This window comes from Cupriavidus pauculus, assembly GCF_008801835.1.
Classification (GTDB): Bacteria; Pseudomonadota; Gammaproteobacteria; order Burkholderiales; family Burkholderiaceae; genus Cupriavidus; species Cupriavidus pauculus.
Genome location: NZ_VZOW01000010.1, coordinates 1 through 55,651, shown reverse-complemented (window position 1 = coordinate 55,651; position 55,651 = coordinate 1). Strand labels below are relative to the sequence as shown.

Below are 55,651 nucleotides of genomic sequence, written 5' to 3'. Positions count from 1 at the left end.
CGCGAGCGCGAACTGCCGGCCGATCTGTTCCGCAGCGAGCGTTTGCTGCAGGGCTGAACGACTGGGCTTCTGGCTCATCTGCATCGAAGGCGACGGAACCGTCGCCTTTTTTATTGCGCGTGATTGAGCGTCATTGCGCGCCCGGCATCGCGCGAGGTTTGCGCACCCACCACCAGACGCGCATCGCCAGCAGCACAAAGACTACTGCGGCGTAGATCGATACTTCGCCGAAATCATTCTTGCCGGCCTTGTGCCACCAGTAATGCAGGATGGCGAGAACCGCGATGCCATACACGGCGCGATGCAACGCCTGCCAGCGGCGGCCGCCCATCCATCGCACCGCTGCATTGAAGGACGTGGCGGCCAGAGGGACCATCAGCACGAACGCCGCAAACCCCACGGTGATAAACGGACGCTTCCCGATGTCCTTGATCATGTAGGCGACATCGAAACCCCGATCCACCGCCAGCCACAGCATGAAATGCTGAACGGCGTAAAAGAACGTGAACAACCCCAGCATGCGGCGCAGACGCAGCAACCAGTGCCACCCGGTCAACTTGCGCAACGGGGTGATGGCGAGCGTCACGCACAGCATGACGAGCGTCCATGTGCCCGTGGAGCGCGTCACGAATTCGAGCGGATTGGCACCAAACTGCGACGTGGCGCCGAGGTAGAGCAAGCGCAGAAATGGCAGCAGCGCCAGCAGCCAGACCAGCACCTTCACGGCGCGCACGCGCGCCGGCGACAGCGTCATGCCGCTGGGGCCGCGTGCGGCGGATCGCGGTGTGCGGGCGCGCGCGGCGGAAGCCAGATCCGGTTCCGCCATCAGAAATTCTTCTTCAGGTCCATGCCCTGATAAAGCGATGCCACCTGCGCGCCGTAGCCGTTGAACGGTAGCGTCTTGCGCTTTGGTGCAAACAATGCGGAGAAGCCACCGCCGCCCTTGTCCTCGCCGATGCGGCGCTCGGTGGCCTGGCTCCATCGCGGGTGGTCGACGTCCGGATTCACATTGGAATAGAAGCCGTATTCGTTGGGCGCGGCGATATTCCAGCTCGTGGGCGGCTGCTTGTCGACGAAACGAATTTTCACGATCGACTTCGCACTCTTGAATCCATACTTCCACGGCACCACGATGCGTACCGGTGCGCCGTTCTGGTTCGGCAGCACCTCGCCGTACAGACCGAACGTCAGCAGCGCCAACGGATGCATCGCCTCGTCGAGACGCAAACCCTCGCTGTACGGCCACTGCAATACGCCGCTGCTGATGCCCGGCATCTGCTTCTTGTCTGCCAGCGTGATGAACTGCACGTACTTGGCTCCCGGTTGCGGCTCGACGCGCTTGATCAACTCGGCCAATGGAAACCCGGTCCACGGAATCACCATCGACCATCCCTCCACACAGCGCATCCGATAAACCCGTTCCTCCATGGGCGCGAGCTTCATCAGCTCGTCGATATCGTAGACCTTGGGATGTTTGACCAGCCCTTCCACCGCCACTTGCCACGGACGCGTCTGCAGCGTGCCGGCATTCTGCGCGGGGTCCGACTTGTCCGTGCCGAACTCATAAAAGTTGTTGTACGTAGTGACGTCCTGATACGGCGTGCGCTTCTCCGTCACCACGTAGGCATTGTTCGCCGCGGCAGCCAGCTTTGGCAACTTCCCCGACGCGCCTTGTGCGTGCGCAGGCGTGGCGAACCACGGCGCCACCGCGCCGGCGGCAGCGGTTCCTGCCAGCGCCATCCAGCGGCGGCGCGACAGATAAACCGCGTGGGACGTGACTTCCGATGCGGCGATGTCATCACCGCGCAGCCATTTGGGCGAAGGTATCAGCATGGTCTGGAATATTGAGAATTCATGTCGCATTGGACATCAAAAACGCGGTCGGCGTACGCGACACCTGCGCGACAGCTAGCTTCGCTGCGATTGCTGGTAGACGGTCTGCGCCAGCGCCAGCAATCTGTCGCGTTCGAGTGGCCCCGCCAGCGCGAAGCCAAGATCCCGATCCACCCAGTAGAACGCCATGGCAGCGCGCCCGGCCGGCTGTCGCGCCACGCTTGGCGGCATCCGCTCAAGCCGGAATGCCGTGTCCGGCGTGCCCTGAGCCATGCGCGTCAGTTGCAGCGAAAGCCGCGTGCCGTCATCGCTTTCGTACATCAGGATCGCCATCGGGCCGCCCTCCGACGCGCCCAGGCGTCCGCCGATCAGCCGGAAACCTTGCGCGCCAAGATCCGGCACCGGCAGCCTCGCGCCGAGCCGCTTCGACAGCCATGCGATCAGATGTGCCTCGTCGCTGGCCGGCACTTCGACGGCATGGCGGACCTCCGGGGCGAAAACGACATGACTGGCCAGTGCCTCGCGCGCAAAGCGCTCCATCGGTAGTGTGGCGACGGTCGTGGACCCGAGCCGATCGTGCGCGTACCAGCCGCCTGCGCCGCCGACGAACAGCGTTGACAGGCTGGCAGCGAGCGCCAGCGACCAGCTCGGTCGCAGTCTGGGGGCAGCGGGGCCGTCGTGGAGCTGGCGCGGAAGCGCGGCCAGCGGCACCGCTTCGTTAAGGACGCCGTCGAGTCCGGCGTGCAACGCCGCCGCCTGCCGGCGCCAGGCTTCGATCCTTTGCGCCGCTTCGGGATCCGCCGCGAGGAAAGCCTCGACCTGCGCCCGGCGCGGGCCCTGCAGGTAGCCATCCGCATAGGCATGGAGGTCGGCTTCGCTCACCGGAATTTGAGGGGCACTCATCATTTCACCCGCTGCAGCGTGGTTGGCGGTGCAGCGTCCGTCTTGCCGCCATCGAGCAGGCGGCGCATGTGTTCGCGCGCACGGGCCAGTCGTGACATCACGGTGCCAATCGGCACTTCCAGCACCTGCGCGGCTTCGGCGTACGAAAACTGTTCCAGGCTGACCAGCAGCAGCACCGCGCGCTGCGCCTCGGGCAACCGCGCCAGGGCGTCGAGCAGATCGCGCCGAAGGCCGGGATCGGCACCCGGCGCGGCCACATCGGGCAACGTATCGGTAGTGGTGACGAGATCAGCCCGACGCAGGGTGTTCAGGCGCAGCCGGTGCATCAGCGTCAGCAGCCACGGTAACAAACCGTCCGCGCCGTCCCCCCAGAATGCGCCGGGGCGCAGGCGAAAGCGCCAGCGATAACGCAGGGCACGCTCGAGCGTGTCCTGCACCAGATCGTCGGCCAGCGTAGTGTCGCCGGTCAGCCCGCGCGCGTGGCGCCGCAGACGAGGCGCCAGCAGCACCAGTTGGCGTTCGAAGGCTTCCATGCGGCAGCGCGGGCTATGTCGTCAGCAGGCCATCAGGGCTTGGCGACGTGCCAGACATTGTTGACGTTGTCGCCGGTGCGATCGCCGGGCTTGGCATCCTTCGCGAATCGATACAGCGGCATGCCGTTGTAGGCGTATTGCCGAGTGCCGTCGTCGCGCGTGATGACGGAGTACTTGCCCGACGCCGTCTTGCCCGGCTCGGCCAACAGCGGCGGCCAGTTGGTGGCGCACATGCCGTTGCAAACGCTCTTGCCGCCATTGGCGGGGTCGCGATCGAAGGTGTACAGCGTCAGGCCTTGCGGGTCGGTCAGCACGCCGCCTGTGACTTTCACGGTCGGCGGCATATCGCCGCCGCCCATGCCCATCCCCATGCCGGAACAGCCGGCCAGCAGGACGGTGGCGGCGCCAAGCGCCAAGGCCATCGGACGAAACGCGGTTACAGCGCTGTGACGGGTAGCCATCTTTTGGTCTCCTTCTCCTGAGGCGATGCCGACAGCCGGCACCGTTGTCCTTCAGTAAACACCGTATGCGACGCATTTATTCCGCGACGACTAAAAAAAGTGGCGACCTGTAGCGGCAGGCGTACTTTTGAGCACTTATGGCGGTGCATCGGAATCCGGCCGACAGGGGCTGGTCTGCGCAATCGTCCATGCGGGCAATAAAAAATGCCTGCCACATCGGCAGGCATTTTTGGTTGGCGGGGGCGAGCGCTTAAAGTTCGCCGTAGCTGTGCAGCCCGGATAGGAACATGTTGACGCCCAGGAACGCGAAGGTGGTGACCAACAGGCCGACGAGCGCCCACCACGCCGCAACCGTACCGCGAAGTCCCTTCATCAGGCGCATGTGAAGCCACGCCGCATAGTTGAGCCACACGATCAGCGCCCAGGTCTCCTTGGGATCCCAGCTCCAGTAACCACCCCAGGCTTCCGCGGCCCACAGCGCGCCGAGAATCGTGGCGATCGTGAAGAAGGCGAAACCTACGGCGATCGCCTTGTACATCACATCGTCGAGCAGTTCGAGCGACGGCAGGCGTTCGGCGAGGATGCCGCGCTGTTTGAGCAGGTACGCAACCGAAACCATCGCCGCCAGCGCAAAAGTGCCATAACCGATGAAGTTGGCCGGTACGTGGATTTTCATCCACCAGCTTTGCAGTGCCGGCACCAGCGGCTGGATTTCCTGCGCATTGCGCGTGACGGTGTACCACAGAAGGAATCCCACGGCCGCCGACACCACCAGCATCACAAACGGCCCCATGGCGCGCGTGGCGTAGCGGCGCTCGTAATAGAGATAGAACAGCGACGTGATCAGCGTGAAGAGGACGAAAACTTCGTACAGATTCGAGATTGGAATGTGACCGATATCCGCGCCGATCAGGTACGACTCGTACCAGCGCACCATCAACCCGGTGAAACCGAGCACCACCGCAGCCCAGCAAAGCTTGCTGCCGATGCTGGAGCCCGTGTCCGACTTCGAGGCAAATCCCACCCAATAGAACAACGTGGAGAGGAATACCAGCGCACTCATCCAGAGAATCGCCGACTGGCTGGACAGGAAATACTTGAGAAAGAACGCCTGGTCGGCCCGCGCCAGACTGCCCTGATACAGCTGGATCGCGAACAGCGACAGGAACGCGATTCCCACCATCAGCGGCCGCACCGGCTTCCAGTGCCAGCCCAGCAGCGCAAATGTCGGCACGGCGGCGATCAGCACGGCCTTGTCGTACACGTTCATCCAATGGCCGTAGCGCGCGAGCGCGAAGCCCGCGCCGACCACCAGCAACAGCGCGAAGCCCCAGTCCACCCAACTCAGGCGGCGCAGGAAGGAAGGCTCGAGGTACGCGGCATCCGAATACGCGAGATCGCCCGTCATGCCGTTAGGTGCGGTCGATTGCTGCGGCGTCAGGCCCGAAGAAGCTTGGTTTATGTTCGAGGACATGGCATTCCTGCTCAGTAGCGCGAAGCGCCCGTTTTATCTGCTTTATCTTTGCCGCCGGCCGGCCAAATATCGGCGAGCCAGTAGACCGTCGATTAGTACTACAGCGCAGGCCGGTTCTTATCACCCTGCCCTGATGCGCCCGATTCCGGCGGCTCATGCGCCATCGGCGTCCCGGGTGCCGCGGCGTGCACTATCGGCTGTGCACCGACCGCCCGCCCGATGTCGTCCCGCAAGGCCTCGAATTCCTGCTCGAAATCCATGGTGCGACGTTGCGTGGACATCGCCATGAGCAAATGGCTTCCGGCTGGTGAGCCATCGTCGTTCGTCCGGTTATCCCTGACCCAGATCCAGACCCGGCGTTCGCGGATGTAGAACATTGCGAACACACCAAGCACCAGCAGCAAACAGCCAAGATACACGATGTTCTTGCCAGGTGCGCGGGTCATCTGGAACACGCTCGCCTTGACCTCCTGGAAGTCGTCGAGCTGGAGAAACACGGGTGCGGCGTAGAAGAAACTGTCCGACAGCGCATTGATGGCCTGCTGCAAGAACACGCCGCTCCTGGCATCGTTTGCGATGGCCGGCAGCTTGTCTTCCTCGCGCGCCAATTGCCACAGTTCCCACATCGACCCGTTCAGGATCTTCAACAGCACATCGGCCGCCTTCTGTTGCTCCGCCTGCGGCACCGATTTTTCGAGGAAGGCAGCAATCGCGGTAAAACCGCCCGGCGGCGCATCGGGCGACGACCGCGTGGCACCCGCAAACAGGTCCATTGCCCGGAGCGCGCTTTCGGCCAGTTGTTTGCGCAATGCTTCCTTGTCTGTGCCCGGCATGGAGATCTCGGCAAAACGTCGGGCAGCTTCGCCGCGCTTGGCCGGACTTTGCAGCGCCGCGCGCAAGCGCATCCAGTCGGCCACGCTGTGTTGGTCGTCGGCAGGAATGCGCAGATAACGGAACGGTTCGCTCGGCGACTCCCGCATGCCCGCCAGAAACACGGTCTGGCCATCGAGCTGCACGGGCAGCATGTAGTTGTTGAATTCGCGCGCCTGCCCGGTGCGGTCACGCAGCTTGTACTGGACCGACGGCCCAACGTTGCGCAGATTCTTGTCCTTGTCCAGATTCGCCGCCGAACCCAGATGCTGTTCGAGCGTGTTGAGCGATTTGCGCGCCACGCCGCGCGCATCGACCTTGCCGGAAGCGTCGGTCACCGTCTCGACATTGATCTGGCGAAAATCGCTGAACTCTACGGTCAGGCCATCGTTGTCGGCCGTTGTCCCGGTTCCGGCGAGTGGCGTGTTGCCACCCACGGTGCCGGCGATCGAAAACGTCTGGTGCGCACTGCCCGCCATCGGGTAACCGACAAACTTCAGGCGCGACCCACCGTCTTCGAAACTCGACTGATAGATGGCAATACCATCGACAATCAGCGGCTCATTGACCTTGATCGTCGCTTCCGTCTTCTTGCCGCTTGCACGATCCGTCACCACCACATCCGACGCAAACAGCTTTGGCATGCCCGTGGAGTAGTAGTCGACCGTGAACTTCTTGAGCATGATCGTGAACGGCAGATCCTGCACCAGCGCGCCGTCCGAGATATTGAGAATTGCCGTGGACACCGTGGCGCCTTCCGGCACGAAGGCGTTGCCGCGGAAGCCTGGGTTGCTGGGCGACAGACGGTGTTTCGCGGGTATCTCGCTGATGATGGCATTGCCGTCGATGGGCGACTTGCCGCCGAACCACATTTGCGCGCGAATCAGCATGTCACCGTCCAGCAGCCCGCCGATGCAGATCACGACAATCGCCGAGTGCGCGAGGATATAGCCGAGCTTGTTGGCCGCCCCAGCCTTTGCGGCAAGCAGCGTGGCGCCTTCGTGTTCCACCGGCTTGATGCGAAAGCCGCGATGCCGCAGTAACGCGGCCAGACGCGATACCGCATCGGCGCGACCGCGTGTCGTTTGGTATTCGCCGCGATGATGAAACGACCGCAGACTGCGCTCGCGCACATGGTCCTTCCACGACCGCATCTCCACGATCATCTTCGGTGCGTTGCGCGTAATGCACAGCGACGTGGAGACAACCAGAAACGCGAGAATCAGCAGAAACCACCACGAGCTGTAGACCTTCTGCAGCGACAGCGCGTGGAACAGATCCGCCCAGAACGGGCCGAACTGGTTGACGTAGTTCGGATACGGCTCGTTCTGCTTGAGTACTGTGCCGATGATGCTGGCGATGGCAATCACCGTCAGCAGCGTGATGGCGAACCGCATTGAGGACAGGAGTTCTACGAACTCGCGAAGCACGCGGTGATGAGTCCTCAGGTGCAATCCTGAAGTGGAAGGATTCGACATATGCGGGTAATGCCTGAATGCGGTTCGACGCCATTGGTGGCGCCAGTGTTGTATGCCGAGGTGACGCGTGATGCGGCGTCGAAAATAAAAAAGGGTGGACATGCTTTGGCAAGCAGGCCACCCTCTTCGATTGTCACGCGTACTGCCGGTTCACCCCTCTCGGGAAAACCAGGAAGTGCGCGCCAGATACGACTTAACGGACGCCGGCGACGTAATCCGCCACCGCCTTGATCTCGGCATCCGACATCCTGGCGGCGATCGTGCTCATGACCGAATTGTTCTTTCGGGTGCCCTGGCGGAACGCCACCAGTTGCGCTTCGGTGTACTCGGAATATTGGCCTCCGATACGCGGATACTGGGCAGGAATACCGGCGCCCGTGGGGCCATGGCAGCCGGCACAGGCCGGAACGCCCTTGGCGGCAATGCCTCCGCGATAGATCTTCTGGCCCTGCTCGATCGTATCCTTGTTCTTGGCCGTGGCAGGCTTGAGCTGCTGCTTGGCCAGGTAAGCGCCCACGTCCTTCATGTCCTGGTCGGACAGGGCGCCCGCGTACAGGGACATGATGGCGTTGTCACGCGACTTGGCTTTGAAGTCGACCAGCTGCTTGTGAACGTATTCGGCTTGCTGCCCTGCCAGCTTCGGATTGGCCGCCGCGCTGCTGTTGCCGGCAGTGCCATGGCAGGAGAAACATGCAGGAACATTGCGATCGGGTACGCCTTGCGTGTAAAGCGTTTCGCCTCGGGCGGGGTCTGCTTTCGCGGCGGCCTGCTCTGCGGCAGTTGCCAACCCAGTCATTGCACCGAGCGGAACAGCCAGCGCCATGACACCCAAAAGTTTCGCAATGCGGTTCATTCTTACACCTTGTCAGAATTGTTATGAACACCGTAATGCATGCCGGTCAGTGCTTGCGGCGGGGGGAAACGCCTTGCAATGGCAAGCCTGAGCGCGCGTATGCGCGACGCCGCGATTTGATCTGGGACATCATACTAATGACCCACGATCGATTTAAGACATCGCCGATGACATCCCGCAAGGATGCCACACGTCACCCGCTCAGGAGACCGTAAACCGGGTTATTGTACAATAAATCGCTTTCCGGATTGACTTAGGTCAGTCTCTGTGGCGGCGTCATCACTGGCGTCCTGCCAGCCTTGCGGTCCGCCCGCTACCACGCACCCTGCGCATGTCCCTTCTACATCAGGCCCGATTCTTCAATACCGTCAACCATCTGCGCGACCTGCCCGCCACGGCCGTGCCGGAGGTGGCGTTTGCCGGACGTTCCAATGCCGGCAAATCGACGGCCATCAACACACTGTGCAACCAGAAGCGACTGGCATTTTCTTCGCGTACGCCCGGCCGCACACAGCACATCAATTACTTCACCGTGGCGCCCGCCAAGGCGACTGATCCCCTCGGTTTTCTGGTGGATTTGCCGGGATATGGCTATGCCGAAGTTTCCGGCAGCGCGAAATTTCATTGGCAGGGCTTGTTGTCGGATTACGTTCAATCGCGTCAGCAGTTGAGCGGCCTGGTCCTGATGATGGATGCGCGCCGCCCGTTTACGGATCTCGATTGCCAGATGGTCGAGTGGTTTCTGCCCACGGGCAAGCCCATCCATGTCCTGCTCACCAAGGCCGACAAGCTGACCAACAGTGACAACGCCAACGCGTTACGCGAAACCAAGCAGATGCTGGCCGACTATGCGGCCCAGATGGACAATCCACCGCCGCTGACCGTGCAGCTTTTTTCGGCGCTGAAGCGGCGGGGCATCGAGGAAGCACAGCGTGTGGTGGCAGGCTGGTTGTCTTTGCCCGAGGCGTTGCCGCCGGAGCAGGCGCCCGGCGCCGAATCGCCGCAAAGCTGAAGGCCATGCGTTGTGCGCCGACCGGAAAGGCATAAAAAAAACCCCGTTGCAAGCAACGGGGACGAACTTTCCCACCGGTTCAGGGCGGGTACCCGCTCAGGGAGGAGTAGCGGGGGACACCGCGCTGCGCGAAGCAACACAGGGTGTCCGCGAGTATGATAGCGGGCACGCACAAAAGTTCTTTTTTCTTTCTGTGCATTCGATTGACCGGTCACCGGAACTGTTCGCGGTGACGCGTGCCACGCATTCCCCCCACGACTCAATCCTCCCCGAAAGCCATGTCCACGTTTCCCGAGTACCGTCCCCGCCGCATGCGTCGCGACGATTTCTCGCGTCGCATGATGCGCGAAAACCGTCTTTCGCCCGACAACCTGATCTATCCGGTGTTCATCCTGGAAGGTCAGAACCAGCGCGAAGCAGTGGCGTCGATGCCCGGCGTGGAACGCGTCTCCGTAGATCTTCTGATGCCAATTGCCGAGGATTGCGTGAAGCTCGGCATTCCGGTGATCGCGCTTTTTCCAGTCATAGATCCGTCGCTGAAAACGCTCGACGGTATTGAAGCGACTCGCGCCGAGGGACTGGTGCCGCGCGCCGTACGCGCGCTGAAGGATCGCTTCCCGGAACTCGGTGTGCTGACCGACGTGGCGCTCGATCCGTATACGAGCCATGGCCAGGACGGCGTGCTCGACGACAACGGCTACGTCATCAATGACATTACGGTCGACATCCTCGTCAAGCAGGCGCTGGTGCAGGCCGAGGCGGGCGTGGATATCGTAGCGCCGTCCGACATGATGGATGGCCGGATTTCCGCGGTGCGCGCGGCATTGGAGGACGCCGGTCACATTCACACGCGCATCATGGCGTATTCGGCCAAATATGCGTCGGCGTTCTACGGGCCATTCCGCGATGCAGTCGGTTCGGCAGCGAATCTGGGCAAGGGCAACAAGATGACCTACCAGATGGATCCAGCCAACAGTGACGAAGCGCTGCGCGAAGTCGCTCAGGACATCATGGAAGGCGCCGACATGGTGATGGTGAAGCCGGGCATGCCGTATCTGGACATCGTGCGCCGCGTGAAGGACGAGTTCCGTTTCCCGACTTATGTGTATCAAGTCAGCGGTGAGTACGCGATGCTCAAGGCTGCGGCGCAGAACGGTTGGCTTGATCACGACAAGGTAATGATGGAATCGCTGCTGGCATTCCGCCGTGCCGGCGCCGATGGCATCCTGACCTACTTTGCCCGCGATGCCGCGCGCCTGCTGAAGGCCTGAGCCGCGCTTCCTTCTCCACTTCGCCCGCATGCAACTACTCGGCTTTTCAGCCAGCCAGGTGCATCCGCTCACGACGCTGGACGCTGCGAGGGACTTTCTTTCAGGCAATGCGGCGGCCAGCTTCGTGTGGGCGGATTTTGCCACCGACGAAGTCACGCAAGCGCCCAGCGCCTGGCGGGACAGCCTTGCGGCGCTCACTGGCGCGCCCATTCTCGATCTCCATCTAGCAGACGCCACGAACGGCGCCCATCCGTCGTTCTTTGATACGACGAATGCGTACGACATGGTGATCTTTCGAAAGCTCACCTTCGAGACGAGTCGCCTGTTTGCCGAAGCAGAGGCCGAAGCGTCAAGCACTAATACAGGCACCAACGCAGACAGAGCGCCACCGCCGACCGGTGCTACCGGCCCTGCGCCGCCCGCTGCGGCAATGCCGGCAACGACCAAGGCATCGCGCAAGCATCCGCCCGGCTTTCTTCCCGCGCTCGCGCGCATCGACACGCAGCCGGTGACATTTTTCGTATTCGACAGTGTGCTGGTGACGGTGCGCCCGTCACCGTCGCGCACCATCGATCAGGTGCGGCAGCGTCTGCTCGATACCTGCGGTACACCGCGCTCGGCGGCGGCACGCACCAACGGCGGCACGGGGTTGCTGCACGGCGTGCGCCCGCCGACCCGGCCGGAGGACCTGATGCTGCGGCTGCTGAACGCGATGGTCGATCGGTATCTTGATCTGCGCGCACCGCTTACGCGTCAACTCGATCGATGGCAACGCGCGCTACTTAGTACCCGCCGCAGCTTTTCCAGCTGGGAAGGCTTGCTCGATGCACGAATCCAGTTGCGGCGACTCGAGCATTTAAGCGAAGAACAACGCGACGCCCTGCAGGAATTTCGCGACAGTCTTCTCGATAATCAGTACAGCGCCGGCACTGATACGACCCCCACCTCGGCAAGCCGCGACGAAGTCCTGCTGGTGCGCCTGACGGATCTGATGGAACACATCCTTCGCGTGCTTGCACACGCAAGGCGCCTGGAAGACTCGATCGAATCCGCCGTCCAGATCCATTTTTCGGCAGTTGCACATCGGACCAATCGAACGATGCGCGCCCTGACCATCATCACAGCGCTGTTCATGCCGTTGACCTTGATTACCGGGGTTTTCGGCATGAACTTCGCACGCATGCCCTGGCTTCAGGAGGCGAATGGATTCTGGTGGGCCATCGCGCTGATGGCGGCTGTCGTCGCTGCCACTGGCGGTATCTGGGCGCTTGCCCGATGGCTGGACCGCTAACCCTCGGCAGGCGCGGCTACGCTGGCCGACGGCTGCTTGTCAAACGCGCGATCGAGGCTGTCCGCAAATTTATTGGCTGACTGGAAGCCAATCACACGCACAGGGCGCTCTTTGCCATCCGCACCGAAGAAGATAATGCCGGGCGGGCCGAACAGACCGAAGCGCTTCAGCAGCGCCTTGTCATCGGCGTTGTTGGCGGTCACATCGGCCTGCAGCAGCACGACGTTCGACAATCGTGCGCGCACACTGGTGTTCGGAAACGTCAGGTTTTCCATTTCCTTGCAGCTGACACACCAGTCAGCATAGAAATCGAGCATTACCGGCCGCCCGGATGCCGCCGACTGCGCAACGCGCGCATCAAGTTCAGCCACGCTGCGAATGCGTTCGAAGCGAATGTTCTCTGGCCCGGACTGCCCCGGGGCCGCGCGCGATAAACCGCTCAAGTGCGACAGCGGCTGCAACGGATCCCGCCCCCCGGAGGCCAGGCCAATGATCTGTATGGCACCGGCAAGCGCCGCCAATAAGCCGATCGCCTTACCCACGCGCAGCAAGGCACGGGCGTCCGGGGCAAGGGAGTCGAATGCCCCGAGGTACACCGCTGCCACGACGAGCAGCGCCGCCCAGGCCAGCATCAAGGTCCACGCCGGTACGACGGGTGTCACCATCCAGATGGCCAAGCCGAGCAACAGAAAGCCGAAGAAGCGTTTGGTCGCATCCATCCACTTGCCCGCGCGGGGCAACAGATTTCCCGCGCCCACGCCCACCAGGATGAGCGGAACCCCCATACCCAGGGCCATGGCCAGCAACGCAGCGCCTCCGGTGAGCGCGTCGCCGGTCTGCGCGATGTAGGCAAGCGCGCCTGCAAGAGGCGCGGTCACGCAGGGCCCGACGATCAATGCGGAGATCGCGCCCATCGCAGCTGCGCCAATGATCTGGCCACCTTGCCTCCGGTTCGATGATTCCGTCATGCGCGCCTGCCAACGGTGCGGTAATTGCAGCTCGTACAGGCCGAACATCGAAAGAGACAGGGCAACCATCAGCGCCGCAAAAAGTCCCAGCGCCCAGGGCGTCTGCAATGTTGCAGCGAGACCTTCGCCAGCGAGCCCTGCCGCGACACCAACCGCCGTATACACCACCGCCATACCGAGGACGTATGCCAGGGACACGACGAAGGCGCGGCCGCGCGTCACATGCTCGCCGACGACGATCGACGAAAGAATCGGGACCATCGGCAAGACGCACGGCGTGAAAGTGAGCAAAAGCCCCAGGCCAAAAAAGAATGCGGCGATCAACGCAATATTCTGGCTCGCGAGCGCTCTGGCGATGCGGTCGTTCTCATCTGGCGTACTGCGCGTTGCAGCGACTGCGGGCGAAGTCGACGCCGGCAGATTCGATGCATCGACTTCGGGCTTCACCGGCGAGGCGCCCGCGGCAGCGCCGCGATTCGCGCCGAACAGGTTGCCGAGTACTGAGCCGCCGACCTTGTAGGTACTTTCCATCGGCGGATAGCACAGTCCCTTGTCGGCACAGCCCTGGGAAGTGACGGTCAGTGTCCAGCGCCCGTCAGCTGGCGCGTGTTCGATAGGCAGCTGTATCGTGACGGCGCCCCGATAAGTCTCCATGTCCTTGCCGAAGGTCTCGTCGAAATGGACTTTGCCTTGTGGCAGCGCCGGTTTGCCTAGGCGCACATCGGCAGGTTGCGCAGCAAAGGACAGACGTTCGCGATACAGGTAGTAGCCGTCGGCTACATCGAACCGGATTTCCAGCGTTTTCGCATCCAGTTGCCGGGCCGAAAAGCGGAATGCCTGCTCCGGCGGCAAAAAGTCATCTTCCGTGGCGGCATGGACGCCGGCGGCGAAGAAAACGCTCGCCAGCAACGTCAGCAAAAATGCGACGAAATGCCGCACGTAAGATCCGGCGTCACACCCCTGATTCGACCCGCTAGCGATGCTGTTACTCATCATTCCCATGAGGTAATCCGATACTTGTTCTTTGTTTCAGGGCTTTTTTGGCATCCCTGTCGCTTCCCGCCCCACCCAGGCCAGATAGGCCGGCAACCCGGCCGACAAAGGCCAAGCAACAACCTCGGGCACATCGTATGGGTGTTCTGCCTCGATCATGGCCTGCAGCGCAGCGTACTGGCGCTGTGTTGTCTTGATCAGGAGCGGCCATTCCTGCGTACTTTCCAACTGTCCTTGCCACCAGTACTCGGACTGGCATGGCGCAAGCCGGTTCACGCAGGCCGCCACGCGCGCCTGCAACACGGCACGGGCCACACGTTCGGCCGAAGCTTCGTCGGGCAGGTTGGTCATTGCCATCCATACCGATTCTGCCGCAGCAGCGTCTGATCCCGAATGAGCCGATTCTGAAATTGTCATGATTGTGCTTGGACAAAACAAAAGAGCCAGGCAATAGCCTGGCTCGATTGTAGTGCTGCATCCGGTTGCCCGTCAGTGGCGACGGGCTCGGCATGTCTTATTCCGCGGCTTCTTCGGCCGGGGCTTCGGTGATTTCCGGACGATCCACCAGCTCGACCAGCGCCATCGGCGCGTTGTCGCCCTGACGGAAACCGAACTTCAGGATACGCGTGTAGCCGCCCGGACGAGCGTTGTAACGCGGGCCCAGTTCCGTGAACAGCTTGGTGACCATATCGCGGTCGCGCAGACGTGCGAATGCCAGGCGGCGGTTGGCCACGGTGTCCTTCTTGGCCAGCGTGATCAGCGGCTCGACGACCTTGCGCAGTTCCTTGGCCTTCGGCAGCGTAGTCTTGATCAATTCGTGTTGGAACAGCGAATTGGACATGTTGCGCAGCATCGCGAGACGGTGCGACGAGGTGCGGTTCAGTTTCCGCAAACCATGACGGTGACGCATGATGATTCCTTTCTATTTCAGTGTTTGACCAGCTCTTCTATCGCCATCGAGCGCGGTGCGCCACCAATGGTGCGGGCCGGTAGTGCTTCGATGCTACGGGCAACATGCCCGCAGCGCTATGACACGCGGAGCGGCCTTGCGACCGCCCCGCATCGTCAATTACTTCTCCAGACCTGCCGGCGGCCAGTTCTCGAGCTTCATGCCGAGCGTCAGACCACGCGATGCCAGGACTTCCTTGATCTCGTTGAGCGACTTGCGACCCAGGTTCGGGGTCTTGAGCAGTTCGTTCTCGGTACGCTGGATCAGGTCGCCGATGTAATAGATGTTTTCGGCCTTCAGGCAGTTGGCCGAACGCACCGTCAGCTCGAGATCGTCCACCGGGCGCAGCAGGATCGGATCGATCTGCGGCGCGCGGCTCGAGGCGGCCTCCGCAGCCGATTCCGTGCCTTCCAGTGCTGCGAAGACCGACAGCTGGTCCACCAGGATGCGGGCCGACTGACGAATCGCTTCCTCCGGCGAAATAACGCCGTCGGTTTCGATGTTCATCACCAGCTTGTCCAGGTCGGTACGCTGTTCCACGCGCGCCGATTCCACCGCGTACGAAACGCGGCGTACGGGCGAGAAGGACGCGTCCAGAACGATGCGGCCGATGACCTTGCCTGCCTCGTCGCCGAACTTGCGCACGTTGCCCGGCACATAGCCGCGGCCTTGTTCGACCTTGATCTGCATGTCGAGCTTGCCACCGGCGGACAGGTGGGCAATCACATGACCGGGATTGATGATCTCGACATCGTGCGGCAGCTCGATATCGGCCGCCGTGACCACGCCTTCGCCATCCTTGCGCAGCGACACCGTGACTTCATCACGGTTATGCAGCTTGAACACCACACCCTTCAGATTCAGGAGCAGGTTGACCACGTCTTCTTGCACGCCGTCGATGGTGGAATACTCGTGGACCACCCCAGCGATCGTGACCTCAGTCGGGGCATAGCCGACCATCGACGAAAGCAGTACGCGACGCAGGGCGTTACCAAGCGTATGCCCGTAACCGCGCTCAAACGGCTCCATCACGACTTTGGCGTGGTGGTCGCCCAGCGGTTCTACGGCGATGATTTTTGGTTTGAGGAGTGCTGTTTGCATTAGGTTGTCCTTTTCAATACCCTCGGCTCGTTACACCGATAAGGCTGACGTTTGGAACCTGAGAAAACCCATCACAGGATGGGCAATAAGCCCGGCGCGCTACACGGCGCGCCGGGCTGAAAACGAAGCCTTGCGAGAAAGGCAAGCGCAGAACCGTACGAATGTCGATTCCGCGATTAGCGCGAATACAATTCGACGATCAGGCTTTCATTGATATCGCCAGCGATATCGGTACGATCCGGGGCTTGCTTGAACGTGCCCTCGAACTTCTTCGCATCGACATTCACCCAGGTCGGGAAGCCCGACTGCTCGGCCAGCGACAGCGCCTCGGCGATACGGACCTGCTTCTTCGACTGTTCGCGGATCGACACCACGTCGCCAGCCTTGATCTGGGCCGACGGCACGTTCAGCGCCTGGCCATTGACCAGGATTGCCTTGTGCGACACCAGCTGACGCGCTTCGGCGCGCGTCGAGCCAAAGCCCATGCGGTACACGACGTTGTCCAGGCGCGATTCCAGCAGCTGGAGCAGGTTTTCGCCAGTGTTGCCCTTGCGGCGATCGGCCTCGGCGAAATAGCGACGGAACTGACGTTCCAGCACGCCGTAGATGCGCTTGACCTTCTGCTTTTCGCGCAGCTGCGTGCCGTAGTCCGACGTACGGGCACCCGAGGTGCGGCCGTGCTGACCCGGCTTGCTGTCCAGCTTGCACTTGTCGGCCAGCGAACGGCGGGTGCTCTTCAGGAACAGGTCTGTGCCTTCACGACGGGAAAGTTTGGCCTTCGGGCCGGTATAACGTGCCACTTTATCTTCCTTTGATCGATCGCGACGCCATCAGGACGCGCCGCGAGTCCGTCATCGATTATGACGGACGGTGGGCTTATGGTTCTTCATCCGCGGCTGTTCAGCCTGCCGGAGGCAACGCAAAAGCATGACGATAACGCCCGCGCCAACACAACGAAGCGCAAGACGCGAACGCAAAACGAAAACCTGCCGCAATAAATTGCAGCAGGTGAACGCGCGATATTACCATAGTCCGAAGCCCTTGACGGAAAATCCGACCAAGGCTTCGTGAACCAAGCGCTTAGATACGACGGCGCTTCGGCGGACGGCAGCCGTTGTGCGGCACCGGCGTCACATCTTCGATCACGGCGATCTTGATGCCCAGCGCGTTCAGCGCACGGACAGCCGATTCGCGGCCCGGGCCCGGACCCTTGATGCGCACTTCCAGGTTTTTGATGCCCTGGTCTTGCGCAACGCGGCCAGCGTTTTCAGCTGCAACCTGAGCAGCAAACGGGGTCGACTTACGCGAGCCCTTGAAACCCTGACCACCGGCGGTTGCCCACGACAGGGCGTTGCCCTGACGATCGGTGATGGTGATGATGGTGTTGTTGAACGAAGCGTGGACGTGCGCGATGCCGTCGGCAACGTTCTTCTTGACCTTCTTACGCGCGCGCTGGGCGGCGTTATTCGGACCTTTTGCCATTCGTTTCTTCCTATGCCTTCGGCTTTACTTCTTCAGTGCCACGCCGGCCTTGCGCGGGCCCTTACGGGTACGGGCATTGGTGCGGGTACGCTGGCCGCGGAGCGGCAGACCCTTGCGGTGACGCATGCCACGATAGCAACCAAGGTCCATCAGACGCTTGATGTTCATCGTGGTTTCACGACGCAGGTCACCCTCGACCGTGACCTTGCCCACTTCGTCACGAAGCTTTTCCAGGTCGGCGTCGGTCAGATCCTTGACCTTCTTGTCAAACGGTACACCGGTAGCCTCGCAAATCTTGCGGGCGCGCGAGCGGCCGACACCGTAAATGGCCGTCAGGCCGATTTCGGTATGCTTGTGGTTCGGGATGTTAACCCCTGCGATACGTGCCATTCGTCAATCCTCTTTCCGATTAGCCTTGGCGTTGCTTGTGGCGGGGATCCGACGAGCAGATCACGCGCACGACACCGTTGCGCTTGATGATTTTGCAGTTGCGGCAAATGCGCTTAACAGAAGCCAGCACTTTCATGATTTTCCTCTTCCTTCAATTCCACTTCGCATCACTTCGTCCTAAAGACGATTCGTGCGCGTGACAGATCATATGGAGTCAGCTCAACCGTCACCTTGTCACCCGGAAGTATCCGGATGTAGTTCATTCGCATCTTGCCGGAGATGTGGCCTAGTACTACGTGACCGTTCTCCAGTTTGACGCGGAACGTCGCGTTGGGGAGATTTTCCAGGACCTCCCCCTGCATCTGGATGACGTCGTCTTTTGCCATACCTGGTGCCCGTCCCGACCCAGCCTACTTAGCGCAAGGTCAGGTTACCCTTGAAATTCGCCTTCTTTAGCAGCGACTCGTACTGCTGCGACATGACATAGGACTGAACCTGAGCCATGAAGTCCATCGTGACGACCACGATGATCAGCAACGAGGTTCCGCCGAAATAGAACGGAACGTTCCAGCGCAGCACCAGGAACTCCGGCAACAGGCAAACCAGTGTGATGTAAATCGCACCGGCCAGCGTCAGGCGCACCAGAATCTTGTCGATATAGCGCGTCGTTTGCTCGCCTGGACGGATGCCCGGAATGAAGGCTCCACTTTTCTTCAGGTTGTCCGCAACTTCCCGGCTGTTATAGACCAGAGCCGTATAGAAGAAGCAGAAGAAAACAATCGCAGTAGCGTACAGCAGGATGTAGACCGGCTGACCCGGGGACAACGTAGCTGCCAGGTCCTTGATGACCCTGCCAACCGTGCCCGTCGAATCAGACGTGAACCAGCCCGCAATCGTCGCCGGAAACAGAATGATCGACGATGCGAAGATCGGCGGAATCACGCCAGCCATGTTCAGCTTCAGCGGCAGGTGCGACGATTGACCGCCATACACCTTGTTGCCGACCTGACGTTTGGCGTAATTCACCAGGATCTTGCGCTGGCCACGCTCGATAAACACCACGGCGTAGGTCACACCACCAATGATCGCCACGATCAAGATCGCCGCGATAATGCTCATGGAACCCGTGCGAACCAGTTCGAACAGTCCGCCGATCGCATTAGGAAGACCCGCTGCGATACCGCCAAAGATGATGATCGAGATGCCGTTGCCCAGACCACGCTCGGTAATCTGCTCGCCGAGCCACATCAGGAACATCGTGCCGGTCACCAGCGTGATCACCGCCGTCGCCCGGAACATCAGACCCGGATCGATAACCAGTCCACGCTGCGACTCAAGCGCAACCGCGATCGACAACGCCTGGAAAGTGGCCAGAACCACCGTGCCATAGCGCGTGTACTGCGTGATCTTCCGTTGCCCCGCCTGCCCTTCCTTCTTCAGCGACTCCAACTGCGGCAGCACGATCGTCAACAACTGCATGATGATCGACGCCGAGATGTACGGCATGATGCCGAGCGCGAAGACGGTAAAGCGCGACAGCGCACCGCCCGAGAACAGGTTGAACATCCCAAGGATGCCACCCGACTGACTCTGGAAAAGCTTCGCAAGCTGGTCCGGATCGATCCCCGGCACCGGAATATGCGCCCCGATGCGGTAAACGATAAGAGCCAGCACCAGGAACATCAGCCGGCGCTTCAGATCGCCGTACTTCGCCGTATTCCTGGCTTGCGCGCTTGCATTGGGTTTCGCCGTGGCCAAACGATGCTCCGACTGTGACTTCGCCTATGCTGCGAATACTACTGCGTAATTACGCTGCGATCTGACCGCCAGCGGCTTCGATCGCGGCCTTTGCGCCGGCAGTGGCACCCAGACCCTTGATCGTAACCTTGCGGGTCAGTTCACCGGCTTTGATGACCTTTGCGCTCTTGACCAGATCGCCCACCAGGCCAGCTTGCTTCAGGACCAGCAGGTCCACTTCGGCAGCTTCCAGGCGCTCGATGTCGCGCAGGGTAACTTCAGCGGTGAAGGCCTTGGTCAGCGAGGTAAAACCACGCTTCGGCAGACGACGATACAGCGGCATTTGACCGCCTTCGAAGCCGACCTTGTGGAAGCCGCCCGAACGCGACTTCTGACCTTTGTGACCGCGACCAGCCGTCTTGCCCAGGCCGGAGCCGATACCGCGGCCGACGCGACGCTTGGCGTGCTTCGAACCGTCGGCCGGTTTCAGGTTATTTAGTTGCATGTTGCTCTCCGAGTCCCGATCAGGCCAGAACCTTAATCAGGTACGAGACCTTGTTGATCATGCCGCGCACGGCGGGCGTGTCCTGCAGCTCCGAAACGGAGTTCAGGCGACGCAGGCCCAGGCCACGCACGGTGGCGCGATGATCCTCGCGCGTGCCGATCAGGCTGCGCACGAGTTGCACTTTTACGGTTTTCTGCGACATTTCGTTCACCTTAGCCGAGGATGTCTTCGACCGACTTGCCGCGCTTGGCAGCGATTTCTGCCGGCGTGCTCATCTTGCGCAGACCATCGAGGGTGGCGCGAACCATGTTGTAAGGGTTGGTCGAGCCGTGCGACTTCGTCACAACGTTCGTCACGCCCATTACTTCAAAAATCGCGCGCATCGGACCACCAGCGATCACGCCGGTACCTTCCTTGGCCGGCATCATCAGCACCTTGGCAGCGCCGTGCTTGCCGATGACTTCGTGCTGCAGCGTGCCGTTCTTCAGGGCGACCTTGACCATCTTGCGACGGGCTTCGTCCATTGCCTTCTGCACGGCCACCGGAACTTCCTTGGCCTTGCCCTTGCCCATGCCGATGCGGCCATCGCCGTCACCCACCACGGTCAGCGCAGCGAAACCGAGGATACGGCCACCCTTCACCACCTTGGTGACACGGTTGACCGAGATCATCTTCTCGCGGAGGCCGTCGTCGCGTTCGTCCTGCTGGACTTTTGCTTGCATCTTTGCCATGACGTATCTCTCTTTGAGCGCTTAGAACTTGAGGCCGGCTTCACGCGCGGCGTCGGCCAGGGCCTTCACGCGGCCATGGAAGCGGAAGCCGCCGCGATCGAACGCGACAGTTTCCACGCCAGCAGCCTTTGCCTTCTCGGCAACGCGCTTGCCCACCAGGGTGGCCGCAGCAACGGTAGCGCCGCTGCCGGTCAGTTCCTTGCGCACTTCTGCCTCGGCGGTCGAAGCCGAAGCCAGCACTTGCGTGCCGCACGGCGAGTACACCTGAGCGTAAATATGCGAATTCGTACGGAACACGGTCAGACGATTGATCTTCAGTTCCGCGATCTTTGCGCGGGTCTGACGTGCACGGCGCAAACGAGCGTCTTTCTTGTTCATCATTGGACCCCTTACTTCTTCTTGGTTTCCTTCAGGATGACACGCTCGTCGGCGTAGCGAACACCCTTGCCCTTATAGGGCTCGGGCGGACGGTACGCGCGGACTTCCGCGGCAACCTGACCGACTTTCTGCTTGTCAGCACCCTTGATCACGATCTCGGTCTGCGTCGGCGTTTCGGCCTTCACGCCTTCCGGCATTTCGTGGATCACATCGTGCGAGAAACCAAGCTGGAGCTTCAGCGCGGCGCCTTGCAGTTGAGCGCGGTAACCCACGCCAACCAGCGTCAGCTTGCGCTCGAAACCGGTCGTAACACCCTTGACCATGTTGGCCGCCAGGGCGCGCATGGTGCCTTGCAGGGCGTTAGCTTCACGCGATTCGTCGACCGGAGCAAACGTCAGCGTGCCATCGGCAACGTCGACCTTTACCAGCTGATGAATCGGCTGGGACAGCGTGCCAAGCGGGCCCTTCACGGAGAGCACGCCAGCCGCCACGTTCACTTCTGCGCCTTTCGGCAGCGCAATGGGAGCCTTACCTACACGGGACATAATTGCTCCTTACGCGACGTAGCAGAGAACTTCACCGCCCACGCCAGTGGCACGTGCCTTGCGGTCAGTCATCAGACCTTGCGGGGTCGAGATGATTGCCACACCCAGGCCGTTCATCACTTGGGGGATGTCGCTGCGGCCCTTGTACACGCGCAGGCCGGGCTTCGAGACGCGTTCGATGCGCTCGATCACCGGGCGGCCGGCGTAGTACTTCAGACCAATGGTCAGTTGCGCCTTGCCGCCATCTTCCTGCACCGAGTAGTCGTCGATGTAGCCTTCGTCCTTCAGGACTTTGGCGATCGAGACCTTCAGCTTCGACGAGGGCATGACCACCGACGCCTTCTGCACGCCCTGGGCGTTGCGGATGCGCGTCAGCATATCGGCGATAGGATCGCTCATGCTCATACTGTTTCTCCTGTAGCCTGTGCGTAATTACCAGCTGGCTTTCGTCAGACCCGGAATCTCGCCCTTGAAGGCAATTTCACGGATCTTGTTACGCGCCAGGCCAAACTTGCGGAAGGTACCGCGGGGACGACCGGTGATCGCGCAGCGATTGCGCTGACGGGTCGGGTTAGCGTTGCGCGGGAGCTTTTGCAGCTCGAGACGCGCCAGATAACGCTCTTCTTCCGACTTTTCTTGGTCGTCAATAATGGCCTTGAGGTTTGCGCGCTTGTCGGCATACTTTGCCACGAGCTTTGCGCGCTTCTTCTCACGTTCAATCAGAGCCAGTTTAGCCACGGTTACCCCTTAATTACGGAACGGGAACTTGAACGCGCTCAGGAGAGCCTTGGCTTCCTCGTCGTTCTTAGCCGTCGTCGTGATGCTGATGTTCAGACCACGCAATGCGTCGATCTTGTCGTACTCGATTTCGGGGAAAATGATCTGCTCTTTCACACCGATGTTGTAGTTGCCACGACCGTCGAACGAGCGGCCCGACACACCACGGAAGTCACGCACGCGCGGCAGGGCCACGGTAACGAAACGATCCAGGAATTCGAACATACGCTCACCGCGCAGCGTCACCATCGCACCGATCGGGTAGCCCTGACGAATCTTGAAGCCGGCGATTGCCTTCTTGGCCTTCGTCACGACAGGCTTTTGACCCGCGATCTTGGTCAGGTCGCCAACGGCCAGTTCAATGACTTTCTTGTCATTGATGGCTTCACCGAGACCCATGTTCAGGGTGATCTTGGTGAAACGCGGCACTTCCATAACCGACTTGTAGCCGAACTGCTTCATCAGCGCCGGCACAACCTGTTCTTTGTAAATCTCTTGCAGACGTGCTGTCATGCTCAACTCCTATCTGTGCCCAGAATCAAGCGGTCAGGACGGCACCGGTCGTCTTCAGCACGCGTACACGCTTGCCGTCTTCGACCTTGATACCGACACGCGACGGCTTGCCATTGGCATCCACGAGCGCAACGTTGGAAATATGCAGCGGCATCAGCTTGTCGACCACACCACCGGTGGTGCCAAGCATCGGGTTCGGGCGAGCGTGCTTCTTGGCAACGTTCACGCCTTCAACCACGAGCTTGTCGCCTTGCACAGCTTGCACGAGACCGCGCTTGCCCTTGTCCTTGCCGGTCAGCACGATGACTTCGTCGCCTTTGCGAATCTTGTTCATGGCGGCTCCTTACAGCACTTCCGGAGCGAGCGACACGATCTTCATGAAGCGCTCGGTACGGAGTTCACGAGTCACCGGCCCGAAGATACGGGTGCCGATCGGCTCGAGCTTGTTGTTCAGCAAGACAGCAGCATTGCTGTCGAACTTGACGAGCGAACCGTCAGCGCGGCGCACGCCCTTGGCGGTGCGCACGACGACTGCGTTATAGATGTCGCCCTTCTTGACGCGACCGCGCGGCGCTGCGTCCTTCACGGTCACCTTGATGATGTCGCCCACGCTCGCATAGCGGCGCTTGGACCCACCCAGTACCTTGATGCACAGCACTTCGCGCGCACCAGTGTTATCGGCCACTTCGAGCCGGCTTTCTGTCTGAATCATGGTGTTATCTTCCCAACTTAATCCGCCAGCCTTCTTTTAAGAGGACTGCCGGTCAGTCTTGGTCCCGTCGGAGCCAGGCATTGCGCCAGCGCCGTTTGGGTTGATCAACTTGGAAGTCGGTAGTGCCAGCACCCCTTACATCGAGGCATCTGGCAGCGGCTCACTTTACGGGCCCGCCCGGGTGATACTGCAAAGGCGAACGCAACAAAGCGGAAGTCCAGGATTATAGCAACATAACCCTGGACTTGCAAGTCATGAAAGCACTGTTGTGCTTAGATGACGCGAGCAGCTTCTACCAGCCGGGAAACAACCCAGGACTTGGTCCGCGACAGCGGACGGGTTTCCTGGATCTCGACCTTGTCGCCTTCCTTGTACTGATTGGCTTCGTCGTGTGCGTGGTACTTCTTCGAACGCAGAACGTACTTGCCGTACAGCGGGTGCTTGACGCGGTTTTCGATCAGGACCGTCACGGTCTTGTCCATCTTGTCGCTCACGACACGGCCCACGAGGGTCCGGCGAAGCGACGTTTCAGTCTTCGCAGCTTCAGTCATTTCGCGTTCGCCTTCTCGGTCAGCACGGTTTGCACGCGCGCGATGTCCTTGCGCACCTTCTTCAGCTGGCTGGTGTTCTGCAGCTGTTGGGTGGCCTTTTGCATGCGCAGGCTAAATTGAGCCTTCAGCAGCTCGGAGAGCTCCTGATTCAGGCCTGCGGCGTCCTTGCCGCGCAGTTCGGATGCTTTCATCCCAATCTCCTTACGTACCGACCTGACGCACCACGAAATTCGTGGCGATCGGCAGTTTGGCGGCCGCGAGGCGGAACGCCTCACGCGCCAGCTCTTCGCTCACGCCATCCATTTCGTACAGCATCTTGCCCGGCTGAATTTCAGCCACGTAGTATTCCGGATTGCCCTTACCGTTACCCATACGGACTTCGGCAGGCTTCTTCGAGATCGGCTTGTCCGGGAAGATCCGGATCCAGATGCGGCCGCCACGCTTGATGTGACGGGTCATCGCACGACGTGCCGACTCGATTTGACGAGCGGTCAGGCGGCCACGGCCCATTGCCTTCAGGCCGAATTCGCCGAAAGACACGGCGTTGCCACGGGTAGCCTTACCCGTGTTGCGGCCTTTCTGCTCCTTGCGATACTTCCTACGCTTCGGTTGCAGCATTGTTATTCTCCACTCTTCGCGTCTGCGCCAGGCGCAGCACGACGACCAGCACCGGCACCACCGCGGCGGTTGCCAGCCGGACGGCCTTCGCCTTCACGGCGGCGGCCTTCCGGACGACCCGGGCGACGACGACGGTCTTCTTGCGGCTCTTCCACCACGGGCGCATCGTTGCGGCCCAGGTGATCGCCCTTGTAGACCCACACCTTGACACCGATGATGCCGTAGGTGGTTTCGGCTTCCGAGAAGCCGTAGTCGATGTCGGCGCGCAGGGTGTGCAGGGGCACACGGCCTTCGCGGTACCACTCGGTACGTGCGATTTCAATACCGTTCAGACGGCCCGAGCTCATGATCTTGATGCCTTGGGCACCCAGACGCATGGCGTTCTGCATCGCGCGCTTCATGGCGCGACGGAACATGATGCGGCGCTCGAGCTGCTGCGTGATCGAATCGGCGATCAGCTGCGCATCGGTTTCCGGCTTACGGATTTCCTCGATGTTCACGTGCACGGGCACGCCCATGCGACGCTGCAGTTCGGCCTTCAGCAGTTCGATGTCCTCACCCTTCTTGCCGATCACCACGCCCGGACGCGAGCTGTAAATGGTGATGCGTGCATTGCGGGCAGGACGCTCGATCACGACACGGCCAACCGATGCGTTCTTGAGCTTCTTTTTCAGGAAGTCGCGAACTTCGATGTCTTCTTTCAGCATGCCGGCGAACTTCGTGTTGTTGGCGTACCAACGCGAAGCCCAGTTGCGGCTGACGGCCAGACGGAAGCCAGTCGGATGAATCTTCTGTCCCATCGTGACTCCTTAGTTGCCGAGCGTCACAGTGATGTGACAGGTTTGTTTCTCGATGCGGTTGCCGCGGCCCTTCGCCCGTGCGGTGAAGCGCTTGAGCGAGGTTGCCTTGTCGACGTAGATCGATTTGACCTTCAGCTCGTCAATGTCGGCGCCTTCGTTGTGCTCGGCGTTGGCGATGGCCGATTCGACCACCTTCTTCACGATCCCGGCAGCCTTCTTCGGGCTGAACGCCAGGATGTTGAGCGCACGCTCAATCGGCAGACCGCGGATCTGGTCAGCGACCAGACGCGTTTTCTGGGCGGAGATGCGGGCACCGCGATGAATCGCTTTCACTTCCATGATGGCACCTTACCTCTTCGCTTTCTTGTCAGCCGCGTGGCCCTTGAACGTGCGAGTGATCGCAAATTCGCCGAGCTTGTGGCCAACCATGTTTTCCGTCACGTACACCGGCACGTGTTGACGGCCGTTGTGAACGGCGATCGTCAGGCCGATGAAATCAGGCATGATCGTCGAACGGCGCGACCATGTCTTGATGGGCTTCTTGTCCTTGCCGCCTACGGCCGCTTCCACCTTTTTCAGCAGGTGGTCGTCGCAGAACGGACCCTTTTTTGCGGAACGAGTCATATCTTTAGCTCCTACCTACCGATTAGCGCTTGTGGCGGCGCTGGACGATCATGCTGTCCGTGCGCTTGTTGCTGCGGGTACGGTAACCCTTGGTCGGGGTACCCCACGGCGATACAGGATCGCGACCGGCAGCGGTCTTGCCTTCACCACCACCGTGCGGGTGATCCACCGGGTTCATCACCACGCCGCGAACGGTCGGGCGAATACCGCGCCAGCGCGTTGCACCGGCCTTGCCGATCACGCGCAGGCTGTGCTCTTCGTTGCCCACTTCACCGATGGTGGCGCGGCATTCGATATGCACGCGACGCACTTCACCGGAACGCAGACGCACTTGAGCGTACAGGCCTTCACGGGCCAGCAGCACGGCGGAACCACCAGCAGCACGCGCGATCTGCGCGCCCTTGCCCGGCAGCATTTCCACGTTGTTGATCGTGGTACCGACCGGAATGTTGCGGATCGGCAGGTTGTTACCAGCCTTGATCGGCGCTTCCGAGCCGTTCATCAGGGCCTGGCCGGCTACCATGCCCTTGGTGGCGATGATGTAGCGGCGCTCGCCGTCGGCGAACAGCACCAGCGCGATATTCGCGCTGCGGTTCGGATCGTATTCCAGGCGCTCGACCTTGGCGGGGATGCCGTCCTTGTCGTTGCGCTTGAAGTCGACCACACGGTAGTGGTGCTTATGACCACCGCCCTTGTGACGGGTGGTGATGTGGCCATTGTTGTTACGGCCCGACTTCTGGAATTGCTTTTCCAGCAGCGGAGCATGCGGGGCACCCTTGTGCAGGTCGCGGTTAACGACCTTCACCATCGAGCGACGGCCCGGGGAAGTCGGCTTGGTCTTGACGAGTGCCATGATTACTTGGCCTCCGCTTCAAAATTGATTTCCTGACCCGGCTTCAGCGCCACGTAAGCCTTCTTCACGTGGTTGCGACGGCCCATGAAACGGCCGAAGCGCTTTTGCTTGCCCTTCTGGTTCAGGATCTGAACGGACTGCACCTCGACCTTGAACAGCAGTTCGACGGCGGCCTTCACTTCTGCCTTGTTGGCGTCGCGAGCCACTTCGAACACAACCTGTTCATTCTTGTCGGCGACCAGGGTTGCCTTTTCGGAAACCACCGGCGCGAGCAGCACCTGCATCAAACGATGATCGTTCTTGGCTACTTGCGTCATTTCAGCAACTCCTCGATCTGCGCGACTGCTGCCTTCGTCACCAGCACCTTCTTGTAGTGCACGAGCGACAGGGGATCAGCGTGACGCGGCTCCACGACTGCCACGTTCGGCAGGTTGCGCGAAGCCAGGTAGAGGTTCTCGTCGAGGCTGTCGGTAATGATCAGCACCGAGTCCAGGCCCATGGCCTTGAACTTGTCGGCCAGCAGCTTGGTCTTGGGTGCGTCGACAGCGAAACCGTCCACCACATTGATACGACCTTCACGTGCGAGCTGCGAGTAAATCGAGCGCATACCGGCACGGAACATCTTCTTGTTGACCTTCTGGCTGAAGTTCTCTTCCGGCGAATTCGGGAAGATGCGGCCACCGCCACGCCACAGCGGCGACGACGACATACCGGCACGAGCACGGCCCGTACCCTTCTGGCGCCACGGCTTCTTGGTCGTGTGCTTGACCTCTTCGCGGTCTTTCTGCTTGCGGTTACCGCTACGTGCGTTGGCCTGGTAGGCCACGACGATCTGGTGAACCAGCGCTTCGTTGTAGTCACGGCCGAACACTTCGGGCGAGGCTGCAACGCCGGCGCCGATTTGACCGTTGTCCTGGAGGAGCTTGAGTTCCATTACATGCGCTCCTTAAGCTTTGGCCTTGACGGCCGGGGTCACGATGACCTTGCCGCCCTTGGAACCGGGGATGGCGCCCTTGACCAGCAGCAGCTTGCGCTCTGCGTCGATCTTGGCGATCTCGAGGTTTTGAACGGTACGGGTGACATCACCGAGGTGACCCGTCATGCGCTTGCCAGGGAACACGCGACCCGGATCCTGCGCCATACCGATGGAACCCGGCACATTGTGCGAACGCGAGTTACCGTGGGTGGCACGACCCGAAGCGAAGTGGTAGCGCTTGATGGTACCGGCGTAGCCCTTACCGATGCTCACGCCCTGCACGTCGATCTTCTGGCCAACCTGGAACAGGTCAACGGACAGCGAGCTGCCAGCTTGCAGCTCGGCAGCCTTGGCTGCATCGATGCGGAATTCTTTGATGACTTCGCCAGCTTCCACACCGGCTTTGGCGAGGTGACCCGCCAGCGGCTTGGTAACGCGGCTTGCGCGTCGGCTGCCGAAGGTGACTTGAACCGCGGTATAACCGTCGGTCTCGTCCGTCTTGATTTGCGTCACGCGGTTGTCGCCGACCTCGACCACGGTAACGGGAATCGAATCACCGTCGTCCGTGAAAATACGGGTCATGCCAACCTTGCGACCTACAAGGCCAAGGCTCATGGTTTGCTCCATTCCCAGCTGCGATTGGCCGGGGCTGATTGATACACGAAAACTGTGTGAGTGCGGGTGCGCGAAAAGGATTGCGCATGACCAAAACGGTCCCCACTACCCGGAGAAACGGGTAGCCTTACACTATAACTCAGTCATTTGGAAAGGGCAAGTTGGTCTGCTGAATACTGTTGCAGGCGTGGGCCGTTGCCACAGAATTCGACGAAATTGCGACGAAAAGTCGACTCGCCGCGGCTCGATCCCAGCCGATGCCGCGCTCTCAGGCAGCCAGACGGGCGAACGCGCCGCCGTAGAACACCAGTGGATCGCCTTCCGACGCGGCGATTTCGCGCACGGATCCCACGATCAGCAGGTGATCGCCGACCGGCTCAGCCTGCACCACGGCGCATGCCAGCGTGGCGAGCGCCTCCTGCAGATACGGCACGCCGGCCGGACACCGCCAATGCGCGACGCCAGCGAACTTGTCGGGCAAGGGCTGCGCGAACCTGCGCGCCAGGTCGTCGTGACCGGCGCGCAGGATGCTGACGCCGAATGGCGCGCCCACCGTGAACAAACCCGCATTGGGTGAGCGCCGGGCGAGGTCCCACACGATCAGCGGCGGCTCCAGCGAAACTGATCCAAACGAATTGACGGTCAGCCCCACCGCCTGGTTTTGCTTCGTACGTGCGCCAATGATGGCAACGCCCGTCGCGAATCGCCCACATACGCGCCGCAGGCTGGCGGGATCCGGCGCGAGCGCCGATGTCGAAACTGTATCCATGTCCGATGCCTCGCGCATTCAGGCGGCCTTCGCCGTCTGTTCGCCGATCAATTGCCGGCAGGCCGCGGGATCGCTCCACCACGGAAAGAAGTCGGGCGGGTTGTCGAAGCCGTTGGCAATGCGGCTGGCCAGCGCATCGGATGCGCCTGCGGCACCGAGCAGTTCCAGGATATGGGCGGGCGGCGGCGTCAGCAGCGAGTTGGTCCAGTTGACTACGGCGCTGGCGTATTGCCAGTAACGCTCGAACGTCGCATGCATCCAGTCGGCATCGAACGGGGCACCTTCGCTGGCGAGGATGCTGTCGAGATAGACCTTGCAGCATTTCGCCGCGTTGTTCGACCCTTGCCCCGTGATGGGGTCGTTCACGACCACTGCGTCGGCCATACCGAAGACCAGTCGTCCGGAAGGCAACGTCAGCACCGGCTTGCGCACGGTCGGCGCAAATCGACCGGACAGGACGCCGTTGGCGTCGGTCAACGACACGTCTTCGCAACGCTCTGCCTCCCACGGCAGATACGTACGCAAGATGCGCAGGCTCTCCTGCAGGTGGGCTTCGGGCGTACGCGCCTCGGCCCAGCGGTCCATGGGGCCGCCGGGAATGCCTTCGAACACCATGATTTCGCATGGTCCCGACAGCGTGAGCGCTGGGAAGACGAAGTACTCGCCGACACCGGGGATGAGATTGAAACAAACGCGCGAGAACGGCTGGCGCGGCGTCATGCCCGTCACGTAGGTAAGCGCCAGCGCACGCTGCGGCGCGGCGAACGGGCTACGGTCGGCATCGCGCTCAAAACGACTGACGATTTCACCCTTGCCGGCCGCAAGCAGCACGAGATCATGCTCGACAGTCAATGCCTCCAGTTCGTCCAGGCCCACATCGACAATGCGCAAGTCTCCGCCGCGCGCGACAAAGGCGTCCATCCACGCCGGCATTTTCAGTCGCTGATCCACGGCCTGCGCGGGGCGATGCAGCCGCGCGGCCCAATCGATCACCTTCGCGCCCGGTTGCTCCGGATGCGGAATGGCCAGCCCGATGCCCTCCACCGACGGGCAGCTGTCTTCCCACCAGTTCAAACCCAGTTCCCGCTCAGTCTGCAAGGCTCGATCGAACATGCATTGGCTGGACATCACCTTTCCGGCGCGAATCTGATCCGGCGTACGGTTGGATAGCAGCGTCACGCGGTAGCCGTTGGCCTGCAGCCCCAAGGCCATCTGCAAACCGGACTGGCCGGCGCCGACAATTGCAATACGTTGGCCCATGATTGTCTCCGTGGTCATTGTTGGAAGTCGTCCTCAACCGGCCAGCTTGCCGATGGCGGGCGCATTCTGCTCCGGCCCCATGGCGGAATATCCGCCATCCACCGCATAGTCGGCGCCGGTGACAAAACTCGCGTGATCGGAGCACAGGAACAGCACGACTTGCGCAACTTCGTCCGGCTCTCCAACGCGCCCAAGCAGATGGAACGGCGCGGCCACGGCATCGGTGCGGGCGCGATTGCCGCCGCTGACTTCGTCCATCAGCCTGCACCAGGTCCATCCGGGCGATACGGCATTGACGCGGATGCGGTCCCGCGCGAGGTCCATCGCCATGCTGCGCGTCAGCTGCGCCATCGCCGCTTTCGAAACGGGATATAGCCAGCGCCCGGTTTGCGCGACGCGCGCCGAAATGCTGGTGAAGTTGACGATCGCTCCGCCGCCGCGCGCCCGCATATGCGGATGCACTGCCTGTGCCACCATCACGCTGGACACCACGTTTACGTCGAGTGCGGCCAGCCAGTCGGCACGCGGCGATTGAAATCCGTCGTCGAGATAAGTGCAGGCCAGATTGACCAGGAAATCGATGGCACCGAAGCGCTCCGCCACGCGCTCGATCGCATCGCGGATCTGCGCGTCTTGCGTGATATCGGTATGCACGAACATCGCGTTCGATCCCAGCGATGTCGCGGCCCGCTCGCCCGCCGCGGCGTCGATGTCGAGGATCGCCACTCGGGCGCCTGCGTCCACAAATGCACGCGCCACGCCGACGCCGATCAGCGTGGCGCCTCCCGTCACAATCGCGACCTTGTCCTGCAAGCCCTTCATGGTGGTGTCTCCTCGTTGGAAATACCGGGCGGCATCAGCGTGCCGCCCGTGGTTTGCGGCCGGTTTCAGGCCATCATTTGCCTTCGCTTTCGCGCCAGCGCGGCATCAGCGTGTTCGATGGCAGTGTCTCGTCGAGCAGCTTGCGCGCGGTCTCGACGCCGGCCACCGGCAAACCCTTCGGGTCCAGCAAACCGATCTGCACCAGCACGCTGGCCTGGTCCCAGTAGATATGCTCGTGGTACAGCTTGTCGCCGCGGAACTTCACGATCGCGATCAGCGGTATTTCGACTCGCTTGCCGGTCGGCGGCACGCCGGGCAGCATCCAGTCGATCTCGCACGTATGGGTGAAGCAGAACAGCATCTCGTCGACCACCTGGTTGGCGCCGATCGTGCGCGACAGCGGAATCAGCGTGGTGTCCGGCGGATTGCTGTGGACGAAGTGATGCTGATAGAAGCGCTTGAGCTGGCGGTAGCCGACACCCCCGGTCATCGTCGGGATGTGGTTCACATAGGGTTCCCCGACCATCGTTGCCATGGTGGCATCGACATCGCGGACCGCGAATTCGTATTCGCAATGCTTGTCCCATAGCGCGGAGAAGTCGTAATGCGGGCCCATTTCTGTGCGGAATGCCGCGATCGACCGCTGATGCGCCATCAACGCCGACGCCTTGTCGAAATGCTCGCCGCCCGCCCGCGCGAATGCGTGGTCCATGCCGGCGTACACATACATCTCGATGTTGGGCCGATCTTGCAGCGCCTCGCGGATGCGCGCCTGCGCTTCGGGCGGGCAGAAGCCATCCCGCTCTGCCACATGCAGCACAAGCCGGCCGCGGATGTTGGCGGCCTCGTCCAGCGCGCGCTCGATGCCAACCCCGTAGTAGCCCACCGCGCACGCCACGTCGGGCAGCCGGCACGCGGCCAGGTAGGCAAGCTTGCCGCCCAGGCAGAATCCCAAGACACCTGTCTGGCCGACACACTCACCGCGCTCGCGCAGGGCGCGCAGCGCAGCGCCGACGTCCTGCACGCCCTTGTCCTCATCGAATTGCTGGTAAAGCTCCAGCGCACGCGGAAAATCCTTGCGTTCGTCCAGCTCGATGCCGGGCGCGATGCGCCAGAACAGGTCGGGCACCAGCACCGTGTAGCCCTCTTCGGCGTAGTAGTCCGCCACGTTGCGCATGGTCGAATTGACGCCAAAGATCTCCTGGCACAGCACGATGCCCGGGCCCTTGCCCGCCGCCGGGGTGGCGAGATATCCGGTGAAACTGCCGTCCTGGGTCTGGATCTGGATGGTCTGGCCCATGTTTTTTCTCCTGTAGGTGGTAATGGCCACCGCGTGCGTGTCAGCCCTTGCTTCCAGCATGGACGACCCGCAGCGCAGCAAACTAGCCGCCGGATGCAGCGGTTATCCAATTAGTGCAGGAAAGTGTGTCGCTGTACAAGCGGCCGTGCGGGGACGCCGACGAATCCGCTATAGTGGTGCGCAGCGATTTACCGCCACGCACCCCGCGCCAGACGGCGGATCGCCGCCGGAATCATCTGGCGCGCACGCTTGCCCGGGCGGCTTCGGGGAGGCGGCAGCGTCAGGGCCGGCCCCGCCAGGAGCGAGACATGCTGCCGATGCCCCCGACTGCCCCGCCTGCGACACCGCTGACAGAAGCGCTGCTGCGCGACACTGCGCGGCGCGTATTTGACACCGTCGATCTCGACACCACGCGAGCGCGCGTCGGGTCAGTCTTCAAACCCCATCGGCTAACCCTGCACGGCGGCTCGCTGCATGCGCGCATGCACCATGCCCCACTCGGGTCGGTGTCGTTCAATCGGCTCGCTTATGGCGGCGACGTGACGATCGACCCCGGGCCGCTCGGCGATTTCCTCCTCGTGCAGATGCCGATGGCGGGTCAGGCCGATATCCGTTGCGGCAGCCAGCACGTTGTTTCGGATGCGGCGCTGGCATCCGTGCTCACGCCAAGCGAAGCGTTGCGGATGCGCTGGAGCGCCGACAACGACCAATTGATTGTGCGCATCGAGCGAAGCGCGCTCGAGCGAATCTGTTCCGCATATGTGGGACACAAGCCCAATCTGCCGCTGCGTTTCCGGCTCGACATGGCATGGCGAGGTACCGGCTGGCATGCACTGATGCAGTATCTGGCGCAGACGTTGGCCCACGCGCCGGAAACGATCAGTCATCCGCTGACCGCGTGCCAGCTGGAACAGTTGGTGATAGGCGCGCTGCTGACGTGCCAGCCGCACAGTCTTTCGGACAGGCTGCGCGAGAACGGCAAACCGCTGGCGCCGCGACATGTGAAGGTGGTCGAGGAACATATTCACGCGCATGCCGACGCGCCGCTGACGCCGGCGTTTCTGGCCGAGCTGGCCGGCGTGAGCCTGCGCAGCTTGTATGCGGGATTTCGCGAACATCGCGGCCTGAGCCCGATGGTTTATCTACGCACGGTGCGGCTGGAACGGGTACGGCAGGATCTGCTCAACGATCCGGCGCTCACTTCAGTGACGAGCGCAGCGTTGCGCTGGGGCTTTTCGCATCTGGGACGATTCAGCGCGGAATATCGGCGCGCGTTCGGCGAATGCCCGGCCAAGACGCTGCAAAGGCGTGGCCGCGGCTGAGGAATGCGGTTGGAGAATGCATGGCGCAACCTTGGCGCCCAAACAAAAAAGGCGAACCGAAGTTCGCCTTTTTTGCTGCATCGGACCGGACAAGCCGGCCCAAAACATCCTTACACCTTGATCTCGACGTCCACGCCGGCCGGCAGGTCGAGCTTCATCAGCGCGTCGACGGTCTTGTCCGTCGGATCGACGATGTCCATCAGGCGCTGGTGAGTGCGGATCTCGAACTGATCGCGGCTGGTCTTGTTGACGTGCGGCGAACGCAGGATATCGAAGCGCTGGATGCGGGTCGGCAGGGGCACGGGACCCTTGACGATGGCACCGGTACGCTTGGCGGTATCCACGATCTCAGCGGCCGACTGGTCGATCAGACGGTAGTCGAAAGCCTTCAGGCGGATACGGATCTTCTGGTTCTGCATGATTGTTCCTTAAAAGAGCGATGGGCGATGAGCCCGGATTATAGGGGACATGCCCGCAGGCATGCCCCAGGACGATAGCTTAGTCGAGGATCTTTGCCACAACGCCGGCGCCGACGGTACGACCGCCTTCGCGGATAGCGAAGCGCAGGCCTTCTTCCATGGCGATCGGGGCGATCAGCTTGACGGTGATCGACACGTTGTCACCCGGCATGACCATTTCCTTGTCCTTCGGCAGCTCGATCGAGCCGGTCACGTCGGTCGTACGGAAATAGAACTGCGGGCGGTAGTTGTTGAAGAACGGCGTGTGACGGCCACCTTCGTCCTTCGACAGGATGTACACCTCACCGGTGAAGTGCGTGTGCGGCTTGATCGAACCCGGCTTGCACAGCACTTGGCCGCGCTCCACGTCTTCGCGCTTCGTGCCGCGCAGCAGCAGACCCACGTTGTCGCCTGCCTGACCTTGGTCCAGCAGCTTGCGGAACATTTCCACGCCGGTGCAGGTGGTCTTGACCGTCGGGCGGATACCCACGATTTCGATTTCCTCACCGACCTTGATCACGCCACGCTCGATACGACCGGTCACCACCGTGCCGCGACCCGAGATCGAGAACACGTCTTCCACCGGCATCAGGAACGTACCGTCCACGGCGCGCTCCGGCGTCGGGATGTACGTGTCCAGCGCGTCGGCCAGGTTCATGATCGCCACTTCGCCCAGCTCGCCCTTGTCGCCTTCCAGCGCCAGCTTGGCCGAACCCTTGATGATCGGCGTGTCGTCGCCCGGGAACTCGTACTTCGACAGCAGCTCGCGCACTTCCATTTCCACCAGCTCGAGCAGCTCGGCGTCGTCCACCATGTCGCACTTGTTCAGGAACACGATGATGTAAGGCACGCCAACCTGACGGGCCAGCAGGATGTGCTCGCGCGTTTGCGGCATCGGGCCGTCAGCGGCCGAGCAAACCAGGATCGCGCCGTCCATCTGCGCGGCGCCCGTGATCATGTTCTTCACATAGTCGGCGTGGCCCGGGCAGTCAACGTGGGCGTAGTGGCGGTTGGCCGTCTCGTATTCCACGTGTGCGGTGTTGATCGTGATACCGCGTGCCTTTTCTTCCGGCGCTGCGTCGATTTCGTCGTACTTCTTCGCGGCACCACCGAACTTCGCGGCCAGCACCGTTGCAATCGCCGCCGTCAGCGTCGTCTTGCCATGGTCAACGTGACCAATCGTACCTACGTTCACGTGCGGCTTAGTCCGCTCGAACTTTTCCTTTGCCATGTTTCAGCTCCTAATGGAATGCAGTCTGATTCGATTCATTGCGCCGCCGTGCGTAACCGCACGGCGGCGGAACTTCTATTACTTGCCCTTGGCCGTCATCACGGCTTCGGCGATGTTCTTCGGTGCTTCGGCGTAGTGCTTGAATTCCATCGTGTACGTGGCGCGGCCTTGCGTGGCCGAGCGCAGCGACGTGGAATAACCGAACATTTCCGACAGCGGGACTTCGGCCTTGATGATCTTGCCGCCGCCAACCATGTCGTCCATGCCCTGCACGATGCCGCGGCGGGACGACAGGTCGCCCATCACGGTACCGGTGTAGTCTTCCGGCGTTTCCACTTCCACGGCCATCATCGGCTCGAGCAGAACCGGGCTGGCCTTGCGCATGGCTTCCTTGAAAGCCATCGAGCCGGCCATGCGGAACGCGTTTTCGTTCGAGTCCACATCGTGGTACGAACCGAATGTCAGCGTCACCTTCACGTCGACCACCGGGAAGCCCGCCAGAATGCCGGACGGCAGCGTGTCGACGATACCCTTTTCGACCGCAGGGATGTATTCGCGAGGAATCACACCGCCCTTGATGGCGTCGATGAATTCGAAGCCCTTGCCCGGCTCTTGCGGTTCCAGCGTGATCACTGCGTGACCGTACTGGCCGCGACCGCCCGACTGCTTGACGAACTTGCCTTCGACGTCTTCAGCCTTCTTGCGGATGGTTTCGCGGTAGGCCACTTGCGGCGCGCCGATGTTGGCTTCCACGCCGAATTCGCGCTTCATGCGGTCGACCAGAATTTCGAGGTGGAGCTCGCCCATGCCCGAAATGATGGTCTGGCCCGATTCTTCATCGGTACGCACGCGGAACGACGGATCTTCGGCGGCCAGGCGGTTCAGGGCGATGCCCATCTTTTCCTGGTCGGCCTTGGTCTTCGGCTCGACAGCCTGCGAGATCACCGGCTCCGGGAACACCATGCGCTCGAGCACGATCGGTGCAGCCGGATCGCACAGCGTGTCGCCCGTGGTGGCGTCCTTCAGGCCCACGGCAGCGGCGATGTCGCCGGCCAGCACTTCCTTGATTTCCTCGCGCTGGTTGGCGTGCATCTGCAGAATACGGCCCAGACGCTCCTTCTTCTGCTTCACCGGGTTGTACACGGTGTCGCCCGAATTGATCTTGCCCGAGTAGACGCGGAAGAAGATCAGCTGGCCGACGAACGGGTCGGTCATGATCTTGAACGCCAGCGCCGAGAACTTCTCGTTGTCGTCGGCCTTGCGCTCGAGCTTCTTCTCGTCGTCGCGCTCGTCCACGCCCTTGACCGGCGGAATATCGACCGGCGACGGCAGGAAATCGATCACGGCGTCGAGCATACGCTGCACGCCCTTGTTCTTGAACGCGGTGCCGCACAGCATCGGCTGGATTTCGCAGGCGATGGTACGGTCACGCAGCGCCTTCACGATCTCGGCGCGGGTCAGCTCTTCGCCGCCCAGGTACTTTTCCATCAGCTCTTCGCTGGCTTCGGCGGCAGACTCGACCATTTTCTCGCGCCATTCGTCAGCGGTAGCCTGCAGTTCGGCCGGGATGTCCTGGTACTCGAACTTCACGCCCTGGCTGGCTTCGTCCCAGATGATCGCCTTCATTTCCAGCAAATCGACGACGCCCTGGAAGCCGTCTTCAGCGCCGATCGGCACCACCACGGGCACCGGGTTGGCCTTCAGGCGGGTCTTCAGCTGGTCGTAGACCTTGAAGAAGTTCGCGCCGGTACGGTCCATCTTGTTGACGAACGCCAGACGCGGCACGCCGTACTTGTTGGCCTGACGCCAAACGGTTTCCGACTGCGGCTGCACGCCACCCACTGCGCAGTAGACCATGCATGCGCCGTCCAGCACGCGCATGGAACGCTCCACCTCGATGGTGAAGTCCACGTGGCCCGGGGTGTCGATGATGTTGAAGCGGTGCTCGGGGTAGTTGCCGCCCATGCCCTTCCAGAAGGCGGTGGTAGCAGCGGAGGTGATCGTGATGCCACGCTCCTGCTCCTGCTCCATCCAGTCCATGGTGGCCGCGCCATCATGCACTTCACCGATCTTGTGGTTCACACCGGTGTAGAACAGGATCCGCTCGGTCGTGGTGGTTTTACCCGCGTCAATGTGAGCCGAAATACCGATATTGCGGTAGCGCTCAATGGGAGTCTTACGAGCCACTTTAATCCTCTATTCGTCCATGAGGCGCAGAAATCTCATCGTCTGCGCCCCTAACACAAACGGGCGAGATGTGTGAAAACACAGCCCGCCCGGCAACCAACAGCGTTTTTCGCGCGCCTTAGAAGCGGAAGTGCGAGAACGCCTTGTTGGCTTCGGCCATGCGGTGCACTTCGTCGCGCTTCTTCATCGCGCCGCCGCGGCCTTCTGCAGCTTCCAGCAGCTCACCTGCCAAGCGCAGCGCCATCGACTTCTCGCTGCGTTTTTTCGCGGCCTCGCGCAGCCAACGCATCGCCAATGCCAAACGACGCGACGGACGGACTTCGACCGGAACCTGATAGTTGGCGCCGCCCACGCGACGGCTCTTCACTTCCACCACCGGCTTCACGTTGTTGATCGCAACGGAAAACACTTCGATGGGGGCCTTGCCTGCCTTCTTTTCGATCTGGTCGAACGCGCCGTAGACGATACGTTCGGCAACCGACTTCTTGCCGTCCAGCATCAGCACGTTCATGAACTTGGCAACTTCAACATTGCCGAACTTCGGATCAGGCAAAACTTCCCGCTTGGGGACTTCACGACGACGTGGCATCTTTCTTCCTTTAGATTCAGTTGAGAGACGGTCTGAATATTTCCGCTCTCCGGCCACCAACTAGCTTGCTTTCGGCAAATTCGCCGGGTGACCACTTACTCGACGGCACGGCGCAAAAAACGCTCCGTTGTACCGCCGCCTGGTGACAACGCCATGACTTGCGCCACGGGTGTCTGTATGACTTGCGCGAAAAGCTTAGGCAGCCTTCGGACGCTTTGCACCGTACTTCGAACGGGCCTGCTTGCGGTCCTTCACGCCTTGCAGATCCAGCGAACCACGGACGATGTGGTAGCGCACACCCGGCAGATCCTTTACACGGCCGCCGCGGATCAGCACGACCGAGTGTTCCTGCAGGTTGTGGCCTTCACCGCCGATGTACGAAATGACTTCGAAACCGTTGGTCAGGCGCACCTTGGCGACCTTACGCAGTGCCGAGTTCGGCTTCTTAGGCGTCGTGGTGTACACACGGGTGCACACGCCGCGACGCTGCGGGCAGTTCTCAAGTGCCGGGCTCTTGCTCTTGACGACTTCAGAGACGCGCGGCTTGCGAACCAGTTGGTTGATAGTTGGCATTGTTCAATCCAGCTTGGTTTTTACAAAAACACCCCTCGCCAGTGCTGGCAAAGAGGCAACTACGGGTTTTGGACGGGAAAGGTGAGCGAACGCTCTGAAGGAAGGGCTGCGAAGTAACAGACTTGCCAAAGAGCGCGAGCTCGCCGGGATCCCGCTGCTGCCATCCTGTTTGCGGATCGAAAACCACAAATCCGACGGGCGAGCGAAATCCGAAGCCAAAAACTCGAATCTGGCACTCTAGCAGTGGTGTGCAGAATGGTCAAGGGGTATACGCGACGTATACCCCCGGGCCGCGCCGCGGTCACACCTGGCGCAGCGTCTCCAGGATTTCGTCGCCGTAGCGCTCCAGCTTCGAGGCGCCAATCCCGGGGATCTCGGCCAGTTCATCGAGCGATTCGGGGGCGCAGCGCGCAAGTTCGGCCAGCGTGGCATCGTGGAAGATGACGTAGGCCGGCACGCCGTGCTCCTTGGCTGTCGCGGTACGCCATTTGCGCAGCGCGTCCCAGTTGGCCAGCGTTTCGCCGTCCATCGCCGCCGTGTGGTCGGTCCGTGCGCCGCGCGCTGAGCGGTCGCCGGACTTGCCGGGCTTGCTGGCCTGCCGCCGCAGCGTGATCGACTGCTCGCCCTTGAGCACCGCGCGCGCCGATTCGCCGAGCAGCAACGCGCCATGCCCGCCGTGGTCGATCATCAACAGCCCGTGCGCGATCAGCTGGCGGAAAACTGCATGCCATTCAGCGCTCGAGCGGTCCTTGCCGATGCCGAAGGTCGACACCTTGTCGTGCCCCCACTGCTTGATCTTTTCAGTGGCATTGCCGCGCAGCACGTCGATCAGATGGGTCGCACCAAAATGTACGCGGCTGGCCTGCGCGGTGCGGTACACGCAGGACAGCGCCATCTGCGCTTCGCGCGTTCCATCCCAGGTGGCGGGCGGCTCCAGGCAGGTGTCGCAATTGCCGCAGGGCTGCGCCGCTTCCTCGAAATAGGCGAGGATCCGCACGCGCCGGCAGCCGGGAGTTTCGCACAAACCCAGCAGCGCATCGAGCTTGGCCGACGACACCCGCTTGTGGGCGTCGTCAGCCTCGGATTCGTCTATCATGCGCTTTTGCTGCACCACATCGCCAAGACCATAGGCCATCCAGGCATTGGCGGGAAGCCCGTCGCGGCCGGCGCGGCCGGTTTCCTGGTAATAGCCTTCCATGCTCTTTGGCAGGTCGAGGTGGGCGACGAAACGGACGTCCGGCTTGTCGATCCCCATGCCGAAGGCGATCGTCGCCACCATCACGATGCCTTCTTCCTCGCGGAACCGGGCCTGGTTTTGCTGGCGTACCTGCGCATCCATGCCGGCGTGATACGCCAGCGCCTTGATGCCGTGGCCAGCGAGCCATGCCGCCGTGTCCTCCACCTTCTTGCGCGACAGACAGTAGACGATGCCGCTGTCGTGACCGCCATCGCCATTCATGTGCTCTGCCTGGATGAAGGCAAGCAGTTGCTGGCGCGCGTTGTCCTTTTCGACAATGCGATAGCGGATGTTCGGGCGATCGAAGCTCGAGATAAAGACGCGCGCATCGTCCAGCGCCAGCCGCTCGACGATCTCGTTGCGGGTCAGCGCATCGGCGGTTGCCGTCAGCGCGATGCGCGGGACGCGCGGAAAGCGCTCGTGCAATACCGAGAGCTGGATATATTCCGGGCGGAAGTCATGCCCCCATTGCGACACGCAGTGGGCTTCGTCGATGGCGAACAGGCCGACCTGCGTGCGCTCGAGCAGGTCCAGAAAGCGCGGGGTCATCAGCCGCTCGGGCGCGACGTAGAGAATCTCGAGACGGCCAGCCAGCAGGTCGCGCTCGACCGCCGATGCTTCGCTGCTGGAAAGCGTGGAGTTGAGCACCGCGGCGCGCACGCCAGCCTCGGTCAGCGCCGCCACCTGATCCTGCATCAGCGCGATCAGCGGCGACACCACGATACCTACGCCATGGCCGGCCTGCTGGCGCAGTAGCGCGGGGATCTGGTAGCAGAGCGACTTGCCGCCGCCGGTGGGCATGAGCACCAGGCAATCGCCGCCATCGGCCACATGGTCGATGATTTCCGCCTGGCGCCCACGAAACGCGTGGTAGCCAAATACTTCCTTGAGGATCGCCAGGGCGCGCGACATAAGACAGCGGTAATCGGAAAGCCGGGAAAGGCGTAACCATACCACTGCGCGCAGCGGGAAAACTGTCTCGATCCGTGCCGATGTGGCACGCAAGCCAAAAGACGGCGAAAACATGCGGCGCATGGGCGCGCTTTCGGCGTGGCCGTTCGGTTACGCTACCTCGGCGGCCGTGGTCACGCCGCGCGCCGGGCTGGGCTCTATCGCCATCGGCCAGTCCGGCGATGACGCCGGCGCGAGACGAAAAAAAACCCGGCTCCATGGAGCCGGGTTTCACTACAGCGCTTCGGTGCGATACGCGATCAGACTGCGTCGCCGTCCGTGGCTTGCACCACCGGCGGCTCGATAAAGAGCGATTGCTCTTCGTCGTTGATCGCCTGTGCGCGCTCGCGCTCGGCCGCCTCGCGCGCCTTGCGGGCGCGGTGGTAGGCCAGGCCGGTACCGGCCGGGATCAGACGACCCACAATCACGTTTTCCTTCAGACCACGCAGGTCGTCGGTCTTGCCCATGATTGCGGCTTCGGTCAGCACGCGCGTCGTTTCCTGGAACGATGCCGCCGAGATGAAGCTGTCGGTCGACAGCGACGCCTTCGTGATACCGAGCAGCAGGTTCTCGTGCGTTGCCGGACGCTTGCCTTCGGCGATCACGCGATCGTTCTCGTCGAGCAGCTCCGAGCGCTCCACCTGTTCACCCGGGATGAACTTGGTGTCGCCCACGTCCTGGATCTGCACGCGGCGCAGCATCTGACGAACAATCACTTCGATGTGCTTGTCGTTGATCTTCACGCCCTGCAGACGGTACACGTCCTGCACTTCGTCCACGATGTAGTGCGCCAGCTCTTCGATGCCCTTCAGACGCAGGATGTCGTGCGGATCCGCCGGACCTTCCACGATCATTTCGCCCTTGTTCACCACCTGGCCATCGTGCACCAGGACCTGCTTTTCCTTGGCGATCAGGAACTCGTGGGCGTTGCCGTCCAGGTCCGTGATCACCAGGCGTTGCTTGCCCTTGGTGTCCTTGCCGAACGACACCGTGCCGGTGACTTCCGCCAGCACGGCGGCGTCCTTCGGCGAACGCGCTTCGAACAGCTCGGCCACACGCGGCAGACCACCGGTAATGTCGCGGGTCTTCTGCGATTCGGTCGGAATACGCGCCAGCACTTCACCCACGTGCACCTGCTGACCGTCCTTCACAGTGATCAGCGCGCCCACCTGGAAGCCGATGGTCACGGAGTGGTCCGTGCCCGGAATCTTGACTTCCTGGTTGTTGGCGTCGAGCAGCTTCACCTGCGGGCGCAAGCCCTTGGTGGCAGCCGTACGGCGCTTGGCATCGATCACCACGAGGGTCGACAGGCCAGTGACTTCGTCCATCTGCTTGGCGACGGTCACGCCCTCTTCCACGTTCTCGAACTTGATCGTGCCCGTGTATTCGGAAACGATCGGACGAGTCAGTGCGTCCCACGTAGCCAACTGCGTACCGGCCTTGATCGCCTGGCCGTCCTGCACCAGCAGCGTTGCACCGTACGGGATCTTGTGGCGTTCGCGCTCGCGGCCATGGTCGTCGGTGATCAGCGCCTCGCCCGAACGCGAGATCACGATCAATTCGCCCTTGGCGTTCGTCACGTAACGCATGGTCACCGTGAAGCGCACCGTACCGGTCGCCTTGGCTTCCACGCTCGATGCCACTGCCGCACGCGATGCCGCACCACCGATGTGGAACGTACGCATGGTCAGCTGGGTGCCCGGTTCGCCGATCGACTGTGCCGCGATCACGCCCACCGCTTCGCCCGAGTTCACCAGCACGCCGCGGCCAAGGTCACGGCCGTAGCACTTGGCGCACAGGCCGTAGCGCGTGTCGCACGACAGCGGCGTGCGGACCTTCACTTCGTCCACGCCGATGTTGTCGATCAGGTCGACCAGATCTTCGTCCAGCAGCGTGCCGGTCTCGATCGCGGTTTCCTGGGTTTCAGGGTTCACCACGTCGGCCACCGTCACGCGGCCCAGGATACGATCGCGCAGCGCTTCGATCACTTCACCGCCTTCGACCAGGGCCTTCATGGCCACGCCGTTGGAGGTGCCGCAATCGTCTTCCACCACGACCAGATCCTGCGTCACGTCGACCAGACGACGCGTCAGGTAGCCGGAGTTCGCGGTCTTCAGTGCCGTATCCGCCAGACCCTTACGTGCACCGTGGGTCGAGATGAAGTACTGCAGAACGTTCAGGCCTTCACGGAAGTTCGCCGTAATCGGCGTTTCAATGATCGAGCCATCCGGCTTGGCCATCAGGCCACGCATACCGGCCAGCTGACGGATCTGGGCCGCGCTACCGCGGGCGCCCGAGTCCGCCATCATGTAGATCGAGTTGAACGATTCCTGCTTGACGGTCTTGCCTTCGCGATCCACCACGTCTTCGTGCTGGAGCTGCTCCATCATCGCCTTGCCCACCTGGTCGCCAGCGGCGCCCCAGATGTCCACGACGTTGTTGTAACGCTCCTGGTCCGTCACCAGACCCGACATGTACTGCTTGTCGTATTCCTTCACCTTGGCGGCCGCGTCGGAGATGATCTTCTCCTTTTGCGGCGGCACCAGCATGTCGTCGATGGCGATGGAGATACCGGCGCGCGTTGCCAGGCGGAAGCCCGACTGCAGCAGTTTGTCGGCAAAGATCACGGTTTCGCGCAGACCGCACTTGCGGAACGCCGTATTGATCAGGCGCGAGATTTCCTTCTTCTTCAGCGGCTTGTTCAGCACCGAGAACGGCAGCCCCTTCGGCAGGATCTCGGACAGGATCGCGCGGCCGACCGTAGTGGCCTGCAGCGTGATCTTGGGCGCGAAGCGGGCGTCGCCCACCGCGTCCTTGTCCACCAGCACGTACTCGGTGATCCGCACGTTGACGCGCGAAGCGAGTTCGACTTCCTTGTTCTCGTAGGCGCGCAGGACTTCGCTGATATCAGCGAACGTCATGCCTTCACCCTTGCCGTTGATCTTGTCGCGGGTCGTGTAGTACAGACCCAGCACCACGTCTTGCGACGGCACGATCGACGGATCACCGTTGGCCGGGAACAGCACGTTGTTCGACGCCAGCATCAGCGTGCGCGCTTCCATCTGCGCTTCGAGCGACAGCGGAACGTGGACAGCCATCTGGTCACCGTCGAAGTCGGCGTTGAACGCGGCGCAGACCAGCGGGTGCAGCTGAATGGCCTTGCCTTCGATCAGGACCGGCTCGAACGCCTGGATGCCCAGGCGGTGCAGCGTCGGCGCACGGTTCAGCATGACCGGATGTTCGCGGATCACCTCTTCGAGGATGTCCCACACCACCGGCGTCTGGCTTTCCACTTCCTTCTTCGCCGCCTTGATGGTGGTGGCGATGCCCATCGTTTCGAGCTTGTGGAAAATGAACGGCTTGAACAGCTCCAGCGCCATCAGCTTGGGCAGACCGCACTGATGCAGCTTCAGCGTCGGGCCCACCACGATCACCGAACGACCGGAGTAGTCCACGCGCTTGCCCAGCAGGTTCTGACGGAAACGGCCGCCCTTACCCTTGATCATTTCGGCCAGCGACTTCAGCGGACGCTTGTTGGCGCCAGTCATGGCCTTGCCGCGACGACCGTTGTCCAGCAGCGAATCGACGGCTTCCTGCAGCATGCGCTTTTCGTTGCGCACGATGATTTCAGGCGCCTTCAGCTCGAGCAGACGCTTCAGACGGTTGTTACGGTTGATGACGCGGCGATACAGGTCGTTCAGGTCCGACGTAGCGAAACGGCCGCCATCGAGCGGGACCAGCGGACGCAGTTCCGGCGGCAGCACCGGCAGCACTTCCAGGATCATCCACTCCGGCTTGATGCCCGAGCGCTGGAACGCCTCGAGCACCTTCAGGCGCTTGGCGAACTTCTTGATCTTGGCTTCGGAGCCGGTGGCCTGCAGTTCGGCGCGGATCTGTTCGATCTGCTTCTCGATATCGATACCGCGCAGCAGTTCGCGGATGCCTTCGGCACCCATCATCGCCACGAACTCGCCTTCGCCGTACTCATCGCACTTCGCGATGTAGTCGTCTTCCGACATGATCTGGCTCTTCTTGAGCGGCGTCATGCCGGGTTCCAGCACCACGAACGCCTCGAAGTACAGCACGCGCTCGATGTCGCGCAGCGTCATGTCGAGCACCATGCCCAGACGCGACGGCAGCGACTTCAGGAACCAGATGTGCGCGGTCGGCGCGGCCAGCTCGATGTGGCCCATGCGCTCGCGGCGCACCTTCGCCAGCGTCACTTCGACGCCGCACTTCTCGCAGATCACGCCGCGATGCTTCAGGCGCTTGTACTTGCCGCACAGGCACTCGTAGTCCTTGATCGGGCCAAAGATCTTGGCGCAGAACAGGCCATCGCGTTCGGGCTTGAACGTACGGTAGTTGATCGTTTCCGGCTTTTTCACTTCGCCGTACGACCACGAGCGGATCTTCTCGGGCGAAGCCAGGCCGATCTTGATCGCGTCGAACTGCTCTTCCTGCTGAACCTGCTTAAAGAGATCGAGCAATGCTTTCATTGCAACTCCTTGTTTCTCCGCCGCCCCGGAGTCTGTCCGGAACAGCGGCATTCAATCTGTGGGGAAACCTGCGCTGGTGAACGCCGGCCGCAGCCGGCGTCCGCATCGATCGGATCAATAACGATCCAGATCGATATCGATACCCAGCGAGCGGATTTCCTTCACCAGCACGTTGAACGATTCCGGCATGCCGGCATCGATCGAGTGCTCGCCCTTGACGATGTTTTCGTACACCTTCGTACGGCCGTTCACGTCATCGGACTTGACCGTCAGCATTTCCTGCAGCACGTACGATGCGCCATAGGCTTCCAATGCCCACACTTCCATCTCACCGAAACGCTGGCCGCCGAACTGCGCCTTGCCGCCCAGCGGCTGCTGCGTCACCAGCGAGTACGGACCGGTGGAACGGGCGTGCATCTTGTCGTCGACCAAGTGGTGCAGCTTCAGCATGTGCATCACACCCAGCGTGACTGGACGCTCGAATGCTTCGCCGGTGCGGCCGTCGTGCAGCGTGACCTGTTGCTTCGAAGCGGTCAGGCCCTTTTCCTTGGCGATGTCGTCCGGATAGGCCAGGTCGAGCATGCGGCGGATTTCGGCCTCGTGCGCACCGTCGAACACCGGCGTGGCAAACGGCACACCCTTCTTCAGGTTGGTCGCCAGTTCCAGCACTTCGGCATCGGACAGGCTGTCCAAGTCTTCCGCCTTGCCGCTCTCGTTGTAGATCTGCGCGAGCAGCGGACGGAGTTCCTGCGCCTTGGCCTGCGCCTTGAGCATGTCGCCGATGCGCTGGCCCAGACCGCGCGCGGCCCAGCCCAGGTGGGTTTCCAGAATCTGACCCACGTTCATCCGCGACGGCACGCCCAGCGGGTTCAGCACGATGTCCGCCGGCGTACCGTCAGCCATATACGGCATGTCTTCGATCGGAACGATCTTCGACACCACACCCTTGTTGCCGTGACGACCGGCCATCTTGTCGCCAGGCTGCAGGCGACGCTTCACGGCCAGGTACACCTTGACCATCTTGATCACGCCCGGCGGCAGTTCGTCGCCCTGCGTCAGCTTCTTGCGCTTCTCTTCGAAGGCCAGGTCGAACTCGTGACGCTTCTGCTCGATGGCTTCCTTGACGGCTTCCAGTTGGGCTGCAACGTCTTCGTCTGCCGGACGGATATCGAACCAGTGATACTTGTCCAGGTCGGCCAGGTATTCGCGGGTCAGCTTCGCGCCCTTGGCCAGCTTCTTCGGACCGCCATTGACGGTCTTGTCGAGCAGCAGGCGCTCCAGACGCTGGAATGCATCGCCTTCCACGATACGCAGCTGGTCGTTCAGGTCCAGGCGGTAGCGCTTCAGTTCGTCGTCGATGATCGACTGGGCGCGCTTGTCGCGCGTCACGCCTTCGCGCGTGAAGACCTGCACGTCGATCACGATACCGCTCATGCCCGACGGCACGCGCAGCGACGTGTCCTTCACGTCCGAAGCCTTCTCGCCGAAGATCGCGCGCAACAGCTTTTCTTCCGGCGTCAGCTGGGTCTCGCCCTTCGGCGTGACCTTACCCACCAGCACGTCGCCAGCCTCGACTTCCGCGCCGATGTAGGTGATGCCCGACTCGTCCAGACGTGCCAGTTGGGCTTCGGCCAGGTTCGAGATATCGCGCGTGATTTCTTCCGGTCCCAGCTTCGTATCGCGCGCAACGACCGACAGTTCCTCGATGTGGATCGAGGTGTAGCGGTCTTCCGCAACCACACGCTCCGAGATCAGGATCGAATCCTCGAAGTTGTAGCCGTTCCACGGCATGAACGCGACCAGCATGTTCTGGCCCAGCGCCAGCTCGCCCAGGTCCGTCGATGCGCCGTCGGCGATCACGTCGCCACGGGCAACGATGTCGCCAACCTTGACCATCGGCCGCTGGTTGATGTTGGTGTTCTGGTTCGAACGCGTGTACTTGATCAGGTTGTAGATGTCCACGCCGACTTCGCCGGTGACGGCTTCGTCGTCGTTCACGCGAATCACCACACGCATCGCGTCGACGTAATCGACCACGCCGCCACGCATCGCCTGCACGGCCGTACCCGAGTCGACCGCCACGGTGCGCTCGATGCCGGTGCCGACCAGCGGCTTGTCCGGACGCAGGCAAGGCACGGCCTGACGCTGCATGTTCGCGCCCATCAGTGCACGGTTTGCATCGTCGTGCTCGAGGAACGGCACCAGCGAAGCTGCGGCCGACACGATCTGCGACGGCGCCACGTCGATGTACTGAACGCGGTCCGGCGTGACCATACGCGTTTCACGCTCGGAGCCTTCGCGCGCCGACACCAGTTCGTCGATCAGGTTGCCTTCGGCGTCGACCGTCGCGTTGGCCTGCGCCACCACGTACTTGCCTTCTTCGATCGCCGACAGGTAGTCGACCTGATCGGTCAGCTTGCTGTTTTCGACCTTGCGGTACGGCGTTTCCAGGAAGCCGTATTCGTTCAGGCGGGCGTACAGCGCCAGCGAGTTGATCAGACCAATGTTCGGGCCTTCCGGCGTTTCGATCGGGCACACGCGGCCGTAGTGCGTCGGGTGCACGTCACGCACCTCAAAGCCGGCGCGCTCGCGCGTCAGACCGCCCGGGCCAAGTGCCGACACGCGGCGCTTGTGGGTGATTTCCGACAGCGGATTGGTCTGGTCCATGAACTGCGACAACTGCGACGAACCGAAGAACTCGCGGATTGCCGACGAAATCGGCTTCGAGTTGATCAGATCGTGCGGCATCAGGTTCTCGGTCTCGGCCTGGCCCAGACGTTCCTTGACGGCACGCTCCACGCGCGACAGGCCGGCACGGAACTGGTTTTCCGCCAGTTCGCCGACACAACGCACGCGACGATTGCCCAGGTGATCGATATCGTCGACTTCGCCCTTGCCGTTGCGCAGGTTGACCAGGATCTTGATCGTCTCGAGGATGTCCTCGTCCTGCAGCACCATGCTGCCTTCGCCGCTCGGGCGCGACAGACGGCTGTTGACCTTCATGCGGCCAACGCGCGACAGGTCGTACGATTCCTCGCTGTAGAACAGGCGCTGGAACAGCGCTTCCACGGCCTCTTCGGTGGGCGGCTCGCCCGGACGCATCATGCGATAGATCGCGATACGAGCGGCAGTCTGATCTGCCGTGTCGTCCACGCGCAGCGTCTGCGAAATGTACGGGCCCTGGTCGAGATCGTTCGTGTAGAGCGTCTGGATCTGCTTGACACCGGCTTCGCGCAGGTTTTCCAGCAGGGTTTCAGTCAGTTCGTCGTTGGCGTTCGCCACCACCTCGCCGGTGTCCGGATCGATGATGTTCTTGGCCAGCACGCGACCCAGCAGGTAGTCTTCCGGCACGCTGATCAGCTTGGTGCCGGCGGAATCCAGATCGCGAATGTGCTTGGCGTTGATACGCTTGTCCTTCTCCACCACGACGCGGCCGTTCTTGTCGGCGATGTCGAAGCGCGCGACTTCACCGCGCAGGCGCTCGGGCACGAACTCAAGTTGTGCGCCCTCGCCTTGCAGCGTGAAATTGTCGAACACGAAGAAGTGCGCCAGGATTTGTTCCGGCGTGAGTCCGATCGACTTCAGCAGAATCGTGACCGGCATTTTCCGACGACGGTCGACGCGGAAGTACAGGATGTCCTTCGGGTCGAATTCGAAATCGAGCCACGAGCCACGGTACGGAATGATCCGCGCCGAGAACAGCAGCTTGCCGGAGCTGTGCGTCTTGCCCTTGTCGTGTTCGAAGAACACGCCGGGGGAACGATGCAGCTGGCTGACGATCACACGTTCGGTGCCGTTGATCACGAAAGAACCGGTGGACGTCATGAGCGGAATTTCGCCCATGTAGACTTCCTGCTCCTTCACTTCCTTCACCTTGCCCGGGTTCTCGCGATCGTTGATGATCAGGCGAACCTTGGCGCGCAGTGCCGAGTGGAACGTCAGGCCACGCTGCTGGCATTCCTTGACATCGAACGGCGGGTTGGACAGGTGATACGAGACAAACTCCATACGGGCAAGCCCGTTATGGGAGGAGATGGGAAAAATCGCGTTGAAAGCGGCCTGCAGACCCTCGCTCTTGCGACGGGCGGCCGGCGTTTCCGCTTGCAAAAACTGGGTGTAGGATTCAATCTGTGTGGCAAGCAGGAATGGAACCTGATGAACCGTCGCGCGCTTCGCAAAGGATTTGCGAATGCGCTTCTTCTCGGTGAAGCTGTACGCCATGGGATCTCCGAATCATCGCAGGGCCGGTTGGACCTGGCCGGCGCCTGAGGTGTTCAGCGACTGGGAGGGGATTTGGCGGTTGGCCGCTACCAACCTCTGGCTGACGGTGCCCGCACGCTGCGGACGGTGTGGTCATTGCACGGCGCAATGCCTGCACACGTCCGGGGGGCACCCGACCAAACTTGTCTTCTGCAGTCGGTTCAGAAGACAAACATCAGCAACCACCTAGTGTGCCACTGATGTTTGGCTTCTGCTTGGGCAGCGATCGAATCGCGCCTGTCAAGCATACCTTAATACACATTTGCGCCAGATCCGATGCAAATTGCCGGATTCGGGTGCGCTATGAAACACACCCCACAAAGCGCAAAAAGGCTGGCTCGGGATTTCCCTTTGCCAGCCCCATCCGCGTGCCACGAGGGCACGCGTGGTACCACTTACTTGACGTCGACCTTCGCGCCAGCGTCTTCCAGCTTCTTCTTGGCGTCGTCGGCAGCAGCCTTGTCCACGCCTTCCTTCACGGGCTTCGGAGCGCCATCGACCAGGTCCTTGGCTTCCTTCAGGCCCAGACCGGTGATCTCGCGCACAGCCTTGATCACGCCAACCTTGTTCGAGCCAACTTCGGCCAGAATCACGTTGAATTCGGTCTTTTCTTCAGCAGCGGCAGCACCGCCAGCGCCCGGGGCAGCAGCCACAGCCATTGCGGCAGCCGACACGCCAAACTTCTCTTCGAACGCCTTGACCAGGTCGTTCAGTTCCATCACGGACATCGCGCCTACGGCTTCCAGGATGTCGTCTTTAGTGATTGCCATTTGGATTACTCCTACTAGATTTGATTCGGGATCGGTAATGCGATCTGTCTATGCGGCTCAGGCAGCCGGAGCTTCCGCTTCCGCGGGAGCACCTTCGGCCTTCTTGGCAGCCAGCGCGGCCAGCAGACGGGCGAAGCCCGACACCGGCGCCTGCATCACGCCAAGCAGCTGAGCGATCAGTTCGTCGCGGCTCGGGATCGAAGCCAGAGCCTTGACGGCGCCAGCATCGAGAACGTTGCCGTTGTACGACCCTGCACGCAGAACCAACTTGTCGTTGGTCTTGGCAAAATCGTTCAGAACCTTGGCCGACGACACTGCATCTTCGGAAATACCGTAGATGAGCGGACCGGTCATTTGCTCTGCGAGGCCAGCAAACGGCGTACCTTCCACAGCGCGGCGGGCCAGCGTGTTCTTCAGAACACGCAGGTAAACGCCTTGCTGACGGGCAGTAGCGCGCAGCTTGGTCAGATCGCCAACCGTGATGCCGCGATATTCAGCCACGACGATGGTCTGGGCCTTGGCGACTTGCGCCGAAACCTCAGCAACGACGGCCTTCTTATCTTCAATATTGAGTGGCACGGTTAAGCTCCAAAACGATGCGGCCACTCCGGATGACCGGGGCGGACACATCAGTCCAAACGAACGGCGTCCGATTGGCCCGAATCGGCCGGAACGGGTCCGGTTTCATCAATCCCTTCGGGTGCGCCATCTGCGCTGGCAGGTCAACCGCATCGGGGCAAGCCCCGCATGCAGCGACCGATTAAGTCCGCACTGCCGAACGGCGGTGAGAGCACCAGCGGTCTTTGATAACCAGCGGCATCCAGGGGCGCTTCGCGTTCCAGATGCCACTGCCCAAAGCCTTGCTTCGTCGCCCTGCGGCTTCGAAGACGATTCCGGCGATGCCGAAACCTTCAATTCCTGCCCTGTCCGGCGTTATCGGGTCCGGTCAGGTGATGCTGTCAGCTTCAGGCTGACAGCGAAGTTTGCTCGACGCGAACGCCAACGCCCATCGTGGACGACACGGCGATCTTGCGCAGGTAGACACCCTTGCTAGTAGCCGGCTTGGCCTTGACCAGAGCGTCCAGAAGCGCGCTCAGGTTGCTCTTCAGCGCGGTGTCTTCGAACGAACGGCGACCGATGGTGGCGTGGATAATACCGGCCTTGTCGACACGGAATTGCACCTGACCAGCCTTGGCGTTCTTCACGGCTTGCGCAACATCGGGCGTGACCGTGCCGACCTTCGGGTTCGGCATCAGGCCGCGCGGGCCCAGGATCTGACCCAGGGTACCGACGATACGCATCGTGTCCGGCGAAGCGATCACGACGTCGAAGTTCAGGTTACCGGCCTTCACTTGCTCGGCCAGGTCTTCCATGCCGACCACATCGGCGCCAGCAGCCTTGGCGGCTTCGGCCTTGTCGCCTTGCGCAAACACCGCAACGCGAACCGACTTACCAGTGCCGGCGGGCAGCACGACGGAACCACGCACAACCTGATCCGACTTCTTGGCGTCGATACCCAGTTGCACTGCCACGTCGATCGACTCGTCAAACTTTGCCGACGCGCAGCTCTTGACCAGGGTCAGGGCCTCGTCGATCGGGTAGAACTTGGTGCGCTCGATCTTCGCCTTATTGGCGGCGACGCGCTTCGAAACCTTAGCCATTTACAGACCCTCCACGGTGATGCCCATCGAACGCGCCGAACCTGCGATGGTACGCACTGCAGCATCCAGGTCAGCGGCGGTGAGGTCAGCGTTCTTGGCCTTGGCGATTTCTTCAGCCTGGGCGCGGGTGATCTTGCCGACCTTGTCGGTATGCGGCTTCGGCGAACCCTTGGTCACGCCGGCAGCCTTCTTGATCAGCACGGTCGCCGGCGGCGACTTCATGACGAACGTGAAGCTCTTGTCGGCAAAGGCGGTAATCACCACCGGCACCGGGAGACCCGGTTCCATGCCTTGAGTCTGCGCGTTGAACGCCTTGCAGAACTCCATGATGTTCAGACCACGCTGGCCCAGTGCGGGACCAACGGGCGGGGAGGGATTTGCCTTACCAGCCGGAATTTGCAGCTTGATAAAGCCAATGATCTTCTTGGCCATCTTTACTCCAATCCAGATCCTTTCCTGATGCAGGAATCGGATCCTGTTGAGTCATAACGCGCTATCGCCATGCCTTGCACAGCCTCGCGCTCCTCTTCGGAACCAGCCTCGCGGAGGCTCCTATCGTCCTGTTGCGTCTTGTTCAGCCGCAACAATTCAAATACTTAGACTTTCTCGACCTGGCCGAACTCTAGTTCGACCGGCGTGGCGCGTCCGAAGATCGTCACCGTCACGCGCAGGCGCGACTTTTCGTAATTCACTTCTTCGACATTGCCGTTGAAGTCGGTGAACGGACCGTCCTTGACGCGGACCATTTCGCCCACTTCGAACAGCGTCTTGGGACGCGGCTTTTCGACCCCTTCCTGCATTTGGGTCATGATCTTGTCCACTTCCCGCTGGGAAATCGGACTCGGGCGATTGCGCGCACCACCCACGAAACCGGTCACCTTGCTGGTGTTCTTCACCAAGTGCCATGTTTCGTCGGTCATTTCCATTTCGACCAGGACGTACCCCGGGAAGAAGCGTCGTTCGGTCACAGACTTGTGGCCGCCCTTAATTTCGACAACCTCTTCCGAAGGAACCAGAATGCGGCCAAACTTGTCCTGCATCTCGGCGCGCTCGATGCGCTCCTGCAGCGCGCGCTGCACGCTCTTCTCCATGCCAGAGTAGGCATGCACCACGTACCAACGCTTCTTCGACGAAGGCGATTCCGATGCTGCGGTTTCCTGCTGGGCGTTATCCGTCATGTCCTACCTCTTATTTCCAGCCCAATACGAGCGAAAAAATCACCCACTCGATGAGCTTGTCAGCGGACCACAAGAACAGCGCCATGACAACAACAAAGGCAAACACGAGCCCCGTCATCTGCCCGGCTTCCTTGCGTGTTGGCCACACTACCTTGCGAACTTCCCGATACGATTCCCGCGCGAATCCCACAAAGTCCTTGCCCGGCGCGGAGACGAGGGCTACCACGACGCCAAGGGCCAGTCCGGCAAAAAGCGCGGCGCCGCGGACGTACGACGGCTGCTGGGCCAGCGCGTAGAAACCGACGACCCCGGCTATGACCAGGCACACTGCCGCAACGAGCAGCCACTTGCCGCTCGAGGCGCCTACGGTTTCGACATTGGGATTAGCCATGTTTCGCAAACGAGACTAAGCCGCGTCACGAATGATTTCATGACGCGGCTGATTGATTTGGCAGGGGCAGAGGGAATCGAACCCCCAACCTTCGGTTTTGGAGACCGACGCTCTGCCAGTTGAGCTATACCCCTAGAACTACTTTGGGACCGGCTCTCACCGATCCCCTTCTGGCAAACGACCGCGGCAGGTTGGTACCGTGGTCGCCAGTTCGACTAACTGCTTAGTCGAGGATCTTTGCCACAACGCCGGCGCCGACGGTACGACCGCCTTCGCGGATAGCGAAGCGCAGGCCTTCTTCCATGGCGATCGGGGCGATCAGCTTGACGGTGATCGACACGTTGTCACCCGGCATGACCATTTCCTTGTCCTTCGGCAGCTCGATCGAGCCGGTCACGTCGGTCGTACGGAAATAGAACTGCGGGCGGTAGTTGTTGAAGAACGGCGTGTGACGGCCACCTTCGTCCTTCGACAGGATGTACACCTCACCGGTGAAGTGCGTGTGCGGCTTGATCGAACCCGGCTTGCACAGCACTTGGCCGCGCTCCACGTCTTCGCGCTTCGTGCCGCGCAGCAGCAGACCCACGTTGTCGCCTGCCTGACCTTGGTCCAGCAGCTTGCGGAACATTTCCACGCCGGTGCAGGTGGTCTTGACCGTCGGGCGGATACCCACGATTTCGATTTCCTCACCGACCTTGATCACGCCACGCTCGATACGACCGGTCACCACCGTGCCGCGACCCGAGATCGAGAACACGTCTTCCACCGGCATCAGGAACGTACCGTCCACGGCGCGCTCCGGCGTCGGGATGTACGTGTCCAGCGCGTCGGCCAGGTTCATGATCGCCACTTCGCCCAGCTCGCCCTTGTCGCCTTCCAGCGCCAGCTTGGCCGAACCCTTGATGATCGGCGTGTCGTCGCCCGGGAACTCGTACTTCGACAGCAGCTCGCGCACTTCCATTTCCACCAGCTCGAGCAGCTCGGCGTCGTCCACCATGTCGCACTTGTTCAGGAACACGATGATGTAAGGCACGCCAACCTGACGGGCCAGCAGGATGTGCTCGCGCGTTTGCGGCATCGGGCCGTCAGCGGCCGAGCAAACCAGGATCGCGCCGTCCATCTGCGCGGCGCCCGTGATCATGTTCTTCACATAGTCGGCGTGGCCCGGGCAGTCAACGTGGGCGTAGTGGCGGTTGGCCGTCTCGTATTCCACGTGTGCGGTGTTGATCGTGATACCGCGTGCCTTTTCTTCCGGCGCTGCGTCGATTTCGTCGTACTTCTTCGCGGCACCACCGAACTTCGCGGCCAGCACCGTTGCAATCGCCGCCGTCAGCGTCGTCTTGCCATGGTCAACGTGACCAATCGTACCTACGTTCACGTGCGGCTTAGTCCGCTCGAA

General features: G+C 61.6%; 62 protein-coding genes and 1 tRNA gene (1 of these 63 cut by a window edge). 5 read left to right on the top strand and 58 right to left on the bottom strand.

All coding sequences use genetic code 11. The features are described 5' to 3' along the window. Window positions 1–57 carry the 3' portion of a diaminopimelate decarboxylase gene (gene lysA, locus F7R19_RS12985; protein WP_150980916.1) on the top strand. It extends 1,206 nt beyond the left edge of the window, so 57 of the gene's 1,263 nt are visible here — the last part of the coding sequence; its start codon lies beyond the left edge, outside the window; the stop codon is at window positions 55–57. A gap of 73 nt (window positions 58–130) precedes the next feature. Here lysA and msrQ read toward each other — a convergent pair whose 3' ends face one another. The 8 genes from msrQ to F7R19_RS12945 all read right to left on the bottom strand — a co-directional run bounded on the left by msrQ (window position 131) and on the right by F7R19_RS12945 (window position 8,405). Continuing rightward, on the bottom strand, window positions 131–826 hold the full coding sequence (gene msrQ / locus F7R19_RS12980; protein WP_084003959.1) for a protein-methionine-sulfoxide reductase heme-binding subunit MsrQ: 696 nt from the start codon (window positions 824–826) through the stop codon (window positions 131–133). After that, entirely contained in the window at window positions 826–1,833 is a 1,008-nt protein-coding gene (gene msrP / locus F7R19_RS12975; protein ID WP_150980915.1) for a protein-methionine-sulfoxide reductase catalytic subunit MsrP, read from the bottom strand. Before msrP ends, msrQ begins: the two co-directional genes overlap by 1 nt. A gap of 75 nt (window positions 1,834–1,908) precedes the next feature. After that, window positions 1,909–2,739 carry an anti-sigma factor family protein gene (locus F7R19_RS12970; protein ID WP_099047565.1) on the bottom strand — a complete coding sequence of 277 codons (831 nt, stop codon included), beginning with the start codon at window positions 2,737–2,739 and terminating at the stop codon, window positions 1,909–1,911. Beyond that, window positions 2,736–3,269: an RNA polymerase sigma factor gene (locus F7R19_RS12965; RefSeq protein ID WP_061956518.1), complete on the bottom strand. Its 534-nt coding sequence runs from the start codon at window positions 3,267–3,269 to the stop codon at window positions 2,736–2,738. The genes F7R19_RS12970 and F7R19_RS12965 overlap by 4 nt, the downstream gene beginning before the upstream one ends. Before the next feature lie 32 nt (window positions 3,270–3,301). Next, on the bottom strand, window positions 3,302–3,730 hold the full coding sequence (locus tag F7R19_RS12960; protein WP_061956520.1) for a COG4315 family predicted lipoprotein: 429 nt from the start codon (window positions 3,728–3,730) through the stop codon (window positions 3,302–3,304). Between the two features lie 250 nt (window positions 3,731–3,980). Beyond that, window positions 3,981–5,138 (bottom strand): c-type cytochrome biogenesis protein CcsB, encoded by a 1,158-nt coding sequence (gene ccsB, locus F7R19_RS12955; protein WP_200899016.1) that lies wholly within the window; start codon window positions 5,136–5,138, stop codon window positions 3,981–3,983. Window positions 5,139–5,302: 164 nt separating this feature from the next. Then, window positions 5,303–7,552 (bottom strand): cytochrome c biogenesis protein ResB, encoded by a 2,250-nt coding sequence (locus F7R19_RS12950; protein WP_150980914.1) that lies wholly within the window; start codon window positions 7,550–7,552, stop codon window positions 5,303–5,305. 193 nt (window positions 7,553–7,745) lie between these two features. Then, window positions 7,746–8,405, bottom strand: coding sequence for a c-type cytochrome (locus tag F7R19_RS12945; RefSeq protein ID WP_150980913.1), 660 nt, complete (start codon window positions 8,403–8,405; stop codon window positions 7,746–7,748). A gap of 331 nt (window positions 8,406–8,736) precedes the next feature. Here F7R19_RS12945 and yihA point away from each other — a divergent pair, with 331 nt between their 5' ends. The 3 genes from yihA to F7R19_RS12930 all read left to right on the top strand — a co-directional run bounded on the left by yihA (window position 8,737) and on the right by F7R19_RS12930 (window position 11,979). After that, window positions 8,737–9,417, top strand: coding sequence for a ribosome biogenesis GTP-binding protein YihA/YsxC (yihA, locus tag F7R19_RS12940; protein ID WP_150980912.1), 681 nt, complete (start codon window positions 8,737–8,739; stop codon window positions 9,415–9,417). Window positions 9,418–9,695: 278 nt separating this feature from the next. Then, entirely contained in the window at window positions 9,696–10,688 is a 993-nt protein-coding gene (gene hemB / locus F7R19_RS12935) for a porphobilinogen synthase (RefSeq protein ID WP_150980911.1), read from the top strand. A gap of 28 nt (window positions 10,689–10,716) precedes the next feature. Further along, on the top strand, window positions 10,717–11,979 hold the full coding sequence (locus F7R19_RS12930; protein WP_150980910.1) for a magnesium transporter CorA family protein: 1,263 nt from the start codon (window positions 10,717–10,719) through the stop codon (window positions 11,977–11,979). Here F7R19_RS12930 and dsbD read toward each other — a convergent pair. From dsbD to F7R19_RS12760, 34 genes are all read right to left on the bottom strand, one after another. Next, complete coding sequence (gene dsbD, locus F7R19_RS12925) at window positions 11,976–13,943, bottom strand: protein-disulfide reductase DsbD (RefSeq protein WP_407648859.1); 1,968 nt, start codon at window positions 13,941–13,943, stop codon at window positions 11,976–11,978. The genes F7R19_RS12930 and dsbD overlap by 4 nt on opposite strands. Before the next feature lie 33 nt (window positions 13,944–13,976). Beyond that, window positions 13,977–14,297, bottom strand: coding sequence for a divalent-cation tolerance protein CutA (gene cutA / locus F7R19_RS12920; protein ID WP_407648845.1), 321 nt, complete (start codon window positions 14,295–14,297; stop codon window positions 13,977–13,979). A gap of 157 nt (window positions 14,298–14,454) precedes the next feature. Beyond that, window positions 14,455–14,850, bottom strand: a complete 396-nt coding sequence (gene rplQ / locus F7R19_RS12915) for a 50S ribosomal protein L17 (RefSeq protein WP_011299296.1) — start codon at window positions 14,848–14,850, stop codon at window positions 14,455–14,457. 159 nt (window positions 14,851–15,009) lie between these two features. Continuing rightward, on the bottom strand, window positions 15,010–15,990 hold the full coding sequence (locus F7R19_RS12910) for a DNA-directed RNA polymerase subunit alpha (protein WP_061956534.1): 981 nt from the start codon (window positions 15,988–15,990) through the stop codon (window positions 15,010–15,012). A 176-nt stretch (window positions 15,991–16,166) separates the two neighbouring features. Continuing rightward, window positions 16,167–16,790, bottom strand: a complete 624-nt coding sequence (gene rpsD, locus F7R19_RS12905) for a 30S ribosomal protein S4 (RefSeq protein WP_061956536.1) — start codon at window positions 16,788–16,790, stop codon at window positions 16,167–16,169. A gap of 280 nt (window positions 16,791–17,070) precedes the next feature. Then, window positions 17,071–17,472 carry a 30S ribosomal protein S11 gene (gene rpsK / locus F7R19_RS12900; RefSeq protein ID WP_008642963.1) on the bottom strand — a complete coding sequence of 134 codons (402 nt, stop codon included), beginning with the start codon at window positions 17,470–17,472 and terminating at the stop codon, window positions 17,071–17,073. Between the two features lie 24 nt (window positions 17,473–17,496). Next, window positions 17,497–17,862, bottom strand: coding sequence for a 30S ribosomal protein S13 (gene rpsM, locus F7R19_RS12895; protein WP_011299299.1), 366 nt, complete (start codon window positions 17,860–17,862; stop codon window positions 17,497–17,499). 19 nt (window positions 17,863–17,881) lie between these two features. Next, complete coding sequence (gene rpmJ / locus F7R19_RS12890) at window positions 17,882–17,998, bottom strand: 50S ribosomal protein L36 (RefSeq protein WP_008642959.1); 117 nt, start codon at window positions 17,996–17,998, stop codon at window positions 17,882–17,884. Window positions 17,999–18,029: 31 nt separating this feature from the next. Beyond that, window positions 18,030–18,248, bottom strand: a complete 219-nt coding sequence (gene infA, locus F7R19_RS12885; RefSeq protein WP_010812378.1) for a translation initiation factor IF-1 — start codon at window positions 18,246–18,248, stop codon at window positions 18,030–18,032. 28 nt (window positions 18,249–18,276) lie between these two features. After that, entirely contained in the window at window positions 18,277–19,620 is a 1,344-nt protein-coding gene (gene secY / locus F7R19_RS12880) for a preprotein translocase subunit SecY (protein WP_061956538.1), read from the bottom strand. 49 nt (window positions 19,621–19,669) lie between these two features. Next, a complete protein-coding gene (gene rplO / locus F7R19_RS12875; RefSeq protein WP_018313957.1) occupies window positions 19,670–20,104 on the bottom strand; it encodes a 50S ribosomal protein L15 in 435 nt (144 codons plus the stop codon). A 19-nt stretch (window positions 20,105–20,123) separates the two neighbouring features. Next, entirely contained in the window at window positions 20,124–20,306 is a 183-nt protein-coding gene (rpmD, locus tag F7R19_RS12870) for a 50S ribosomal protein L30 (protein ID WP_061956590.1), read from the bottom strand. A 10-nt stretch (window positions 20,307–20,316) separates the two neighbouring features. Beyond that, a complete protein-coding gene (gene rpsE, locus F7R19_RS12865) occupies window positions 20,317–20,835 on the bottom strand; it encodes a 30S ribosomal protein S5 (protein WP_061956540.1) in 519 nt (172 codons plus the stop codon). A 21-nt stretch (window positions 20,836–20,856) separates the two neighbouring features. Then, complete coding sequence (gene rplR / locus F7R19_RS12860; RefSeq protein ID WP_061956591.1) at window positions 20,857–21,213, bottom strand: 50S ribosomal protein L18; 357 nt, start codon at window positions 21,211–21,213, stop codon at window positions 20,857–20,859. Between the two features lie 11 nt (window positions 21,214–21,224). After that, entirely contained in the window at window positions 21,225–21,758 is a 534-nt protein-coding gene (gene rplF / locus F7R19_RS12855; protein ID WP_061956542.1) for a 50S ribosomal protein L6, read from the bottom strand. A 9-nt stretch (window positions 21,759–21,767) separates the two neighbouring features. Then, window positions 21,768–22,163, bottom strand: a complete 396-nt coding sequence (gene rpsH, locus F7R19_RS12850; protein ID WP_061956544.1) for a 30S ribosomal protein S8 — start codon at window positions 22,161–22,163, stop codon at window positions 21,768–21,770. 27 nt (window positions 22,164–22,190) lie between these two features. After that, window positions 22,191–22,496 (bottom strand): 30S ribosomal protein S14, encoded by a 306-nt coding sequence (rpsN, locus tag F7R19_RS12845; RefSeq protein ID WP_008642942.1) that lies wholly within the window; start codon window positions 22,494–22,496, stop codon window positions 22,191–22,193. A gap of 9 nt (window positions 22,497–22,505) precedes the next feature. Continuing rightward, the gene (gene rplE / locus F7R19_RS12840) at window positions 22,506–23,048 is read right to left on the bottom strand and encodes a 50S ribosomal protein L5 (protein WP_061956546.1); all 543 of its coding nucleotides are present in this window, start codon (window positions 23,046–23,048) and stop codon (window positions 22,506–22,508) included. 25 nt (window positions 23,049–23,073) lie between these two features. Continuing rightward, window positions 23,074–23,382 (bottom strand): 50S ribosomal protein L24, encoded by a 309-nt coding sequence (rplX, locus tag F7R19_RS12835; protein ID WP_061956548.1) that lies wholly within the window; start codon window positions 23,380–23,382, stop codon window positions 23,074–23,076. 9 nt (window positions 23,383–23,391) lie between these two features. Beyond that, window positions 23,392–23,760, bottom strand: a complete 369-nt coding sequence (gene rplN, locus F7R19_RS12830) for a 50S ribosomal protein L14 (protein WP_019451025.1) — start codon at window positions 23,758–23,760, stop codon at window positions 23,392–23,394. Between the two features lie 272 nt (window positions 23,761–24,032). Beyond that, entirely contained in the window at window positions 24,033–24,311 is a 279-nt protein-coding gene (gene rpsQ, locus F7R19_RS12825; protein WP_008642939.1) for a 30S ribosomal protein S17, read from the bottom strand. Continuing rightward, on the bottom strand, window positions 24,308–24,502 hold the full coding sequence (gene rpmC, locus F7R19_RS12820; protein ID WP_008642937.1) for a 50S ribosomal protein L29: 195 nt from the start codon (window positions 24,500–24,502) through the stop codon (window positions 24,308–24,310). Before rpmC ends, rpsQ begins: the two co-directional genes overlap by 4 nt. 10 nt (window positions 24,503–24,512) lie before the next feature. After that, complete coding sequence (gene rplP / locus F7R19_RS12815) at window positions 24,513–24,929, bottom strand: 50S ribosomal protein L16 (RefSeq protein ID WP_006576240.1); 417 nt, start codon at window positions 24,927–24,929, stop codon at window positions 24,513–24,515. Between the two features lie 2 nt (window positions 24,930–24,931). Then, the gene (gene rpsC / locus F7R19_RS12810; RefSeq protein WP_061956550.1) at window positions 24,932–25,729 is read right to left on the bottom strand and encodes a 30S ribosomal protein S3; all 798 of its coding nucleotides are present in this window, start codon (window positions 25,727–25,729) and stop codon (window positions 24,932–24,934) included. Between the two features lie 9 nt (window positions 25,730–25,738). Then, the gene (rplV, locus tag F7R19_RS12805; protein WP_061956552.1) at window positions 25,739–26,068 is read right to left on the bottom strand and encodes a 50S ribosomal protein L22; all 330 of its coding nucleotides are present in this window, start codon (window positions 26,066–26,068) and stop codon (window positions 25,739–25,741) included. 9 nt (window positions 26,069–26,077) lie between these two features. After that, window positions 26,078–26,353 carry a 30S ribosomal protein S19 gene (rpsS, locus tag F7R19_RS12800; RefSeq protein WP_061956553.1) on the bottom strand — a complete coding sequence of 92 codons (276 nt, stop codon included), beginning with the start codon at window positions 26,351–26,353 and terminating at the stop codon, window positions 26,078–26,080. A 22-nt stretch (window positions 26,354–26,375) separates the two neighbouring features. Beyond that, on the bottom strand, window positions 26,376–27,206 hold the full coding sequence (rplB, locus tag F7R19_RS12795) for a 50S ribosomal protein L2 (protein ID WP_061956555.1): 831 nt from the start codon (window positions 27,204–27,206) through the stop codon (window positions 26,376–26,378). Window positions 27,207–27,208: 2 nt separating this feature from the next. Continuing rightward, a complete protein-coding gene (gene rplW, locus F7R19_RS12790) occupies window positions 27,209–27,523 on the bottom strand; it encodes a 50S ribosomal protein L23 (RefSeq protein WP_061956557.1) in 315 nt (104 codons plus the stop codon). Beyond that, the gene (rplD, locus tag F7R19_RS12785; RefSeq protein ID WP_061956559.1) at window positions 27,520–28,140 is read right to left on the bottom strand and encodes a 50S ribosomal protein L4; all 621 of its coding nucleotides are present in this window, start codon (window positions 28,138–28,140) and stop codon (window positions 27,520–27,522) included. Before rplD ends, rplW begins: the two co-directional genes overlap by 4 nt. A gap of 12 nt (window positions 28,141–28,152) precedes the next feature. Further along, complete coding sequence (gene rplC, locus F7R19_RS12780) at window positions 28,153–28,797, bottom strand: 50S ribosomal protein L3 (protein ID WP_008642922.1); 645 nt, start codon at window positions 28,795–28,797, stop codon at window positions 28,153–28,155. A gap of 268 nt (window positions 28,798–29,065) precedes the next feature. Continuing rightward, window positions 29,066–29,566, bottom strand: a complete 501-nt coding sequence (locus tag F7R19_RS12775) for a flavin reductase family protein (protein ID WP_150980909.1) — start codon at window positions 29,564–29,566, stop codon at window positions 29,066–29,068. 18 nt (window positions 29,567–29,584) lie between these two features. Next, window positions 29,585–30,826 (bottom strand): styrene monooxygenase/indole monooxygenase family protein, encoded by a 1,242-nt coding sequence (locus F7R19_RS12770; protein WP_150980908.1) that lies wholly within the window; start codon window positions 30,824–30,826, stop codon window positions 29,585–29,587. Window positions 30,827–30,859: 33 nt separating this feature from the next. Beyond that, window positions 30,860–31,648, bottom strand: coding sequence for an SDR family oxidoreductase (locus tag F7R19_RS12765; RefSeq protein ID WP_150980907.1), 789 nt, complete (start codon window positions 31,646–31,648; stop codon window positions 30,860–30,862). Between the two features lie 73 nt (window positions 31,649–31,721). Continuing rightward, window positions 31,722–32,948: a dienelactone hydrolase family protein gene (locus F7R19_RS12760; protein WP_150980906.1), complete on the bottom strand. Its 1,227-nt coding sequence runs from the start codon at window positions 32,946–32,948 to the stop codon at window positions 31,722–31,724. 308 nt (window positions 32,949–33,256) lie between these two features. On the opposite strand from F7R19_RS12760, the gene F7R19_RS12755 reads away from it, so the two are divergent. After that, entirely contained in the window at window positions 33,257–34,270 is a 1,014-nt protein-coding gene (locus tag F7R19_RS12755; protein WP_150980905.1) for an AraC family transcriptional regulator, read from the top strand. Between the two features lie 110 nt (window positions 34,271–34,380). On the opposite strand, the gene rpsJ is transcribed toward F7R19_RS12755, so the two are convergent. From rpsJ to tuf (F7R19_RS12675), 16 genes are all read right to left on the bottom strand, one after another. Continuing rightward, window positions 34,381–34,689 (bottom strand): 30S ribosomal protein S10, encoded by a 309-nt coding sequence (gene rpsJ / locus F7R19_RS12750; RefSeq protein WP_006160488.1) that lies wholly within the window; start codon window positions 34,687–34,689, stop codon window positions 34,381–34,383. Window positions 34,690–34,768: 79 nt separating this feature from the next. Then, on the bottom strand, window positions 34,769–35,959 hold the full coding sequence (tuf, locus tag F7R19_RS12745) for an elongation factor Tu (RefSeq protein WP_061956567.1): 1,191 nt from the start codon (window positions 35,957–35,959) through the stop codon (window positions 34,769–34,771). Window positions 35,960–36,037: 78 nt separating this feature from the next. Continuing rightward, window positions 36,038–38,146, bottom strand: a complete 2,109-nt coding sequence (gene fusA / locus F7R19_RS12740; protein WP_061956569.1) for an elongation factor G — start codon at window positions 38,144–38,146, stop codon at window positions 36,038–36,040. A gap of 118 nt (window positions 38,147–38,264) precedes the next feature. Beyond that, window positions 38,265–38,735: a 30S ribosomal protein S7 gene (rpsG, locus tag F7R19_RS12735; protein WP_008649176.1), complete on the bottom strand. Its 471-nt coding sequence runs from the start codon at window positions 38,733–38,735 to the stop codon at window positions 38,265–38,267. Window positions 38,736–38,930: 195 nt separating this feature from the next. Then, the gene (gene rpsL / locus F7R19_RS12730) at window positions 38,931–39,308 is read right to left on the bottom strand and encodes a 30S ribosomal protein S12 (RefSeq protein ID WP_010810460.1); all 378 of its coding nucleotides are present in this window, start codon (window positions 39,306–39,308) and stop codon (window positions 38,931–38,933) included. Between the two features lie 301 nt (window positions 39,309–39,609). Continuing rightward, entirely contained in the window at window positions 39,610–41,457 is a 1,848-nt protein-coding gene (gene recQ, locus F7R19_RS12725; protein WP_150980904.1) for a DNA helicase RecQ, read from the bottom strand. A gap of 299 nt (window positions 41,458–41,756) precedes the next feature. Continuing rightward, entirely contained in the window at window positions 41,757–45,992 is a 4,236-nt protein-coding gene (gene rpoC / locus F7R19_RS12720) for a DNA-directed RNA polymerase subunit beta' (protein ID WP_061956573.1), read from the bottom strand. Between the two features lie 114 nt (window positions 45,993–46,106). After that, window positions 46,107–50,213, bottom strand: a complete 4,107-nt coding sequence (gene rpoB / locus F7R19_RS12715) for a DNA-directed RNA polymerase subunit beta (protein WP_150980903.1) — start codon at window positions 50,211–50,213, stop codon at window positions 46,107–46,109. Window positions 50,214–50,647: 434 nt separating this feature from the next. Beyond that, on the bottom strand, window positions 50,648–51,022 hold the full coding sequence (rplL, locus tag F7R19_RS12710; RefSeq protein WP_061956599.1) for a 50S ribosomal protein L7/L12: 375 nt from the start codon (window positions 51,020–51,022) through the stop codon (window positions 50,648–50,650). Window positions 51,023–51,079: 57 nt separating this feature from the next. After that, the gene (gene rplJ, locus F7R19_RS12705; RefSeq protein WP_061956601.1) at window positions 51,080–51,601 is read right to left on the bottom strand and encodes a 50S ribosomal protein L10; all 522 of its coding nucleotides are present in this window, start codon (window positions 51,599–51,601) and stop codon (window positions 51,080–51,082) included. A 386-nt stretch (window positions 51,602–51,987) separates the two neighbouring features. Further along, window positions 51,988–52,683, bottom strand: a complete 696-nt coding sequence (gene rplA, locus F7R19_RS12700; RefSeq protein ID WP_061956603.1) for a 50S ribosomal protein L1 — start codon at window positions 52,681–52,683, stop codon at window positions 51,988–51,990. After that, entirely contained in the window at window positions 52,684–53,115 is a 432-nt protein-coding gene (gene rplK / locus F7R19_RS12695; RefSeq protein WP_011299323.1) for a 50S ribosomal protein L11, read from the bottom strand. A 164-nt stretch (window positions 53,116–53,279) separates the two neighbouring features. After that, the gene (nusG, locus tag F7R19_RS12690; protein WP_061956605.1) at window positions 53,280–53,861 is read right to left on the bottom strand and encodes a transcription termination/antitermination protein NusG; all 582 of its coding nucleotides are present in this window, start codon (window positions 53,859–53,861) and stop codon (window positions 53,280–53,282) included. 10 nt (window positions 53,862–53,871) lie between these two features. Next, the gene (gene secE, locus F7R19_RS12685; protein ID WP_061956607.1) at window positions 53,872–54,252 is read right to left on the bottom strand and encodes a preprotein translocase subunit SecE; all 381 of its coding nucleotides are present in this window, start codon (window positions 54,250–54,252) and stop codon (window positions 53,872–53,874) included. Between the two features lie 58 nt (window positions 54,253–54,310). Then, a tRNA-Trp gene (locus F7R19_RS12680) sits at window positions 54,311–54,386 on the bottom strand. 89 nt (window positions 54,387–54,475) lie between these two features. After that, window positions 54,476–55,651: elongation factor Tu (tuf, locus tag F7R19_RS12675; RefSeq protein WP_249043154.1), on the bottom strand; the 1,176-nt coding region annotated here is incomplete at its 5' end.

Excerpts from the sequence above, each read along its gene's own strand:
- msrQ (WP_084003959.1), bottom strand. The coding sequence starts at position 826 with ATGGCGGAACCGGATCTGGCTTCCGCCGCGCGCGCCCGCACACCGCGA.
- msrP (WP_150980915.1), bottom strand. The coding sequence starts at position 1,833 with ATGCTGATACCTTCGCCCAAATGGCTGCGCGGTGATGACATCGCCGCA.
- F7R19_RS12970 (WP_099047565.1), bottom strand. The coding sequence starts at position 2,739 with ATGATGAGTGCCCCTCAAATTCCGGTGAGCGAAGCCGACCTCCATGCC.
- F7R19_RS12965 (WP_061956518.1), bottom strand. The coding sequence starts at position 3,269 with ATGGAAGCCTTCGAACGCCAACTGGTGCTGCTGGCGCCTCGTCTGCGG.
- F7R19_RS12960 (WP_061956520.1), bottom strand. The coding sequence starts at position 3,730 with ATGGCTACCCGTCACAGCGCTGTAACCGCGTTTCGTCCGATGGCCTTG.
- ccsB (WP_200899016.1), bottom strand. The coding sequence starts at position 5,138 with ATGACGGGCGATCTCGCGTATTCGGATGCCGCGTACCTCGAGCCTTCC.
- F7R19_RS12950 (WP_150980914.1), bottom strand. The coding sequence starts at position 7,552 with ATGTCGAATCCTTCCACTTCAGGATTGCACCTGAGGACTCATCACCGC.
- F7R19_RS12945 (WP_150980913.1), bottom strand. The coding sequence starts at position 8,405 with ATGAACCGCATTGCGAAACTTTTGGGTGTCATGGCGCTGGCTGTTCCG.
- yihA (WP_150980912.1), top strand. The coding sequence starts at position 8,737 with ATGTCCCTTCTACATCAGGCCCGATTCTTCAATACCGTCAACCATCTG.
- hemB (WP_150980911.1), top strand. The coding sequence starts at position 9,696 with ATGTCCACGTTTCCCGAGTACCGTCCCCGCCGCATGCGTCGCGACGAT.
- F7R19_RS12930 (WP_150980910.1), top strand. The coding sequence starts at position 10,717 with ATGCAACTACTCGGCTTTTCAGCCAGCCAGGTGCATCCGCTCACGACG.
- dsbD (WP_407648859.1), bottom strand. The coding sequence starts at position 13,943 with ATGATGAGTAACAGCATCGCTAGCGGGTCGAATCAGGGGTGTGACGCC.
- cutA (WP_407648845.1), bottom strand. The coding sequence starts at position 14,297 with ATGGCAATGACCAACCTGCCCGACGAAGCTTCGGCCGAACGTGTGGCC.
- rplQ (WP_011299296.1), bottom strand. The coding sequence starts at position 14,850 with ATGCGTCACCGTCATGGTTTGCGGAAACTGAACCGCACCTCGTCGCAC.
- F7R19_RS12910 (WP_061956534.1), bottom strand. The coding sequence starts at position 15,990 with ATGCAAACAGCACTCCTCAAACCAAAAATCATCGCCGTAGAACCGCTG.
- rpsK (WP_008642963.1), bottom strand. The coding sequence starts at position 17,472 with ATGGCAAAAGGTCCGAATAACGCCGCCCAGCGCGCGCGTAAGAAGGTC.
- rpsM (WP_011299299.1), bottom strand. The coding sequence starts at position 17,862 with ATGGCACGTATCGCAGGGGTTAACATCCCGAACCACAAGCATACCGAA.
- rpmJ (WP_008642959.1), bottom strand. The coding sequence starts at position 17,998 with ATGAAAGTGCTGGCTTCTGTTAAGCGCATTTGCCGCAACTGCAAAATC.
- infA (WP_010812378.1), bottom strand. The coding sequence starts at position 18,248 with ATGGCAAAAGACGACGTCATCCAGATGCAGGGGGAGGTCCTGGAAAAT.
- rplO (WP_018313957.1), bottom strand. The coding sequence starts at position 20,104 with ATGCAACTAAATAACCTGAAACCGGCCGACGGTTCGAAGCACGCCAAG.
- rpmD (WP_061956590.1), bottom strand. The coding sequence starts at position 20,306 with ATGTCGCAGAAAACCGTAAAAGTGCAACTCGTGCGCAGCCTGATCGGC.
- rpsE (WP_061956540.1), bottom strand. The coding sequence starts at position 20,835 with ATGGCAAAGATGCAAGCAAAAGTCCAGCAGGACGAACGCGACGACGGC.
- rplR (WP_061956591.1), bottom strand. The coding sequence starts at position 21,213 with ATGAACAAGAAAGACGCTCGTTTGCGCCGTGCACGTCAGACCCGCGCA.
- rplF (WP_061956542.1), bottom strand. The coding sequence starts at position 21,758 with ATGTCCCGTGTAGGTAAGGCTCCCATTGCGCTGCCGAAAGGCGCAGAA.
- rpsH (WP_061956544.1), bottom strand. The coding sequence starts at position 22,163 with ATGAGCATGAGCGATCCTATCGCCGATATGCTGACGCGCATCCGCAAC.
- rplE (WP_061956546.1), bottom strand. The coding sequence starts at position 23,048 with ATGACAGCACGTCTGCAAGAGATTTACAAAGAACAGGTTGTGCCGGCG.
- rplX (WP_061956548.1), bottom strand. The coding sequence starts at position 23,382 with ATGAACAAGATTCGCAAAGGCGACGAAGTCATCGTGCTGACCGGCAAG.
- rplN (WP_019451025.1), bottom strand. The coding sequence starts at position 23,760 with ATGATTCAGACAGAAAGCCGGCTCGAAGTGGCCGATAACACTGGTGCG.
- rpsQ (WP_008642939.1), bottom strand. The coding sequence starts at position 24,311 with ATGACTGAAGCTGCGAAGACTGAAACGTCGCTTCGCCGGACCCTCGTG.
- rpmC (WP_008642937.1), bottom strand. The coding sequence starts at position 24,502 with ATGAAAGCATCCGAACTGCGCGGCAAGGACGCCGCAGGCCTGAATCAG.
- rplP (WP_006576240.1), bottom strand. The coding sequence starts at position 24,929 with ATGCTGCAACCGAAGCGTAGGAAGTATCGCAAGGAGCAGAAAGGCCGC.
- rpsC (WP_061956550.1), bottom strand. The coding sequence starts at position 25,729 with ATGGGACAGAAGATTCATCCGACTGGCTTCCGTCTGGCCGTCAGCCGC.
- rplV (WP_061956552.1), bottom strand. The coding sequence starts at position 26,068 with ATGGAAGTGAAAGCGATTCATCGCGGTGCCCGCATCTCCGCCCAGAAA.
- rpsS (WP_061956553.1), bottom strand. The coding sequence starts at position 26,353 with ATGACTCGTTCCGCAAAAAAGGGTCCGTTCTGCGACGACCACCTGCTG.
- rplB (WP_061956555.1), bottom strand. The coding sequence starts at position 27,206 with ATGGCACTCGTCAAGACCAAGCCGACTTCCCCGGGCCGTCGCTCGATG.
- rplW (WP_061956557.1), bottom strand. The coding sequence starts at position 27,523 with ATGACGCAAGTAGCCAAGAACGATCATCGTTTGATGCAGGTGCTGCTC.
- rplD (WP_061956559.1), bottom strand. The coding sequence starts at position 28,140 with ATGGAACTCAAGCTCCTCCAGGACAACGGTCAAATCGGCGCCGGCGTT.
- rplC (WP_008642922.1), bottom strand. The coding sequence starts at position 28,797 with ATGAGCCTTGGCCTTGTAGGTCGCAAGGTTGGCATGACCCGTATTTTC.
- F7R19_RS12775 (WP_150980909.1), bottom strand. The coding sequence starts at position 29,566 with ATGGATACAGTTTCGACATCGGCGCTCGCGCCGGATCCCGCCAGCCTG.
- F7R19_RS12770 (WP_150980908.1), bottom strand. The coding sequence starts at position 30,826 with ATGGGCCAACGTATTGCAATTGTCGGCGCCGGCCAGTCCGGTTTGCAG.
- F7R19_RS12765 (WP_150980907.1), bottom strand. The coding sequence starts at position 31,648 with ATGAAGGGCTTGCAGGACAAGGTCGCGATTGTGACGGGAGGCGCCACG.
- F7R19_RS12760 (WP_150980906.1), bottom strand. The coding sequence starts at position 32,948 with ATGGGCCAGACCATCCAGATCCAGACCCAGGACGGCAGTTTCACCGGA.
- F7R19_RS12755 (WP_150980905.1), top strand. The coding sequence starts at position 33,257 with ATGCTGCCGATGCCCCCGACTGCCCCGCCTGCGACACCGCTGACAGAA.
- rpsJ (WP_006160488.1), bottom strand. The coding sequence starts at position 34,689 with ATGCAGAACCAGAAGATCCGTATCCGCCTGAAGGCTTTCGACTACCGT.
- tuf (WP_061956567.1), bottom strand. The coding sequence starts at position 35,959 with ATGGCAAAGGAAAAGTTCGAGCGGACTAAGCCGCACGTGAACGTAGGT.
- rpsG (WP_008649176.1), bottom strand. The coding sequence starts at position 38,735 with ATGCCACGTCGTCGTGAAGTCCCCAAGCGGGAAGTTTTGCCTGATCCG.
- rpsL (WP_010810460.1), bottom strand. The coding sequence starts at position 39,308 with ATGCCAACTATCAACCAACTGGTTCGCAAGCCGCGCGTCTCTGAAGTC.
- recQ (WP_150980904.1), bottom strand. The coding sequence starts at position 41,457 with ATGTCGCGCGCCCTGGCGATCCTCAAGGAAGTATTTGGCTACCACGCG.
- rpoC (WP_061956573.1), bottom strand. The coding sequence starts at position 45,992 with ATGAAAGCATTGCTCGATCTCTTTAAGCAGGTTCAGCAGGAAGAGCAG.
- rpoB (WP_150980903.1), bottom strand. The coding sequence starts at position 50,213 with ATGGCGTACAGCTTCACCGAGAAGAAGCGCATTCGCAAATCCTTTGCG.
- rplL (WP_061956599.1), bottom strand. The coding sequence starts at position 51,022 with ATGGCAATCACTAAAGACGACATCCTGGAAGCCGTAGGCGCGATGTCC.
- rplA (WP_061956603.1), bottom strand. The coding sequence starts at position 52,683 with ATGGCTAAGGTTTCGAAGCGCGTCGCCGCCAATAAGGCGAAGATCGAG.
- rplK (WP_011299323.1), bottom strand. The coding sequence starts at position 53,115 with ATGGCCAAGAAGATCATTGGCTTTATCAAGCTGCAAATTCCGGCTGGT.
- nusG (WP_061956605.1), bottom strand. The coding sequence starts at position 53,861 with ATGACGGATAACGCCCAGCAGGAAACCGCAGCATCGGAATCGCCTTCG.
- secE (WP_061956607.1), bottom strand. The coding sequence starts at position 54,252 with ATGGCTAATCCCAATGTCGAAACCGTAGGCGCCTCGAGCGGCAAGTGG.